This is a genomic window from Glycomyces algeriensis, from assembly GCF_027622855.1.
GTDB lineage: Bacteria > Actinomycetota > Actinomycetes > Mycobacteriales > Micromonosporaceae > Glycomyces > Glycomyces algeriensis.
On sequence record NZ_JAPZVR010000014.1, the window covers coordinates 58,150 to 109,585 of the forward strand.

42 protein-coding genes, 1 tRNA gene and 1 pseudogene are annotated in these 51,436 nt (G+C 69.8%); 18 read left to right on the forward strand and 26 right to left on the reverse strand.

The annotated features are described in order from the left end of the window. The first annotated feature begins 232 nt into the window (after window positions 1–232). From O2L52_RS20270 to O2L52_RS20280, 3 genes are all read left to right on the forward strand, one after another. Window positions 233–1,597 carry a glycosyltransferase gene (locus tag O2L52_RS20270; protein WP_270117812.1) on the forward strand — a complete coding sequence of 455 codons (1,365 nt, stop codon included), beginning with the start codon at window positions 233–235 and terminating at the stop codon, window positions 1,595–1,597. Beyond that, entirely contained in the window at window positions 1,594–2,913 is a 1,320-nt protein-coding gene (locus O2L52_RS20275) for a glycosyltransferase (protein WP_270117813.1), read from the forward strand. The genes O2L52_RS20270 and O2L52_RS20275 overlap by 4 nt, the downstream gene beginning before the upstream one ends. 250 nt (window positions 2,914–3,163) lie before the next feature. Continuing rightward, on the forward strand, window positions 3,164–4,717 hold the full coding sequence (locus O2L52_RS20280) for a glycosyltransferase (RefSeq protein ID WP_270117815.1): 1,554 nt from the start codon (window positions 3,164–3,166) through the stop codon (window positions 4,715–4,717). Here the strand turns inward: O2L52_RS20280 and O2L52_RS20285 are convergent. Further along, complete coding sequence (locus tag O2L52_RS20285; protein WP_270117816.1) at window positions 4,714–5,967, reverse strand: D-glucuronyl C5-epimerase family protein; 1,254 nt, start codon at window positions 5,965–5,967, stop codon at window positions 4,714–4,716. The two genes, O2L52_RS20280 and O2L52_RS20285, sit on opposite strands and share 4 nt — an antisense overlap. 483 nt (window positions 5,968–6,450) lie before the next feature. Between O2L52_RS20285 and O2L52_RS20290 the strand changes: the two genes are divergently transcribed. Together O2L52_RS20290 and O2L52_RS20295 are read left to right on the forward strand one after the other, a co-directional pair. After that, window positions 6,451–8,532: a glycosyltransferase family A protein gene (locus O2L52_RS20290; RefSeq protein ID WP_270117817.1), complete on the forward strand. Its 2,082-nt coding sequence runs from the start codon at window positions 6,451–6,453 to the stop codon at window positions 8,530–8,532. Continuing rightward, complete coding sequence (locus O2L52_RS20295) at window positions 8,529–10,061, forward strand: glycosyltransferase family protein (protein ID WP_270117818.1); 1,533 nt, start codon at window positions 8,529–8,531, stop codon at window positions 10,059–10,061. The genes O2L52_RS20290 and O2L52_RS20295 overlap by 4 nt, the downstream gene beginning before the upstream one ends. A 9-nt stretch (window positions 10,062–10,070) precedes the next feature. Here O2L52_RS20295 and O2L52_RS20300 read toward each other — a convergent pair whose 3' ends face one another. From O2L52_RS20300 to O2L52_RS20325, 6 genes are all read right to left on the reverse strand, one after another. Beyond that, a complete protein-coding gene (locus O2L52_RS20300; RefSeq protein WP_270117819.1) occupies window positions 10,071–10,685 on the reverse strand; it encodes a hypothetical protein in 615 nt (204 codons plus the stop codon). Between the two features lie 181 nt (window positions 10,686–10,866). Beyond that, window positions 10,867–13,158: an acyltransferase family protein gene (locus tag O2L52_RS20305; protein ID WP_270117820.1), complete on the reverse strand. Its 2,292-nt coding sequence runs from the start codon at window positions 13,156–13,158 to the stop codon at window positions 10,867–10,869. A gap of 222 nt (window positions 13,159–13,380) precedes the next feature. Then, a complete protein-coding gene (locus O2L52_RS20310; RefSeq protein WP_270117821.1) occupies window positions 13,381–15,141 on the reverse strand; it encodes an ABC transporter permease in 1,761 nt (586 codons plus the stop codon). After that, window positions 15,128–16,183: an iron-containing alcohol dehydrogenase family protein gene (locus O2L52_RS20315; protein ID WP_270117822.1), complete on the reverse strand. Its 1,056-nt coding sequence runs from the start codon at window positions 16,181–16,183 to the stop codon at window positions 15,128–15,130. Before O2L52_RS20315 ends, O2L52_RS20310 begins: the two co-directional genes overlap by 14 nt. A 1-nt stretch (window position 16,184) precedes the next feature. Continuing rightward, on the reverse strand, window positions 16,185–16,913 hold the full coding sequence (locus tag O2L52_RS20320; protein WP_270117823.1) for a phosphocholine cytidylyltransferase family protein: 729 nt from the start codon (window positions 16,911–16,913) through the stop codon (window positions 16,185–16,187). Window positions 16,914–17,150: 237 nt separating this feature from the next. Beyond that, window positions 17,151–18,407, reverse strand: coding sequence for an NADP-dependent isocitrate dehydrogenase (locus O2L52_RS20325; RefSeq protein WP_270117824.1), 1,257 nt, complete (start codon window positions 18,405–18,407; stop codon window positions 17,151–17,153). Between the two features lie 312 nt (window positions 18,408–18,719). Between O2L52_RS20325 and O2L52_RS20330 the strand changes: the two genes are divergently transcribed. The 5 genes from O2L52_RS20330 (at window position 18,720) to O2L52_RS20350 (ending at window position 24,771) form a co-directional block, all read left to right on the forward strand. Continuing rightward, on the forward strand, window positions 18,720–19,802 hold the full coding sequence (locus O2L52_RS20330) for an ABC transporter permease (RefSeq protein ID WP_270117825.1): 1,083 nt from the start codon (window positions 18,720–18,722) through the stop codon (window positions 19,800–19,802). A 2-nt stretch (window positions 19,803–19,804) separates the two neighbouring features. Continuing rightward, entirely contained in the window at window positions 19,805–20,704 is a 900-nt protein-coding gene (locus tag O2L52_RS20335; RefSeq protein WP_270117826.1) for an ABC transporter permease, read from the forward strand. A gap of 5 nt (window positions 20,705–20,709) precedes the next feature. Next, a complete protein-coding gene (locus O2L52_RS20340) occupies window positions 20,710–21,870 on the forward strand; it encodes an ABC transporter ATP-binding protein (RefSeq protein WP_270117827.1) in 1,161 nt (386 codons plus the stop codon). Continuing rightward, complete coding sequence (locus O2L52_RS20345; RefSeq protein ID WP_270117828.1) at window positions 21,863–22,924, forward strand: ABC transporter ATP-binding protein; 1,062 nt, start codon at window positions 21,863–21,865, stop codon at window positions 22,922–22,924. Before O2L52_RS20340 ends, O2L52_RS20345 begins: the two co-directional genes overlap by 8 nt. Before the next feature lie 65 nt (window positions 22,925–22,989). Beyond that, window positions 22,990–24,771 carry an ABC transporter substrate-binding protein gene (locus O2L52_RS20350; RefSeq protein ID WP_270117829.1) on the forward strand — a complete coding sequence of 594 codons (1,782 nt, stop codon included), beginning with the start codon at window positions 22,990–22,992 and terminating at the stop codon, window positions 24,769–24,771. 347 nt (window positions 24,772–25,118) lie between these two features. Here the strand turns inward: O2L52_RS20350 and O2L52_RS20355 are convergent, their stop codons facing one another. Continuing rightward, a complete protein-coding gene (locus O2L52_RS20355; protein ID WP_270117831.1) occupies window positions 25,119–25,412 on the reverse strand; it encodes a hypothetical protein in 294 nt (97 codons plus the stop codon). Beyond that, on the reverse strand, window positions 25,409–25,774 hold the full coding sequence (locus tag O2L52_RS20360) for a hypothetical protein (RefSeq protein WP_270117833.1): 366 nt from the start codon (window positions 25,772–25,774) through the stop codon (window positions 25,409–25,411). Before O2L52_RS20360 ends, O2L52_RS20355 begins: the two co-directional genes overlap by 4 nt. Before the next feature lie 379 nt (window positions 25,775–26,153). On the opposite strand from O2L52_RS20360, the gene O2L52_RS20365 reads away from it, so the two are divergent. Further along, on the forward strand, window positions 26,154–27,002 hold the full coding sequence (locus tag O2L52_RS20365; protein WP_270117834.1) for a helix-turn-helix domain-containing protein: 849 nt from the start codon (window positions 26,154–26,156) through the stop codon (window positions 27,000–27,002). Window positions 27,003–27,036: 34 nt separating this feature from the next. Then, window positions 27,037–27,297, forward strand: a complete 261-nt coding sequence (locus O2L52_RS25500) for a DUF397 domain-containing protein (RefSeq protein ID WP_270117861.1) — start codon at window positions 27,037–27,039, stop codon at window positions 27,295–27,297. Between the two features lie 288 nt (window positions 27,298–27,585). Here the strand turns inward: O2L52_RS25500 and O2L52_RS20375 are convergent. The 8 genes and pseudogenes from O2L52_RS20375 to O2L52_RS20410 form a co-directional block, all read right to left on the reverse strand. Next, window positions 27,586–28,782: pseudogene (locus tag O2L52_RS20375) on the reverse strand (ATP-binding protein); the annotation flags it as partial. A gap of 116 nt (window positions 28,783–28,898) precedes the next feature. After that, the gene (gene pknB, locus O2L52_RS20380) at window positions 28,899–30,806 is read right to left on the reverse strand and encodes a Stk1 family PASTA domain-containing Ser/Thr kinase (protein WP_270117836.1); all 1,908 of its coding nucleotides are present in this window, start codon (window positions 30,804–30,806) and stop codon (window positions 28,899–28,901) included. A 73-nt stretch (window positions 30,807–30,879) separates the two neighbouring features. Continuing rightward, window positions 30,880–32,187: a serine/threonine-protein kinase gene (locus O2L52_RS20385; protein WP_270117838.1), complete on the reverse strand. Its 1,308-nt coding sequence runs from the start codon at window positions 32,185–32,187 to the stop codon at window positions 30,880–30,882. A gap of 309 nt (window positions 32,188–32,496) precedes the next feature. Next, complete coding sequence (locus O2L52_RS20390; protein ID WP_270117839.1) at window positions 32,497–33,954, reverse strand: penicillin-binding transpeptidase domain-containing protein; 1,458 nt, start codon at window positions 33,952–33,954, stop codon at window positions 32,497–32,499. Continuing rightward, the gene (locus O2L52_RS20395) at window positions 33,951–35,957 is read right to left on the reverse strand and encodes an FtsW/RodA/SpoVE family cell cycle protein (RefSeq protein ID WP_270117840.1); all 2,007 of its coding nucleotides are present in this window, start codon (window positions 35,955–35,957) and stop codon (window positions 33,951–33,953) included. The genes O2L52_RS20390 and O2L52_RS20395 overlap by 4 nt, the downstream gene beginning before the upstream one ends. Window positions 35,958–36,011: 54 nt before the next feature. Then, window positions 36,012–37,283, reverse strand: coding sequence for a PP2C family protein-serine/threonine phosphatase (locus tag O2L52_RS20400; protein WP_270117841.1), 1,272 nt, complete (start codon window positions 37,281–37,283; stop codon window positions 36,012–36,014). A 71-nt stretch (window positions 37,284–37,354) separates the two neighbouring features. After that, the gene (locus O2L52_RS20405) at window positions 37,355–37,840 is read right to left on the reverse strand and encodes an FHA domain-containing protein FhaB/FipA (RefSeq protein ID WP_270117842.1); all 486 of its coding nucleotides are present in this window, start codon (window positions 37,838–37,840) and stop codon (window positions 37,355–37,357) included. Window positions 37,841–38,043: 203 nt separating this feature from the next. Then, complete coding sequence (locus tag O2L52_RS20410) at window positions 38,044–38,757, reverse strand: FhaA domain-containing protein (RefSeq protein WP_270117843.1); 714 nt, start codon at window positions 38,755–38,757, stop codon at window positions 38,044–38,046. Between the two features lie 239 nt (window positions 38,758–38,996). Here O2L52_RS20410 and O2L52_RS20415 point away from each other — a divergent pair, with 239 nt between their 5' ends. Then, complete coding sequence (locus tag O2L52_RS20415) at window positions 38,997–39,332, forward strand: helix-turn-helix domain-containing protein (protein ID WP_270117844.1); 336 nt, start codon at window positions 38,997–38,999, stop codon at window positions 39,330–39,332. Between the two features lie 98 nt (window positions 39,333–39,430). Here O2L52_RS20415 and hisC read toward each other — a convergent pair whose 3' ends face one another. Both hisC and O2L52_RS20425 read right to left on the reverse strand, forming a co-directional pair. Continuing rightward, window positions 39,431–40,486, reverse strand: a complete 1,056-nt coding sequence (gene hisC, locus O2L52_RS20420; RefSeq protein WP_270117845.1) for a histidinol-phosphate transaminase — start codon at window positions 40,484–40,486, stop codon at window positions 39,431–39,433. Further along, window positions 40,483–41,370 carry an RDD family protein gene (locus O2L52_RS20425; RefSeq protein WP_270117846.1) on the reverse strand — a complete coding sequence of 296 codons (888 nt, stop codon included), beginning with the start codon at window positions 41,368–41,370 and terminating at the stop codon, window positions 40,483–40,485. Before O2L52_RS20425 ends, hisC begins: the two co-directional genes overlap by 4 nt. A 513-nt stretch (window positions 41,371–41,883) precedes the next feature. Here O2L52_RS20425 and O2L52_RS20430 point away from each other — a divergent pair. Then, entirely contained in the window at window positions 41,884–42,627 is a 744-nt protein-coding gene (locus O2L52_RS20430; RefSeq protein WP_270117847.1) for a DUF4190 domain-containing protein, read from the forward strand. Window positions 42,628–42,706: 79 nt separating this feature from the next. Here O2L52_RS20430 and nagA read toward each other — a convergent pair whose 3' ends face one another. Further along, window positions 42,707–43,837, reverse strand: coding sequence for an N-acetylglucosamine-6-phosphate deacetylase (gene nagA / locus O2L52_RS20435; RefSeq protein ID WP_270117848.1), 1,131 nt, complete (start codon window positions 43,835–43,837; stop codon window positions 42,707–42,709). A gap of 167 nt (window positions 43,838–44,004) precedes the next feature. On the opposite strand from nagA, the gene O2L52_RS20440 reads away from it, so the two are divergent. From O2L52_RS20440 to O2L52_RS20450, 3 genes are all read left to right on the forward strand, one after another. After that, complete coding sequence (locus O2L52_RS20440) at window positions 44,005–44,790, forward strand: DeoR/GlpR family DNA-binding transcription regulator (RefSeq protein WP_270117849.1); 786 nt, start codon at window positions 44,005–44,007, stop codon at window positions 44,788–44,790. Between the two features lie 62 nt (window positions 44,791–44,852). Then, window positions 44,853–45,440: a DUF1707 SHOCT-like domain-containing protein gene (locus O2L52_RS20445; protein ID WP_270117850.1), complete on the forward strand. Its 588-nt coding sequence runs from the start codon at window positions 44,853–44,855 to the stop codon at window positions 45,438–45,440. A gap of 89 nt (window positions 45,441–45,529) precedes the next feature. Next, entirely contained in the window at window positions 45,530–46,180 is a 651-nt protein-coding gene (locus tag O2L52_RS20450; RefSeq protein WP_270117851.1) for a LysE family translocator, read from the forward strand. A gap of 60 nt (window positions 46,181–46,240) precedes the next feature. Here the strand turns inward: O2L52_RS20450 and O2L52_RS20455 are convergent, their stop codons facing one another. The 6 genes from O2L52_RS20455 to O2L52_RS20480 all read right to left on the reverse strand — a co-directional run bounded on the left by O2L52_RS20455 (window position 46,241) and on the right by O2L52_RS20480 (window position 51,243). Further along, window positions 46,241–47,533, reverse strand: a complete 1,293-nt coding sequence (locus tag O2L52_RS20455; RefSeq protein WP_270117852.1) for a hypothetical protein — start codon at window positions 47,531–47,533, stop codon at window positions 46,241–46,243. A 21-nt stretch (window positions 47,534–47,554) separates the two neighbouring features. Beyond that, on the reverse strand, window positions 47,555–48,865 hold the full coding sequence (locus O2L52_RS20460; RefSeq protein ID WP_270117853.1) for an ABC transporter permease: 1,311 nt from the start codon (window positions 48,863–48,865) through the stop codon (window positions 47,555–47,557). A gap of 67 nt (window positions 48,866–48,932) precedes the next feature. Further along, window positions 48,933–49,505 carry a DUF3180 family protein gene (locus O2L52_RS20465; protein WP_270117855.1) on the reverse strand — a complete coding sequence of 191 codons (573 nt, stop codon included), beginning with the start codon at window positions 49,503–49,505 and terminating at the stop codon, window positions 48,933–48,935. Then, window positions 49,502–50,023 carry a 2-amino-4-hydroxy-6-hydroxymethyldihydropteridine diphosphokinase gene (folK, locus tag O2L52_RS20470; RefSeq protein ID WP_270117857.1) on the reverse strand — a complete coding sequence of 174 codons (522 nt, stop codon included), beginning with the start codon at window positions 50,021–50,023 and terminating at the stop codon, window positions 49,502–49,504. Before folK ends, O2L52_RS20465 begins: the two co-directional genes overlap by 4 nt. 61 nt (window positions 50,024–50,084) lie before the next feature. After that, a complete protein-coding gene (folB, locus tag O2L52_RS20475; RefSeq protein WP_270117858.1) occupies window positions 50,085–50,450 on the reverse strand; it encodes a dihydroneopterin aldolase in 366 nt (121 codons plus the stop codon). 61 nt (window positions 50,451–50,511) lie between these two features. Beyond that, the gene (locus O2L52_RS20480; RefSeq protein WP_270117859.1) at window positions 50,512–51,243 is read right to left on the reverse strand and encodes a hypothetical protein; all 732 of its coding nucleotides are present in this window, start codon (window positions 51,241–51,243) and stop codon (window positions 50,512–50,514) included. A gap of 119 nt (window positions 51,244–51,362) precedes the next feature. Here O2L52_RS20480 and O2L52_RS20485 point away from each other — a divergent pair. Continuing rightward, window positions 51,363–51,435 (forward strand) — tRNA-Arg (locus O2L52_RS20485). Window position 51,436: the final 1 nt, after the last annotated feature.

The window sequence follows — 51,436 nt, forward strand, 5'->3', positions numbered from 1 at the left end:
CACCCGGGGCGCCGCCCCCCCCCCGCGCCCCCCCCCCCCCGGGGGGCGCCCCCCCCCCCCCCCCCCCGCCCCTCATCTGCGTCTCGGCGATCGTCTCGATGACGTCCGCCACTCCGCGTCGCCAGTTCCCGGAAAACGCTTGGTATCCTCGCATCTGCCGCGGAACCCCCTCGTACACGACGGCACCCTCAGTCCTGTCTGCTCGGGAGGCCTTCACATGGACCGCGATCGGATGCCGGCACCGCAATCCTTCGATCCGGAGATTCCGGAGAAGAAACGTCTCGCCGGCGCACGGTGGACCTCCCGTCTGTTCAGGGGCTTCCACAAAGAGTCGCTCAAGGTCCTCAAGCGCTCCGCCGACGACGAGACCGAGCACCCCGCCTACCGCATCGCGCTCCTCCAGGCGCTGGTGCGGTGGCACGAGCTCCAGGCGAAGCGGCGTCCCGAGCCGACCGCCCACGACGTCGACGTGCTCATCGTCTCCGATCTGTCCTTGCCCGGCGGGACCACCGCCTCGAACGCCGCCGACCTGTGCGCGCTGCGTGAGGCCGGACTGACCGTGGCGCTGCTGCACCACCCCAGCTACGAGCTCGACGCCCTGCGCGGCATCAATGCGAAGATCCTCGCCCTCGCCGCCGAAGACGACGGGGTCCACCTCGTCCGCAGCCGGGACCGCGTACGCGCACGGCTGACCATCGTGCGATTCCCACCGTGCATGACCCGGCTCGTCGACCAGCGGCCCGAGATCACGAGCGACCGCACTGTGCTCGTGGTGAACCAGGCCCCGTACTACTACTACGGCGCCGAGCCGCAGCGGCGCTCGTGGCGGGTGCCCGAAGTCCACGAGCAACTGACCTCCTGGCTCGGCGACCACACCTGGTTCTGCGCCAGCCCCGTCATCGCAGACCTGCTCGCCACCCGCCATGCCGACGAGACCGCCGCGATCGACATCAGCGCCGAGTACTGGTACGACGTCACCGACCCCGCACGCTGGAACGCGGACGCGCTCGAGCGCCCGCGCAGCGGACCCATCAGGATCGGCCGGCACTCCCGCGACTCCAAACTCAAATGGCCCTCGAGTCCCCAGGACCTGCTCGGCTGCTTCCCGGCCTCGGACGACTTCAGCGTCACCGTGCTCGGCGGGGCGGACACCCCTCGGCGCCTCCTGGGGGAACTCCCCGCCAACTGGACCGTCCACGAATTCGACGCCCTGCCCGTGGAGGAATTCCTCGCGGAGATCGACGTCTTCGTCTACCACCTCGCCGACGACGGCATCGAAGCGTTCGGCCGAGCACCGATGGAGGCGATGGCCGCAGGCGTGCCGTGCGTGCTCGACCCGAGGCTCGAGCCCACGTTCGGCGACGCCGCGCTCTACGCGGAGCCGGAAGCACTCGAAGCGGTCGTCCGCGAACTCGTGGCCGACCCTGAAGCCTATGCCGCGCAAGCGAACCGCGGACTCGAGAAGGTCCGCGACTCGTTCTCCGGCACGCATCTCGTGCGGCAGGTCCGGTCCCTGATCGCGGAAGCCGCGCCCGAGGCGCGGCGCGGCCTGATCTCCCGGCTCCGAAGCCGCGGCGAGCGGGCGGCCGGCCGATGACGGCCCCGCCCCGCCTGCTGTACCTGGCGTTCTTCTTCCCCCCGTCGCGCGCGAGCGGCGTGTACCGCAGCCGCGCCGTCGCCAACCACTTCACCCGCGCCGGCTGGGACGTCACCGTCCTCTCCGGTCCCGTCGACCACTTCACGGCGGCGAGCAGCGGACTCGACGACGCGCTGGCCGCGACCGTCGATCCCTCGGTCCGGGTCGTCCGCCCGGCGTTCGAGGGCGCCCCGCCGGCGGGCTGGACCCGCCTGCTGCCACGACCGCTGCGTGCAGCCGCGGATCCGATGCGCCGGTTCGGGGATTTCCCGGAGAAGTACGCCGGCTGGTCGGGCAACGCGCTCCGCGAAGGGCTCCGGCTCCATGGCGAGCACCCCTTCGACCTGGTGCTCGCCACCGGGAACCCGTTCTCCGCGTTCGCCGCAGCCGAGTCGCTCGGCAGGCGGGCCGGGCTGCCGTACGTGCTGGACTACCGCGACTCGTGGACGCTCGACCTCTTCACGAACAAGCCGGCGTTCCCCGAGGGCCATCCCTCGTACCAGTGGGAAGCGGATTTCATCGCCTCGGCCGCCGCGGTCGCCTTCGTGAACGAACCGCTTCGCGACTGGCACGCGAAGCGCTACCCGGACGCCGCCGAGCGGATGTCGGTCGTACCGAACGGCTGGGACCCCGACGTCATGGCCGAGGCCGCCGCCGAGCCGGCGCCCGCGGGCATCGTCCGATTCGGCTACATCGGCACGGTCACCGCCCAGCAGCCGGTGATCCGCATGGCCGAGGGCTTCAGGGAGCTGCGCTCCCGGGACCTGGCGTTCACCCCTCGGCTGCACCTCCACGGCCACCTCGGCTACTTCGCGGACAGCGCCGAGAAACTCCAGCGGAAACTCGGCATCGGTCCGTTCCTCAGCGCCGATGAACCGGACCCCGACCTGATCCGCTACGAGGGCCCCGTATCGAAGACCGCCGTGGGCGAGGTCTACGCGCGCACCGACGTGCTGGTCTTCCTGGCCGGCGGCTCCCGATACGTGACCTCTGGGAAGATCTTCGAGTACATGGCCACGGGAAAGCCGATCGTCTCCGTGCACAAGGACGGATCGGCGGCCGAGGAGTACCTGGAGCACTATCCATTGTGGTTCAAGCCCGAATCCCTCGAGGCATCCCGAGTCGCCGAGGCCCTCGAACGGGCCGCGGAAGCCGCGCTGCACCCCGAGCCCGAGCTGACCGCCGCCGCCCGGGCGTACGCCCGCCGCTTTACCCGCGACCATGCCGTCGAATCGCTTGAGCGGCAGTGCCGCGACCTGCTCGACAGCGACCGGTAGCAACGGTCCCCGCGCACCCGAACCCCATGCCTCACCAGGGAAGATGTATAGTCGTCCTCGAACCGGCACACCGTTCTCCGATGTCGCGCGCCCTGAGTCGACAGTCGAGAACCCCCCGTAATGCATCGAAGAAGACCGATGCGGACAAACTCCGCCAAAACTCGGAACGACTCCCCGTTCGCGCATCGGCATCGAGACCCCCATGCCCACCGCCCGTCCCAGCGCGGTGGGCGCTGATGAAAGGCACACGATGAGCGCGAAGCGGAAGGCCACCATGCCCGGGAAGGTCCTGATGCTCGTCGACAACCACATCGACGGCGACTCTCGCGTGCAGAAGACCGCGAAGTCCATGGCCGCAGCCGGGTGGGAGGTCCACCTCGTCGGGCGCTCTCGTGAGAACCGGTGGGAGCACTACGACCTCGGCGAGGCCCGAGTGCACCGGCTGCCCTACCGTCCCATTCCGCCGCAGGCCACCCTCCGGCGCCGCCTGGCGTCGTTCCGGTTCCCCTTGGCCGCGAAGTCCATCGCTGCCATGCGCCGGCGACTCGACCTGCTCGTCCTCGACGGCGCCGAACTCGCTCAGCGGCGGATGGAGGCGAGCGCCCCCCGGCTCTACCGTCGCCGCCTCCGCGAGCCGCGGCTGCCGCTGGCGGTCTTCCGCCGCCTGGTGGCGATGCGCAAGAGCTGGCTCGAGATGCGGGTACGGCAGACCGAGGCGAAGCTCGAATGGCAGCGCGGGCGCTTCAAAGGCGCCATCGAGGACTTCGAGGCCTGGTTCTGGACCCTCCTGCTTCGCGACCGCGCCTGGCGCAAGCTCGACGTGACCCCCCTGAACTACGAGCTGAGCTACGCGAAGTTCATCGACAAGGCGAAGCCGGACCTCATTCACGCCCACGACTTCCGGATGATCGGCGTGGCGGCGCGCTCGGTGGCGCGAGCCCGCGCCAAGGGCCGCCGCGTGAAGATGGTCTACGACGCTCACGAGTTCGTGCCCGGCCTCTCCCACCCCGGCCGCAAGTGGCTGAAGTCCACGATCGCCTACGAGCGCGAGTACTTCAAGTTCGCCGACGCCGTTTTCACGGTCTCCCCCGCTCTGGCGGATCTGCTCGTGAAGGAACACGGGCTGGCCGAACGGCCGGTGGTGACACTGAACGCCCCGCCGAAGCCGACCGGCGAGATCCGCGAGGACGCGGCCGAGTTCGGGGACGTGCGCGCCGCGTGCGAACTCGGCGCCGACGTGCCGCTCATGGTCTACTGCGGCGGAGCCGCGCCGCAACGCGGCCTGCACACGATGGTCGAAGCGCTCGCGTACGTGCCGAAGCTGCACGCCGCGTTCGTCATCAACAAGCTCGACGGACCCTACGTCGACTCGCTGCGCGAGCAGGCCGACGAGCTCGGCGTCGCCGACCGGATCCATCTCATGCGGTACGTGCCTTACGACGTGCTCGTCGGGTTCCTCTCGACCGCGGATCTCGGCATCCACCCCCTCGTCACCGGCCCGATCAACCACGAGGTCGCGCTGAGCACCAAGTTCTTCGAGTTCATGCAGGCCGGGCTGCCGATGGTCGTCAGCAACGTCAAGGCGATGTCGGCCGAGGTCGAACGGCTCGGCATGGGCGAGGTCTTCGAGTCCGGGAACGGCAAGGACCTGGCACGCGCGGTCAGCGCCGTGCTCGACGGCCGCGACACCTACACCGAGGCGTACCGCGACCTCGAACGGCTCGACCAGTACACGTGGGAGGCCCAGGCGGCCAAGTACGTCGAGGTGTACCGCAAACTCCTAGGGCCGAAGGACGCCCACTAGCCGAGCCGCTTCTCCAACCCGCCGCTGAGCTCCTCGACGGGTACCGGCGACTCGCGCCCGGGTTCGATCGGCGTCGCGGCGAGCCCGCGGTAGAGCGGCATGCCGCTCCAGCGACCCATCGCCTCGGTCCAGTGGTCGGCCCATTTCTCCAGCCCTTCCACACCGGTGGCCGCGGCGAGATGCCGGAGCCGCCGAATGTGCACCGGGTGATAGACGTTGGTGTGCAAGCCGTCGATGACCTTGACGAAGTTCGTGGGATGGACGATCCGCTCCACCACGCGACGGGGGATCGCCACGACCCCGTCCTCCGGCGTCACCTCGCCGATCTGCTCCCACACGCCGTCGACGGGCGCAGCGGAGAGCGGGTCGTACCTGCCGAGCTGCAATTCCACGGCGGCAGGCCGATCGACGTCGAGGTGCACGGTGTTGTCCTCGGCCGAGGCCAGTGAGAAGACCAGGTTCGCCTGCCGCGGGCCGGTCCGATGGTTCGCCCAGCGGCTCCGGTGCTCGGTGAGGCCGAACTCGCCCTCGCCCGGCACGGTCACCTTCGCGTCCCCGAGGTCCGCACCCACGGTGCGCAGATACGCGAAACCGGTGAGGCCGTAACGGCTGTTGGCGACTTCCGGGGCGTCGAAGGCGGGGAGCATCTCCGCCATCGTGCGGACGGAGGCCTGCACGAGCTCGCTCGCGGCTTGGTCGCCTGAACGCTCGTGGTACTGCCAGGCGGCGAAGAGGGCCGACTGCCAGCCGTTGAGGATATAGCTGTTCGGCATCTGCGGCACCTCGGCGATCGAGACGCCGTGGACATCCTTGTACAGCACCCCGCCCCGCTCACGGGGCACCGTCAGCGCCAGGAAGCAGCGGCGGGCCGCGTCCTTGAGCCGCGGCTGGCCGAGCGCCTCCCCCGCCATCCAGAGGTGCTCGGCGTAGTAGCCCTGAGTCAGCGCCGAGTAATGGCGTTCGAAGAGGCGCGCGCCACCGCCGGGCTCGTACCAGCGGACCAGAGCGCCTTCGAACTCCTCCATCCGGTCGACCGCGGCGTTGGCGACGATGTCGACCGCCGGAAGCAGCAGTTCGGCGTCGGCGGGCCGCATCTGCCTGAGGTAGTGCTTGATGGCGTAGACCGGATAGATCGGGTGCTCGTAGAGCGTCCCGTCGTCCTGGCGGCGGCAGGGGTAGCCGTCCTCGTTCCACTCCAGCCGGTAGAACCCCGCGGCCATCTGACCGAAGCGCCCTTCGAACGGAGGCATGGAACGCGACAGGTCCCGCCGACCACCGCGACCGGCGGGACGCGGTGCCGTTCCGGGAGCCTTGCGCGGCGCGGCGAGCCGAAGCCGCCTGGCCACCCTCCCGCCCACTATGCGGAGGAGTTCGACCGTCGGTGTCTGCTCAGCGGACCGCCCGGGGACGGGAGCCTCGCGGCGGGATTCAGCCTTTTCTTCGGCCATGGGCTGATCCTAGCGGAGTCGCGAAAGTCACCCGTGTTCCCTCGTCCCTGCCGACACGCACGGACGGAGGCCGACTGCAGAGGCGGATCCGAGTGGGACCGGCAGCCGCCGAATACAGTGGCCAAGGCCCGTATGCGAGGGCCCCGCATCACGTCGGCGCGTCCCGGAAGGGGGTGGGGTGGCGGGTCGCGCCACAATGTTCGGGCGGTCGCCAGACGTTACAGTGAATGCAGGCCTCACCCGCACCCGTCCGCACCCACATCGATGTCAGCATGGTCGAAACGCATGGTCGAATCTGAAACGCGCCGCAGCGCCCCCGCCTCTCCCAGACTCCCCTCGCAACCCCTGGGGCCGACGAAAGCGGACGGCCCCGATCTTCTGGAGCGGCACCTCGCCGAAATCGCAGGGCGGCCGCCGGCCGCCGCGTACCGGTCCTATGTGCGGACCCGCTCGCCGCTGCTCATCGAGCTGCTGACGAAGACGGCCGCCCCCGGCCACACCTACGACAGCCTGCTGGAGCTGATCCGCTCGGCAGGGCCTTTCGACACCGCCGGGTTCGCCCCGGACTACATGGTCGCCCTCGCCGGCGCCGCCGCGAGGCACCGGGACTTCGCCGACGGCCTCGCGCTCTACCGCTTCGCAGACGTCGTGCTCGGTGCGGCTATCACCGGCGAGCACCAGCTGCACTACGCCGAATGCGCGTCGGCGGTCGACGGCAGCGCCGCGCCGCTGCTCGACCGCTTCGACGACCTCACCGAGATCGCGCGCCGCAGTCTCGAGGCCGAGGACGCCCACCCGAAGCACGGCGGAGACGAAGCGGAGTGGCTGCAGCGATTCGGCACCGCGATGGGCATGGACGGGCTCGCGCTCGGCGATGACGAGACCAGGACGTACTTCGACCGGCTCACCACCGACATCAGCGACGTGATCGAGCGGCCCGAGAAGATCTCGATCGTCATGACCTGCTTCCGGCCGGACGACGCGATCTTCACGGCGGTCGACTCGATCATCGCCCAGACCTGGCAGAACTGGGAGCTCATCGTCATCGACGACGACTCCGGCGCCGAGTTCGACGGCATCCTCAACCGCGTCGGCGAGCGGGACCGGCGCATCCGGATCCTGCGGCTGCCCGCGAACTCCGGCACCTACCGCGCCCGCAACCGCGCGTTCGCCGAGTGCAAGGGCACGTTCATCACCGGTTTCGACTCGGACGACTGGGCGCACCCGCGCTGGCTCGAACGGCAGGCCGAACCGCTGCTGCAGGACAGCGCCGTGGTGATGACGTTCGCCAGCTGCGCGCGAGTCAAGGAGAACCTCTCCCTCATCAACACCGGCCGCCCGATCCACGGGCCGCGCTCCACGTCGGTGCTGTTCCGCGCCAAGGCCGCCCGTGATCGCATGGGCTTCTTCGACGCCGTGCGCAAGGGCGCCGACAGCGAGTTCCACTTCCGGTTCAAGGCCGCCTTCGGCCGCCGCGCGGTGAAGAAGCTCAGCGGGGAGATCCTCACCCTGATCAGACTCGGCCAGGACACGCTGACCTCGCGCGACATCGGCTACGGCTGGCAGCATCCGGCCCGTTTCGCCTACCGCTCCGCGCACCACCACTGGCGCGGGCGGATCGCCGCCGGTGAATGCGAGCCGTACATGGCGGCCGACGAGCCGGAGCGCCCGTTCTTCGCCCCGGCGCTGATCCGCGGCGAACCGCTCGAAGGCACCCGCTTCGACCTGCTCGTCGTGATCGACTGCCGCTTCTGGGAGGCGAGCCAGCAGCGGGCGATCACGTTGGCCCGCAAGGCGGTCGCCGAGGGCCGGAAGGTCGGCGTCGTGCACATCGAGACGCTGCTGCGGCTTCGCGAGGACCTGCGCTACTTCCGTCCGGAAATCCTCGACTTCCTGAACGAGCCCGCGGTGCGCCTCGCCGGTGTCGAGTTCGTCGCCGCGATGGATGTGGTGTCCACTGAGGAGCTGGTCGTCTCCGACCCGTCGCTGTGGGAGGACCGCGAGGCCGAGTTCGGCCTCACCGGGTTCGACCGGATCGAGATCTGGGACGCGGCCATCGGCGCCACCGTCGAGTCCAAGAAGACCACCGCGGCCGCGCCGCGCCGCCGGGTTCGCGGCGTCCTCGGTCGCCTCGCCCGGCGTATTCGGCGCCGTCTCGAGGCCCGTGCGCTGATGCGGATCGCAGCCGCCGTCGGGGTGCTCGTGGTGCTGCTCGGCGCTTCGAGCTGGTTCTGGGCCGGGCTCGACACGTCGCTGCTGCTCACCTTCGCCGCACTCGCGGTACTGCTGGCAGGTGCCGCGGTCGCGATGACCGCGCCGGGCTTCCGGCGTATGCAGTCACTCATAGACAGGATCTCTTCGAAGTGACCGGCTTGTCCCACTTGAGCCCGATCCGCCGCACCGCCATCGCTTGCGCCGGTCTCACCGCCGCAGTCGGTGTCGGCGCGGTGCTCGCCTACACGGCCCCGCCCGCGGTGTACGTGCCGTACCTGGCGGGCGTCCTGGTCGCTGAGGCCGTCGTCGTGGCGCGCGGCGCCAAGCGCCGTATGGCCGACACCGGTTCGGCGAACCTCCGGGAGCTCGTGTCCCCGCGCAACCGCCGCCAGCGGCAGCGGCGGGAGAAGGAGGCCCGGAAGCTGAACACCGAGCTTCGGCTCCTGCGCGACCGGCTCGGGTCGGGCTTCTTCGGCGACACTGTGGAACGGCTCGAGGAGATCGCCGCTGACGGCGCGGCGCCGTCGGCGTCGCGGACCGCCGCGCGCGTCCTCGCCGAATGGCGGGAGCGGCCCGCTCCCGCTGCGGAGGCCGACGTCAAGCACTTCGACGTCGTGTTCGTCTCGAACTTCAACCTCGGCGGCGGTACGACGCAGAGCAACCGCAACGAGATCGAGATGCTGCGGGCCGCGGGCAAGCAGGTCGGGCTCATTCACCATCCGCTCTACCAGAACCACAGCGCGCGCCCGATCAGCGCCAAGATCCAGAGCCTGGTCGACGGGGAGCAGGTCCAGCTGGTCGAGGGCGCGCGGAAGCTCTCCTGCGACCTGCTGCTCATGCGGTTCCCGCCGTTCGCCTCGCGGCTGCGGGACGACCTGCCCGAGATCGACGCCGCCCGCAAGATGCTCATCGTCAACCAGGCGCCGATGACCTACTACAGCCTCGGCACGGGCCACCGGCCCGTCTGGGACGTCCAGACCGTGCACCGCAACCTGCACGGCTGGATCGGCGACCACCACTGGCGCACGGTCGGCCCCCTCGTGCACCAGGCGCTCGTCGACTCCCACGGGAGCGAACTCGAAGGCGTCGAGCTATCGCCGGAGCACTGGTACCCGTCGTTCGACACCGCGGCCTCGCCGCGCCGCGACGAGTCGCCGGTGCCGGCGGTGGCGCGCGTCGGCAGGCACTCGCGCGACCACATCTCGAAATGGCCGGAGCTCGCCGGCGACCTGCGCCGCGCCTATCCCGAGCGGGAGGACGTGGCGGTCCGCGTGCTCGGCGGGGTCGAGGTCCCGCGCCGGGTCCTCGGGCGGCTGCCGCGCAACTGGTCGTCGACCGCGTTCGACTCGGTCGACGTCGGTGATTTCCTGCAGGGCCTGGACTTCTACGTCTACTACGTGAACTCGGCGCTGCTGGAGGCGTTCGGCCGCGCTCCGGTGGAGGCCATGGCAGCCGGGGTGCCGACGATCCTGCCGCCCCGCTTCCAGCCGGTCTTCGGCGAAGGCGCGCTGTACGCGGAGCCCGCGGCGGTGGCCGGCGTGATCGAAGAGCTGCGCGGCGACCACGACCGGTACCTGAAGCAGCGGCGGATCGGGCTGGACACTGTAGAGCGGCTGTTCAGCCATGAGGCCCACCGCGGTCGATTCCGATCGCTCGGCATCGACCTCGACGGGCCCCGGTAACGCGTCAGCTCAGGCGGCCTTGGCCGCGGTCCATTCCTCGGGGTAGGGGAACGAGGCGGTCAGGTCGGCGCAGGCGGCCTCGACCTGCGCGTAGTGGGCGTCCCACTGGCAGGTGATGTTGATGAGGTACCGGTCGGCGAAGACGAAGTAGTCGCGCCACTTGACCTCGACGTCGCCGACGGTCTTCTCCCCGTAGCGGTAGATGCCCTCGTTGCGGTGCACGAGCGTCGGGTGGAAGTTGTCGAGCGAGACGGTGCTGCCCAGCTTGCTGAAGTAGTCGGTGACCATGCCCGCCTGGATGTCGTACGTGGAGGTGTCGGCCCCCTCGCTCAGCAGGTACGAGGTCACGGTGATCTTGTCCTGGCCGCCTTCGGAGCCCGCCACGTAGAACAGGTGCGAGACGTGGTCCTCGGTGAGCAGGACCTCGCGGTCCTCGCCTTCCGCGGCGGTGAAACCCGCCGGCGGTTCGAGGGCGAGGGCGGCCGGCGCGGTCGGCTCGGGCGGACCGGTGGTCGCTTCAGCGTTGGGCGACTCGGTGTTGTCGCCGTCGCCCCCTCCGTCGCCGGTGCAGGCTGCGACGGCGAACAGCAGGGCCACGGTCGCCAGGGCGGTCAACCTGCGCATGGGGCTTTCCTCTCAGGGGGCTTGGGTGATCGGGACCAGGACTCCCCGAGCGGGGAGGGGATCGATACACACTGTACCAAGACTGAGCGACGCCCCGGTCCCGCGAGGAGCCCGGGGCGGGCCCGGTCTCCAGGTCGATCCGCAGCTCACGGCGGTGCGGATCGACCTGCGGGACTTCGGGTCACAGTTTCGGCAGCGCATCGCCCAGCAGCGTGCTGAGCGAGCGGGAGTACGGGGTGCTCATGTGGTGCGAGTCCCGGTAGATCAGCGTGCTCCCGGTGATCACCGGGCACTGGCCGGAGATGCAGAACCAGCCCACGGTGTCGATGACGGTGGCGCCCGACTCCTGCGCCACGCCCATGGCCGCCTCGCGGTTGCCGGAGTCGTCGACGGCCTCGGCCCGGTCCAGGACGCATTCCTGGACCTCGTCCTGGTGTATAGAAATGCACTCGGGAATCGAGTCGCCGGTGGGGCTGCGCGGAGTGTCCGTGAGCGTCACGGTCTGCCCGGCGGCTGCAGTGATGCGCCCGAGGGTGCTCGTCCACGCCTCGGCCCACGCTTCGGGACTCGAGTCCTCGCCGTCGGCGAGGCTGGGCGAGTCCTCACCGCTGAGGATCACCATGGCGGGCTCGATCTCCTCGATCTCACTGATGACGCTGTCGCGCCACTGGTCGCATTCGGTGTACTCGCGTTCGAGGATGGAGTTGTACGGGGTGATGTCGGCGGGCCCGCAGGAGCTCTTGGTGCGGGAGAGGAGCTTCCAACCCTGCGCCTCGGCGAGCGGCTCGAGCGCCGGGAACCACTGCGCCGCATGGGAGTCGCCCATGAGGACCACGACAGTGCCGCTCTCGGTGTCGCCGTAGGCGCATTCGGACGGCGGCTCGACGGTCTCGGAGTCGAGGTGGCAATCGTCGCCATAAATGGCGGGCGTGTCGGCTCCGGCACTGGTCAGCGAGGGTTCGAGATCGTCCGGGGTTGAGGTGACCGAGAGGCCCTCCTGGAGTCGCATCTCGATCTCGGAGAGGTCCTCGGCCTCTTCGACGGCCTCGAGGTCGACCGGCGGTTCGTCCTCCGGCGGGACCTTCGCGAAGCCCACCGTCATCATGACGACCATTGCGATGCAGAGGACCGAGCACACGACGCCGGTGACCAGGCCCCACATGTTGCTCGCCTGGATGGATCGGGATTTGCGGAGGGGCTCTTCGACGTACTGGTACGTGAGCTGCGCGATCCCGACCGCGGCGATCAGCAGGACCACGTTCAGGCCGACCGTGGGCTCGGCGTCCACCGCGAGCGGGATGAGGATGAGGATCGGCCAGTGCCAGAGGTAGAGGCTGTAGGAGATCTTGCCGAAGAACTGGAACGGACCGGTGCTCAGGAGGGAGCCCACGGGATGCCCGCTCCTGGTGGAGCCCGCGATGAGGACGAGCATGGTGCCGGCGACGGGGAGCAGGGCGGTGTACCCGGGGAAGGCGGTGTCCTCTGTGTACATCACGCCGGCGGCGACCACCATGGCGAGGCCGGCGATGCCGAGAATCCAGGCGAGTGCCTTCGGCGTCTTTCGCCAGGTCGGCAGGGTGAGCGCCAGGATCGCGCCCGCGGCCAGCTCCCACGCCCGGGTGTGCGCGGCGTAGTAGGCGGTCGGCTGCGACTGCTCGGTGACGAAGACCGAGAGGATCAGGGAGATCGCGAAGATCGCGGCGCAGGCCGCCAGTCCAGTGGACACGAGCTTGCGCGGCGACCTGCCCGCCAGGAACATCAGCCCGATGAGGAGCAGCGGCCAGACGAGGTAGAACTGCTCTTCGACCGCGAGGGACCAGAACTGCTGGAACGGCGTGGGCATCTGGTCGGCGTTGAGGTACTCGGTCTCCTCGGCGATGAGCCGGTAGTTCACCGCGTAAACGATGACCGTGAACGCGTCCTGCATGACCGCTTCGAGGCGGGTGACGGGGAACCACAGCCAGGCGCCGAGGACCGTGGCGATGGTGACCAGGCTGGCCGCGGGAAGAATGCGGCGAGCACGGCGGGCGTAGAACCCGCCCAGGGAGATCTTCCCGGTGCCGAAGGCTTCTTTGATCAGCAGCGACGTGATGAGGAAGCCGGAGAGGACGAAGAACACGTCGACGCCCACATATCCACCGGCCGCGAAACCGAACCCCGCGTGGGAGAGGAGCACCAGGATGACCGCGATGGCGCGAAGGCCCTGAATGTCGGGCCGGAAGCCGATGCCCTCCCAGGCGGGTCGCGGCGCGGGCCGGGACGGGGCGGGAGCGGGGGCGGGCTCCTGCGGGGGCGGCGCCGGGGCCCGGAAGGCCGGTCGGGCCGGGTAGGGGCTCGGTGCGGTCGCGGCCGTCCGGCGCGGCGGGGCCGGAGCCCGACCGGGCGCAGTGACCCCCAGGTGGATGGTCTCCGCGTCGACACCGTTCCCGGCTGCGGTGCGGGGCTGCGGCCCAGGGGGCTGATGCGAGGTCATGGTGCTGGATTCTCCGTCTGGGGGCCGGGCGCTCGAGTCGCCCCATAATAGGCGTTCCGTCCCCGCCCGAAGGGCCGGTGCGAACGGCCAGTCGGTTCGGGCACACGGGAAGGGGAACGCGGGGCCACTCGTAGGCCCATCGTACCGAGGGAACGGCGGCCGGGTCGTACTGAGCGAAAACGCGGCCCCGACCTGGTCGCAGGTCGGGGCCGGGCCACGGCGTTAAAGCGCTTTAAGGACTCGCGGCTCGAGCCGGTAGAAGATCCAGCGGCCGAAGATCATGAGGAAGGCCGAGAAGCCGATGGCCACGCAGAGCTGGAACGTGTTCGGTGCCAGGCCCGGGATGAACGCCGCGCGGTGCATCAGGAAGATGCCGATGAGCGGGTTCGAGGAGAACAGGTCGTACAGCCAGGGGTTCTCCTTCATCGTGTCCGCTTCGGAGACCTTGGTGATCGGGAAGATGATCGCCGAAGCGTAGAAGAGGACGCGCATGAACAGGCCCAGGAACCGCTCGACGTCCTTGTAGAGGACGTTGGCGGCGCCGAGGATGAAGGTCATGCCCGCCAGCAGCATCGTCTGGGTCAGGATCGCCGGGATGAGCCACAGCAGGTTGAAGCCCCAGGTGCCGTGGTCGAAGATGGCCACCAGGATGATGATCGGGAAGCCGACCACGTACTCGGCGAAGCGCGCGAAGACCTTCGAGATCGGGAAGACCTCGCGTGGGACCTTCATGACGGTGATGAGCGCCGCCTGCCCGCCGAGCGAGTTCGCGCCCTGGCTGACCGCCTGGGTGAACCACTGGTAGGCGAAGATGCCGGAGACGATGAAGAGCAGGTAGCCCGCGTTGTTGGGCAGCGAGTTGCCGCTGTCGAAGACGACGTCGAACACGAACCAGTAGATGAGCGTGAGGCCGAGCGGTTCGATGAGCGACCACAGGTAGCCCATCGCGGTCGACTGGTACTTGACGGCCAGGTCGCGGCGGACGAGGACCGACAGGGCGTTGCGGTGGCGCAGCAGCGCGGTGAAGCCGGTGGTCAGCGGGAACTTCCGCTTGAGCGGCTTGACCTCGGTGGGGCGCGTGATCGGGCCGGTCTCGTCGCTGCGGGCCGAGTCCAGGAACGCCGGGAGCTCGGCGGTGTCGTCGAAGTTGCGGCGGATCGGGGAGGCGCCGGCGACCGGCATGTCGCGGCCCGGCTCGTTGCGGGTCGCGTAGGGCGCCTGCGGGACCTGGTTGGTCGGCTGCGGCTGGCCGGGCTGCTGACCCTGCTGCTGCTGGCCCTGTTGCTGACTCTGCTGCTGCTGGCCCTGGTGCTGGGTGGCCGGAGGCGGCGGGGTCTGGGTGTGCGGAGCCGGGGCGGTCGCACGCGGGGGCGAGGTCTGGCCGTGGGGGGACGGCGCCGTCGCGGGAGGCGGCGGAGGCTGCTGCGGCTGGTAGTGGCCGCCGCCCGCGGGGTTCGGCTGGCCCTGGGGCTGACCCTGCGGCTGGCCGTACGGATTCGGCTGGCCCTGCGGCTGGCCGGGGCCGTGGGGCTGCGGAGCGCCGTAAGGCTGCTGGCCCTGCCCCTGGCCGGGACCGTGCGGCGGGGGCGGCGAGCCGTAGGGCTGCTGCCCTTGCGGCGCACCGTAACCGGGCGGCGGGCCCTGGTGCTGCTGCGCCGGGGCGCCGTAGGCCTGCTGCTGCCCACCGGGCGCGGCGTAGGCGGGCCCGTAGCCCTGCTGGGGCTGCGGGGCGTGGGCGTGCGGCGGCGAGGCCGCGGCGGGACCCTGGTGGCCGGGGGTGATGCCGGGCGCGGCGGACGGAGGCGGGCTCGCGAAAGCCGCCGAGCCGGAGCTCATGGACCCCGGCGGGTATCCCGCGGGGTTGGCCGAAGGCCCGGGACCGAAACCGCCCTGGGGGGCGGGCGAATCGGAGTTCTCCGGGCTCCCGTCGTTGTTCCCGGCTGGGCCGGAGACTCCGTCGGGGTGCGGGCTAATCGAGCTCATGCATCATCTCCGTCAGGTGTCGCTCCAGCGCCACCGAGTCCAGTTCACGATGTTCGAGAATCGTATAACGGCCTGGCCGGGTCCTCGGCGCGTAGGCCACCGCTGTGGCGAGCTCCGCGATTTGCAGTCCGAGTTCACTTGCCGTGCGCGGCAGGCCGTGCCGCTTCATGGCGGCCGACAACTCCTTGAACAGGGCCTTGTCACCCCGCAGCCACGTGCAGACGAGCGCCCCCAGGGCGCCCTGCGCGCCGTGGGTGGCCAGTCCGGGGTGGAGCGCTTCGAGGGCGTGCGCGATCTCGTGGCAGCCGCCCGAGCAGGGCCGGGACGATCCGGCCATGCTGGACGCGAGGCCGCCTTGGATCAGCGCGTCCGCGAGGGTCGCCAGGAACGACTCGTCGCTGATGGCCCCGGGGTGGCGCAGCACGGCTTCGGCGCCGGTGCGGGCGATGGCGGCGGCGAGGCCGTCCACGGGTTCGCCGTTCACCTCGTGCGAGAGCTGCCAGTCGGCCACTGCCGACAGGTTCGTGAGCGCGTCGCCGATGCCGGACTGCAGCTGGTGCGCGGGCGCCTGGCGGATGAAGTCGAGGTCGGCGAGGACCGCGAGCGGCGGGTGGACCCCGTAGGAGACCGAGACGCCGTCGCGTTCGAGCGAGGCGGTCGGGGACGCGAGGCCGTCGTGGGCGAGGCTTGTCGCGACCGAGACCATCGGCAGGCCCAGGTCGGACGCGGCCCATTTCGCGGTGTCGAGGAGCTTGCCGCCGCCGATGCCCACCAGGGCGTCGACCCGGTGGTCGGCGCGGAGGCTCTTGGTGAGCTCCTTGGCGCTGTGGAGGCTGCCGGGGGCGACGGTGTGCACCGTGGCGTCCGGCAGGTGGTCGAGCTCGGCCGCGATGCTCTCGCCGAGGCCGGGCCCGAGCGCGACGGCGACGCGCCCGCCGGAGGAGATCCGGGAGTCGGCGAGCAGCTCGGGGAGGCGCTTGAGCGCCCCGGCCGAGACCTCGACGGTGATCGGCGCCAGGACGGTGCGCGCGAACGTCGGCAAACTACAGGCCCTCTGCGATGGTCTTTGCGAGCGCCCAGTCGGCGTGGTCGTCGACCTCGGTCCAGGCCACGGGCCCGGTGGAGACGGTCCCGATCTGGCCGGCCTCGGCGAGGAGCTGGAAGGCGTCCTCGTAGTAGAGGGTCGTGTCGCGCGTGTACGTGGCCTCGAGGGCCTTGGTGAGGTCCTCGGCGACGCCGGTGGGGATGAGGCTGACGCCGATGTACTCGCCCGCGGCGGTCGCGATGGGCTGCTGCTTGTGGATCAGCTCGACGCCGCCCGCGCCGACGCGCACCTTCATGGCCTCGTCGGTGAGCTGCTTGTGGTCGTCGAGGGCGATGAGCAGCCGGGGGTCCGTCGCGGCGGCGGCGAGGAGGTTCCGCTCGATGCTCGTGGGGTGCACGGTGTCGCCGTTGACGAGCACGGCGCCGTGCGCGTAGTGCTCGCGGGCGGTCCACAGCGAGTACGCGTTGTTCCAGTGCGGCTTGTCGTTGTCGACGATGGCGACGCTGACGCCGTACCGGTCCTCGAGGACCGGGGCGTGCTCGCGGATGCGCTCGGCGGCGTGCCCCACGGTGATCGCGAGGTCGGTGACGCCGACCTCGGCCAGGCCGCGCACGATCGTGTCGAGGATCGTCTCCGTGGCGGTGACCGGCAGGAGGGTCTTGGGGAGCGCGTCGGTGTCAGGGCGCAGGCGCTGCCCCTGTCCGGCGGCGAGGATGACGCCTCTCACGAGATTGCGGCCTTCCGATCGACGGCTGTAACCCGCCTAGTTTACAAGTCCCGAAAGGGGGGAGGCCCCTGCCGAGTGTGCGCCTGCACACGTGGGCCGGGGCCTCCAACTGGGAAGGGGCGGCTCCTGTCGAGACGGGAGCCGCTTCCTTCTACAACGAGCCTGAATCGGCCCGGTTACGCATTATTTCGAGCTATTTGCGAAGTTGCCAGGCGGTCAGGCCTGAGCTCGCGGTCCTTACTTGGCACTCTTGGCGAAGCTTGGGAGCCATAACTTGGCAGAGACGGACTTGGCGAGGTTCTCCGACAGGGTGTCGAGGAACTCGTCCGTGGTCTGCCACGCCTGCTCCTTGCCGACGAGCGCGGCGAGGTCCTTGGTCATCGAGCCGCTCTCGACGGTGTCGATGACGACCTTCTCGAGCTCGTTCGCGAAGCCGGTGACCTCGGCGGTGCCGTCGAGCTTGCCGCGGTGGGCCAGGCCGCGGGTCCACGCGAAGATCGAGGCGATCGGGTTGGTCGAGGTCTTCTCGCCGCGCTGGTGGGCGCGGTAGTGGCGGGTCACGGTGCCGTGGGCCGCCTCGGCCTCGACGGTCTTGCCGTCGGGCGTCATGAGCACGGAGGTCATGAGGCCGAGCGAGCCGAAGCCCTGCGCGACGGTGTCGGACTGGACGTCGCCGTCGTAGTTCTTGCAGGCCCAGACGTAGCCGCCCTCCCACTTCATGGCGGCGGCGACCATGTCGTCGATGAGGCGGTGCTCGTAGGTGAGGCCCGCCGCGTCGAACTCGGTCTTGAACTCGTTGTCGAAGATCTCCTGGAACACGTCCTTGAACATGCCGTCGTAGGCCTTGAGGATCGTGTTCTTGGTCGAGAGGTAGACCGGGTAGTTGCGGGCCAGGCCGTAGCGGAACGAGGCGCGCGCGAAGTCCTCGATGGACTTCTTGTAGTTGTACATCGCCATGGCGACGCCGCCGCCCTCCGGGTACTCGGCGGCCTGGATCTCGATCGGCTCGGAGCCGTCGGCCGGAGTGAAGGTGACGGTGAGGGTGCCGGGGCGGTCGACCTTGAAGTCGGTGGCCTTGTACTGGTCGCCGTGGGCGTGGCGGCCGATGATGATCGGCTTGGTCCAGCCCGGGACCAGGCGGGGCACGTTGCTCATGATGATCGGCTCGCGGAAGACCACGCCGCCGAGGATGTTGCGGATGGTGCCGTTCGGGGAGCGCCACATCTTCTTGAGGCCGAACTCCTCGACGCGGGCCTCGTCGGGGGTGATGGTCGCGCACTTGACGCCGACGTTGTACTGGTTGATCGCGTTGGCGGCGTCCACGGTGACCTGGTCGTCGGTGGCGTCGCGGTGCTCGATGGAGAGGTCGTAGTACTTGAGGTCCACGTCCAGGTAGGGGTGGATCAGCTCGTCCTTGATCTTGCTCCAGATGATGCGGGTCATCTCGTCGCCGTCGAGCTCGACGACCGGGTTCGCAACTTTGATCTTCGCCATAGTTTCGCTACCTCTCCTGCGCTCACCTGCGCCTGGTGTGACTGCGCCACTGAGGGCGCCGAGGCTTCCGCCCCTAACAGTACGAGCGTACTGGCTTTACCGTGGAAGGCCGCGCCCGGCCCCGGGAGTCGATGGTCACAGCACGGACGCACCGATAACGATTCCGTCTCAAGGCTGGCGTGCCCCGGGTCACGGCAGGTAGCTTCTTTAACTAGAAACAATCTTTCCAATTTGTTTCGCCCCCCGTCATTCGAGGCCCACCGCTTCTTCCGAGAACCGGTGCCCGACTAGCGCACGAAGGAGTGCACCGAGGTGACCGCACCTGCCGCGCCCCCGCCGGGCGACGCGCCGCCCCGAACCGCCGCCCGCGTGGTGCGGCGCGTCTGGACCTCCTACGTCTTCCGCCGCATCCTCCAGTCGGTCTTCGTGATCTGGCTGGTCGCGACCATCACCTTCATGCTCATGCAGCTCATGCCGGGCGACCCGATCGAGATCATGGCCGGGCGCCTCAACAGCTCGGGCATGTCGCACGACCAGGCCATGGCCACCGCCGCGAACATCGTGGCCTACGACCCGAACGCCAGCGCCTGGTCGCAGTACCTCGAGTTCCTCAAGGGCCTGGTCACGCTGGACCTGGGCAACTCGCTCACCAGCCCCAGCACCTCGGTGTTCGAGCACGTCATGGAGTACCTGCCCTGGACGCTGTTCGCCGTCGGCGCCGGCATCGTCCTGGCGGCGGTCATCGGCCTCTCGGTCGGCATGGCCACGGCCTACCGGCGCGGTTCGGTCCTCGACCACACCATGACCTCGGTGGGCTCGTTCCTGACGGGCGTGCCGAACTACATCCTCATCGCAGCGGTGGTCGTGCTCGGCTACACAGTGCTGGGCATCCTGCCGTTCCTCGACATGCGCGGCCGCGTGACGGCCGGCATCGAGCCGGGCCTGGACCCGGTGTTCTTCGGTGACGCGATGTTCCACGCGATCCTGCCGATCACCGCCTTCGCGTTCACCTCCACGGGCGCGTTCATGCTCAACATGAAGGCGGCCACAACTGAAGTGCTCACCGAGGACTACGTGACGGTGGCGCGCGCCCGCGGCCTCAAGCCGGGCCGCATCAGCCGCAACTACGTGGGCCGCAACGCCCTCCTGCCGGTGGTGCCGCAGATCGCGCTCCAGCTGGGCATGCTCGTGGGCGGCTCGATCGTCATCGAGCAGATCCTCAACTACCCCGGGGTCGGGCAGATGCTGATGCAGGCCATCGGCAACCGCGACTACCCGGTGGTGCAGGCCGCGGTCATCATCCTCGCCACGTCGGTGGTCATCACGAGCCTCATCGTGGACCTCCTCTTGGTGAAGATCGACCCGCGCATCAAGTCCGAGAACCAGGAGGCGTGAGCATGACCGCTGTTGACGCGCCGGCCGCGAAGCCCCGCCGCACGTTCCGGGAGAGCACGTTCGGGCAGATCTGGACCGGGCTCACCCGCTCCCCCGCCGGGTTCGCCGGCACGGTGCTGGTCCTCGGGATCGTCCTGTTCTCCTTTGTGGGCCCGCTCGTGGTCGACCAGCACAACCCGACCGACACCACGCAGATCTGGACGGCCCCTTCGGGAGAGCACTGGCTCGGCACGCAGTACGAAGGTAAGGACACCTTCACGATCCTGGTGAACTCCGGGGCGGAGCCGATCTGGGTCGGCGGCATGGCGGCCATCATGGCCGTGTTCGTGGCCGTGGTCCTCGGTTCGATCGCGGGCTACTTCCGCGGGAAGATCGACGCGGTCCTCCTGCAGCTCACGGACGTCACGGTGACGATCCCGCAGTTCCTGCTCATGATCGCGGTGGTCGCGTTCTTCGAGGACATCCCGCCGTGGGGTGTGGCGATCGTGGTCGGCTCGACCATGTGGGCGTTCCTGTTCCGGTCCATCCGGGCGCAGGTCATGTCCCTCAAGGAGCGCGAGTTCGTGGAGGCCGCGAAGCTCCAGCACCTCGGTCCGATGCGGATCGTGTTCCGGGAGATCCTGCCGAACATGGCCGGGTTCATCTTCGTGAACTTCGTGATCGCGGTGAACCAGGCGATCTACGCGATCGTCGGCCTCTACATCCTGGGCCTCATGCCTTCGGGCACGCCGAACTGGGGCCTGATGATCCACCTGTCGTGGCAGAACAACTTCTTCCTGCTCCCGGTCGCGCTGCCGTTCGTGCTCGCGCCGCTGCTCATGATCGTGCTCTTCACGATCGGCCTCGTCACCATGGGACGCGGCCTCGACCAGGCCCTCAACCCGCGCCTGAGGGAAAGGTGAGAACGATGACCGACCCGATTCTCAGCGTCCGCGACCTCTCGATCGCGTACAAGACCGGCCGCAAGGAGTCGGTGACCGCTGTCAGCGGCATCGACCTGGACCTCTACGAGGGGCAGTCGCTGGCGCTCGTCGGCGAGTCCGGCTGCGGCAAGACCACGCTCGGGCTGGGCCTGCTGCGGCTCCTGCCGGGCCTGGGCGAGATCACGTCCGGCTCCCTGACGTACCGGTTGAAGGACGGCTCCAAAGCGGACCTCCTGAAGATGAAGCAGGAGCAGCTGCGCCGCTTCCGCTGGGCCGAGGCCGCGATGGTCTTCCAGGGCGCGATGAACGCCTTCAACCCGGTGATCAAGATCCGCGACCACTTCGCCGACACCCTGAAGGACCACTCGGACGGCAAGAAGAAGTGGACGAAGGCCGCGGTCGACGCCCGCGCCGGGGAGCTCCTGGAGACCGTGCGGCTCGACCCCGACCGGGTGCTCCAGTCCTACCCGCACGAGCTGTCGGGCGGCATGAAGCAGCGCGCGCTCATCGCGCTCGCGATCGCCCTGGACCCGCAGGTGCTGGTCCTGGACGAGCCGACCACGGCCCTGGACCTGCTGACGCAGCGCTCGATCGTGCAGCAGCTCCACGAGCTGCGCAAGAAGTTCGGGTTCACGATGGTGTTCATCACCCACGACCTGGGCCTCGCCGCCGAGCTCGCAGACCGGGTGGCCACCATGTACGCCGGGCGGATCATCGAGACCGGTTCGGCGCGCGACATCTTCTACGAGCCGAAGCACCCGTACACGGCCGGGCTCATCAACGCGGTCATGCCCGTCAAGGGCGCGCGGCCCCAGCTGGAGTCGATCCCCGGCTACCCGCCGAGCCTCAAGGCGATGCCGAGCGGCTGCGCGTTCCACCCGCGGTGCGCGTTCGCCACGGACGCGTGCAAGCGCGAGCGGATCGACCTCGACCTGCTCGCCGAGCGCCCGCTCGGCATGAGCCACACGGCGGCCTGCCTGCACCACGACCAGGTGCGCTTCGAGCGCAAGTGCGACGACACGAGCGCCGACCGACCCGCGAGCACCGTCGCGAGCGGCGTCCGAAGCACCGTCGCAAGCGACGCCGGAAGCACTGTCGAAGGCGACGCCCGGAGCACTGTCGAAAGCGAGACCGCCGATGTCTGAGTCACCGCTGCTGAAGCTGTCGGGCCTGGAGCAGGTCTTCGACACCCGCAAGGGCCCGGTCGCCGCCGTCGGCGGCGTCGACCTGGAGGTCAAGGCCGGCAAGGTCCTGTGCCTGGTCGGCGAGTCCGGCTGCGGCAAGACCACGACCGCCCGCGCGGCGGCCGGGATCACCCGGCCCACGAGCGGCGCCGTCGAGTTCCGCGGCAAGTCGCTGACGGAGATGAACGCGGCCGAGCGCACCGATTACCGGCGCTCGGTGCAGTACATCCACCAGGACCCGTACGCCGCGCTCAACCCGACCCGCACCGTCTTCTCGACGCTCACCGCGGGTCTCAAGCGGCACGGCCTGGTCAAGGGCCGGGCCGAGGCCCGCGCGAAGGCCGCGGACCTGCTGCGGTTGGTGGACCTCACGCCGCCAGAGTCCTACTTGGACTCGTACCCGCACCAGCTCTCGGGCGGCCAGCGGCAGCGCGTGAACGTCGCGCGTTCGCTGGCGATGGACCCGAAGCTGCTCATCTGCGACGAGTCGACGTCCATGCTGGACGTCTCGATCCGGGTGAGCCTCCTCAACACCCTCGGGCGGCTGCGCGACGAGCTCGACGTCGGCTTCCTGTTCATCACCCACGACCTGGCCGTCGCGAAGTACTTCGCGTGGGACGGCGAGATCGCGGTCATGTACCTGGGCAAGGTCGTCGAGCACGGCCCCACCCCGGAGGTCATCGGGAACCCCCAGCACCCGTACACCAAGGCCCTCATCGGCGCGGTGTGCGAGCCGGACCCGGACCTGGCGAAGGCCAACCGCTCCACCGAGCAGCTCCGCTCGGCGGAGATCCCGAGCCTCCACGACCTGCCCGCGGGGTGCGCCTTCCACCCGCGGTGTCCGGCTTTCGAGCCGGGTCTGTGCGACGGCGAGCGGCCGCTGCTGCAGCTCGCGTCGCGAAGGAACGTGGCCTGCCACGTGGTCGCCCGCGACCGCGTGCCGGTCGACGACCGCACGCTCACCTTCGACGCCGTCCCCGGCTCTCGGCGGCCCGAACCCGAATCAGCCATCTGACCTCGGTACCCCTGCTCCATCTCATACACATCACTGCCCTCTACATTGATTGAAAGGAAACGGCGATGACCTCTCAGCGATTCGAGCTCAGCCGACGCAACCTCATGCAGGCGGTCGGCCTCGGCGCCGGCGCCGTTGCGACCGCGGGCGTCCTCGGCGCCTGCCAGGCCGAAGGCTCGGAAGGCGAAGGCGCCAGCGGCACCTTCATCTACGTCTACCCGTTCGACATCACCACCCAGCACCACAACGCGGCGATCAACAACGCCGCGCTGCTGGTCCCCGCGCCCGTCGCGGAGCTGTTCCTCCCCCGCCCGGCGATCCTCGACTGGGAGACGCTGGAGTGGATCCCGCAGCTGGCCGAGTCGGTCGAGCTGGTCGACAAGACCCTGACGATCAAGCTGCGATCCGGTGTCAAGTGGACCGACGGCAACGCCGTCACCGCTAAGGACGTCGTGGGCACGATCTACCTGCAGAAGCTGAACGCCGCGCAGGGCACGGTCGGCTGGGACCAGCTGCTCTCGGCCACGGCCGACGACGACACCACGGTCACCGTGACGTACTCGGCGGCGTTCCCCGGCGTCGAGCACGGTGCGCTGAAGGCCCAGATCCTGCCGCACGCCCGCTACGGCGAGTGGATGGACGAGGCCCAGGGCCTGGTCGAAGCCGGTGCCATCCAGGGCAGCCCGGAGCAGTCGGCGCTCGCGGAGAAGATCGCGGCCGTCGACTTCAAGGACGAGGACCCGATCACCAGCGGCGCGTACCAGTTCGACCAGATCGGCGAGACGGTCATCAGCTTCAAGGTCCACCCGGACGGGCTGTTCGCCGACAAGGTGAAGTTCGCGAAGGTCGAGGTCCAGGCGGGCGACAACGCCGCGGCCGTGCAGATGCTGCTCTCGCGCGAGATCGACTACTGCACCCAGGTGCTCGGCGCGACCGACCGCCAGACCATCGCCGACGTGGACGGGCTCAAGGAGCTCTCGACGCCGGGCTTCGACGGCATCGGCCTGATGCTCAACCAGGGCCGGTTCCCGGAGTTCGCCGACGCGCGGGTGCGCAAGGCGTTCATGTACATCCTCGACGGCGAGTCCATCGGCGAGATCGCGAAGGGCAACGGCGGCTACTACATCCCGGCGACCTACTCGGGTCTGCCCGACCCGCACGCGGAGGGCCTGTTCGACGACGTCGAGCTGGAGTTCTACGCGCCGGACCACGCCAAGGCGGAGACGCTGCTGACCGAGGCGGGCTGGAAGAAGGAGTCCGACGGCTGGCACACCCCGGCGGGCGACAAGGCCAAGTACGCCATCACCGGCGTCGAGGGCTGGACCGACTTCGTGCTCTCCGGTGAGCAGGCCGCGGCCCAGCTCACCGAGTTCGGCCTCGAGGTCTCGTACAAGAGCGTCCCCGAGGACAACCCGTGGGGCATCTGGGGCGCGGGCGACTACGACATCGCGGTGCGCCAGTGGGCGAACCCGTTCGTGCCTTACGCCTACGGCTCTTGGCAGATGGCCTGGTTCACGGACAACGCCGGCACCGCCGACGCCGCGGGCATGGGCATCCCGACCAACGAGGTCGACTCGCCGAGCCAGGGCAAGGTGAACGTCAACGATGTCTACCTCAAGGCCCAGCAGGGCACCGAGGAGGAGCAGGCCGCTGCGAACAAGACGCTGGGGATCGTGTTCAACGAGACCCTGCCGCGTCTGCCGCTGTTCCTGAACCAGCGTGTCAGCTACGGCGTCGAGGGCGCTCGCGTGGCGGCGATCGACCCGGGTGCGTACGCGCTCAACGACGTGTACTTCGACAACCCGATCATGGTCCGCCTCCTCGAGGGCGGCATCGAGCCGGCTTAACACCCACCTGGGACCGGCCTCCGGGCCGGTTCCTCGGACGGGCCTTCGGGCCGCGGTCCAGCTCCCCGGGCGACCTGCTCGCGCCCGGGGAGCCCCTCACTCCACAGAGCACACAAGCTCGGACCGGGTCAACAACCCCGGCCCGGAGCCGCGCAGGACCGAGGCGGGTCGACGCGCGGCTAACAAGAGAAGCAGGGCCCCGGCCAGAGTTCACGCGCAACCCGCGGAACAAGGCCGGGGCCCTGCTGCGTCTAAGCCATCTGATGTCGTTGCCGAACAACCGGTTCCGGTCGCCTACGGGTATCGGAACCCGAACCCGACCGCATCCGCCGATTGTCCGGCCTGGCTCATGCACAGGCGAGGGCTCTGGCTTGCCTTTCGACAGTCGGACGCATCTGGTCGGTCCGCCAGGCCGGGTGCCATTCCTCGCGGTCGCCGGGCGGTTCGGTGAAGACGGCGATGAGGCGGGGTCCGGCGCTGGTCATCTCGTCGGAGACGAGGCGGTGGAGTTCGGGGTCGGTGGTGCTGCGGAAGACAGTGAGACGGAGGCGGTCACCGCCGCCGATGCCGATGTAGAACTCGTCGAGGCGGACCCAGTCGGGTGAGTCGGCGGTGGTGTCGCGTTGGCGGGGCTCGATCATCGGAGTACAGCCGCAAGCTCGGTGATGCCAAGGGCTGCAAGCGGATTGACCGGCGGTTGTCGGCGCGGGTGCGGACTGGGCTTGCGGCGGTGACGGGCGGGGGTGCGACGACGGAGCCGGAGGTCGTCGGGGGTGATCTCGCCCGAGTCGAGCGCAGCGGCCTTCTGGGTGCGAGTGGTGGTGTAGAGGAAGAGTCGCGCCGCCGATTCGCGGGAAGAACAGCCGTGACGGCCCCACTTCTCGCCGCACCAGTCGCAGCGCACACGGCCGAGACCAAGAAAGGTGTGGTAGGGCTGGTGCAGTTGCAGGTCGATCTTGGCCCAGGCCGGCACGGGGTCGACGGGTACGCTGATAAGACCCATGAGAAGCTCCGATTTCTCTAGGTAAGCGGCCCGCGCTGGGTGATTCCGTCCAAAGATTCGAACCAGCGCGGGCCGCAGTCTGTGTGTGGCTCTATACGGTTGTGTGCGTGGGCGAAAGCCCTGTTGTGGCTCGCTCCTTCGGTCTAGGTCTCCGAAGGAGCGAGCCGGGTCGCCGGATCGGTTTGCGCCGACCGGTCCCCACCTGAACCAGCCGACCTGCGAGTCAGCACCGTTCCCTCGGCAACCCAGTGCGGAGTTCGTGGCTTAATGGCCATGACACCAACCGTACGCGCCACCCCCATCTCACGCAAGTTGCATAATCACGATTCACCTGATTGAGTGATGGCTTCCGGATGATCACGCGTGGGAAACTTAGTGCATGGCCGCGATGAGGAGTCCCACAGTCAAGCGTCGGCGCATCGCGCAGGAGCTGCGCCGATTGCGAGAGAAAACCGGTATGACGAAGGGCCAGGCGGCTAAAGCGCTCGACATGAGCCCCGGGAACCTGGGGCGCATCGAAAACCGCGAGATCACCGCGCGTCCAGTGGTCGTCCGCGCCGCGTTGGCGCTCTACGGGGTGACCGGCGACGCGGCCGAGGCTTTGATCGAACTCGCGCGCGGCGCGACCGAACGCGGCTGGTGGCATAACTACAGCGATGTCATGCCCGACTGGTTCGGCTTCTACGTAGGCCTTGAGGAAGACGCTACGCAAATCTCGACCTACCAGGCGGAGGTGGTTCCAGGCCTCTTCCAGACGAAGGACTATGCGCGGGCCATCTTCGGCCTGACCTCCGATGGCACCGACACTGACCAGAAAGTGGCGGCCCGACTTCAGAGGCAGGAGATCTTGCACCGAGAGAACCCTGTATCGATCTCGGCAGTGCTCAACGAGGCGGTACTACTGCGGCCACTCGGCTCGGCGATGGCGTTTCGCACGCAACTCGAACACCTTGCGGAACTTACCGCGCTTCCGAATGTCTCAATCCAGGTTCTCCCGTTCGGCGCGGGCGGCCATCCGGCGATGACCGGCCCATACTCTCTGCTTCAGTTCCCCGACTCAATGGATGAGCCTGTCGTCTACCTTGAGAATTTCACCCAGGGGCATGTTCTTGAAGAACCGGAGCACTTCACCGTGTACCAGGATGCCCATGACAGGCTGCGCAAACTCGCTCTGTCGGAGCAGGAATCTCTCGGAAGGATTCGAGAGCTCGCGAGTAGCATCGGGTGAGAATCGTCCGAGGCAGGAGCGAGTAATGCTTGAAATGAGTTCACTTCCATGGCGCAAATCGAGCCGGAGCGCAGGCAACGGGGAATGTGTCGAGGTGGCCTGCATCCACACCGCTCCGTGGAAGAAATCCAGCCGCAGCGGAACCGGCAACTGTGTCGAGGTTGCGCCTGTGGCAGCAACCGTCGCGGTCCGGGACTCGAAGCTCCCGACCACCGGCGACTTCCCGCACCTCCTCCTCGACACCGCCACCTGGTCCGGCCTCCTCACCGCGATCAAGACCGGCGACCTCAACTAACCAACCCACCCCGCAAGTCACGGCGCGCTTCCCACTGCAATTCCCATTGCAGCGGGAAGCGCGGCGTTCCGGTATCGCCCACGCCGCCGCGGCCCGCGGGCAGGAGTCCTCAGTTCGGAGTGAGAACAGATCATCCGCGTTCATCGTCCAGACCCCCTCAGGGGCGTCCTCGACTTCCTCGCGGGCGGCGATCGCGTACCGCAGTCGTCCAGGATCGTCGACCAGGTGAGCAGCCTTGGCGCGCATACGTTCGAGAATGCGCGGGGCCCGCACCCTCTTCGCCCACTTGGCCTCTCCGACGAGGACCGGGCGTCGCTCTCTGCCCGCGAGGGCGACGGCGTCGAGCTCGTCCTGCCCGTCGCCGCGCCACCAGGGACCGATGTCCACCGTCTCGGGGTCGATCTCCTCCGCGCGCAACGCCAGGTGATCCCTGAAGGCGTCCTCCCAAGCGTCCCCCATGAAATCGTCGAGCGACGCGACCACGTTGGGCAATACAGTCTGGAGCGCCCCCGCCTCGATCCTGGACCGGTACCGTCCCAGCACTCCGAGATGGAAGCGCAGGAAATTGTCCTTGATCCGGTAGATCTTGCGCCGGTGCTTGTCGGGGTTCTCGGTGACGGGCAGGATGCGCTCGATCAGCCGCAGCTCGACCAAGCGCTCGATCGACCGACTCGGGTCCGTCCCGACCGCATCGGCGATCTCATGGAACCGGATGCGGCCGTTCGCTATCGCGGTGAGGACCTGGCCCGCCAGCTGTCCCGACCCGAGCTCAGTCGCCAGGATCAGCTTGCCCTCGTTGTAGAGCGGCGTCTCGCTGCTCAGGAGCAGACCGCTCAGATTCGCCTCGATCGACTCATCCTGCCGCCACATCGTCAAGTAGAGCGGCACGCCTCCGAGGATGCCGTAGACGAGGGCGCAATCGGCCGGCGCGAGTCCAGTGAGGATCTCCGGCACCTCGTGCGGTCGGAACGGATGGAGTTGGAGCGTGAGGTCGAAGCGGCCGTAGAGCGGGGCGCGGTACTCCTGCATCTGCCACATGGCACGCATCGACGACCCTGAGAGCAGGATCTTCAAAGGCGGCGTGCCGCCGTGGCGGTCGAGTTCGGCACGAAGGATGCCGGGAAGTTCCGGGGACCCGACCAGGAGTTCGGGGAATTCGTCGAGGACCAGGAGCAGCGGGGCTTCCTCGGCGCGGGCGAACAGGAACCGCAGCGCGTCGCGCCAGTCCCTGAACGGGTGCTCGGCGAGATTCCGTTCAGGGGTACTGAGCTGCACGGTCTCCTCGGACAGGCCGCGGAGCTCGAAATCGGCGGTGCCGCCCACGCCGGTGTAGAACACCATGCGCTTGTCACGAGCGAAATGGGTGATCAGCGCAGTCTTGCCCACTCGGCGTCGACCCCATACCAGACCCGGCCGGGCGCGCTCGACGCTCCACCAACGGTCAAGCGCCGCCAGCTCGTTTCGCCTGCTCACAAAACCTACCATGAAGGTAGCCTACCTCAGAGGTAGCCTACGTGAGCGGTAGGTTAATCGTCGGTACACCAAGCAGCGAGGGCCCGGACGCTGTCGCGTCCGGGCCCTCGCTTTTCTCACGTCTCGCGCTAATCCCCGTTGTTGCAGGTCGGGTCCAGTGGCGTACAGCTCTCATCTGCCGGCGTGGTGGTCTCGTCGCCGCCTCCACCGCCGTCGTCCTCAGCCGCGGTGATGGTCACCGCAGCGCCAGGCTTGACAGCCGTGCCGCTGGTGATCTGGCCTTCCTCACCCGTGACGGACTCAATGGTCGTCGCGGTCGCGTCACCCTCGATGGTCACGGTGAGCCCGAGACCCTGCAGCGTCGTCTGCAGTGCCGCCGGGGCGGTCGTGGCATCCCACGTGATCACCACGCCCTGGGCGGTGATGGTCACCGTGGAGTTCTCTTCCTCGTTCGAGTCGGCGCCTGGGTCCTGCGCATACACGACCCCTTCCTGCTCGCCCCCGTTGCCGTACTCGACCTGGACGCCGAATCCGGCGTCGTCGAGCGTCTGGGTCGCCCGGTCGACGGTCATGCCGAACACGTCGGGCACCGTGGCCCGGCCGCCCTCGGAGACGGTCAGCGTGACCTCAGTGGTCGGCGGGACCTCGCTCCCGCCCTTAGGAGTCTGCTCCAGCACCTCGCCGGACGGCAGGGTGCTCGCCTCTTGGACGACCTTGACCGTGAGGTTCTGTCCCTCGAGCTTCTCGGTGGCCTCTTCGACTTTGTCGCCCACGACGTCCTGGACCGTGACGTCCTCCGGTGCGATCATCACGGTGAGCGTCACCTCGGAGTTCTCGGAGACCTCCGTGTCCGCATCGGGGTCCTGGTCGGTGACGCGCCCGATGTTCTCGTCGTCGGGGACCTCCGCCGGGACTTCCTCGACCGTCACCTCGAAGCCCGCATCGGTGAGCGTCGTCTCCGCCTCCGCCCGCTCCTGACCCACGACGTTCGGCACGGCCACCGTCGCCGATTCCTCGAGCATCTTCATGATTCCCCAGGAAGCGGCGGTGACCGCGATGAGCGAGAGGATCACCCCCAAGGCGATCAGCCACGGGCGGCGCTTGCTCGAAGAGGTCGCGATCGGGGTGATCGGGGCCGTGGAGTCGGCGCCGGCGAGCAGCTGCGTGCGGTCCCCCGCGTTCATCACCGCGGGGGCCATCACGGCCTGCCCGCGCGCGGCGCGGATCAGGTCCTCGCGCATCTCGCCGGCCGAGTGGTACCGGTTCTCGGGGTTCTTCGCGAGGGCCTTCATGATCACGGCGTCGACCGAGGCGGGGATGGCCGGGTTCAGCTCCGAAGGCGGCCGGGCCTCCTCGCGCACGTGCTGGTAGGCGACGGAGACGGGGTTGTCGCCGGTGAACGGCGGGTGACCCACCAGGAGTTCGTAGAGGACGCAGCCGACCGCGTACACGTCCGAGCGGGCGTCCACGGTCTCGCCGCGCGCCTGCTCCGGGGAGAGGTACTGCGCGGTGCCGATGACCGCGCTGGTCTGCGTCATGGTCGCCTGGTTCGAGGCCAGGGCCCGGGCGATGCCGAAGTCCATGACCTTGACCTGGTTGGTGTCCGAGAGCATCACGTTGCCGGGCTTGACGTCCCGGTGGATGATGTGGTGCTTGTGGCTGAAGTCCAGGGCCGAGCACATGTCGGCCACGACCTCGCACGCCGTCGCCGCGTCGAAGCGGCCCTCGGCGAGCAGGACCTCTTTGAGGGTCCGGCCGTTGACGAACTCCATCACCATGTACGGGATGCCGCCGTCTTCGCCGGTGTCGAACACCGCGACGATGTTGGGGTGGTTGAGCGACGCGGAGTTCTGGGCCTCGCGCTGGAACCGGATGAGGAAGGACTCGTCGCGAGAGAGGTCGGCCCGCAGCAGCTTCACCGCCACATCGCGGCCGAGTCGCAGGTCCCGGCCACGGTGGACTTCAGCCATCCCCCCGTAACCGACGACCTCGCCGATCTCGTATCTGCCGCCTAGCAGGCGGGGCTCAGTGGTCATCGCGTTTTACGTCCTCGTGTTCCGTTCATCGCGGCTTGATTCTAATGGCACGAGCAGGCCCGAAAACCCGCTATCAGTTACAGTTCTCCGTCAGCTGGTTGCAGGTCCGATCGCCCATCGTGGGCATTTCCATGCCGTTGGACGAGGGCTCTTCCTGCGGGGTCGTGGCGTCGTCGGACGGCTCGTCGGCGCCCTGCTCGCTCTGCTCGACCTGGTCGCTCGGGTCGTTGTCGTCCGACGGCGTGCCGCCGCCGTTCACCAGGTTGAGGAGCAGCAACACCATACCGCCGACCACGACGAGGGCGACAACGCCCGCGAGCACCTTGATCAGGGTCCGGTTGGCGCCCGGGTTGGACGCCGCAGGCGGCTGCGGGGCTCCCAGGTTGATGCCCGGAGGGGAGGAACCGGGCGGGACCTGGCCCCCCATCGGCATCGGCGGGGAAGCGGTCACCGGGTCGGCAACGCCCGCGGGCGGCCCGCCCATGCTGACCACGCCCGCGCGGCGCGGAAGCTGGCCGACCGGCGGCATGACCGAGGTCGAATCCGGGTTGGCGTCCACGGCGATGCGCGCGAGCGCGGCCATCTCGGTGGCGCTGGCGAACCGCTGGTGCGGGTTCTTGACCAGGGAGCGCTCGACGAACGCCCGCACGCCCGGCGGGATGTCCTGCGGGAGCGGCGGGGGCGGGGTGCGCACGTGGTGGAGGGCGAGCTCGATGGGGTTCTCGGCCTGGAACGGCCGGTGCCCGGTGAGGCCGTGGAAGGCCACGACCCCGAGCGAGTACATGTCCGAGGCGGGCACCACACCGGTGCCTTCGGCCTGCTCAGGGGCGATGTAGGAGGCGGTGCCCATGACGGAGCCGGTGGCGGTGAGGTCGCCGGACGCGCCGGAGCGGGCGATGCCGAAGTCGGTGAGGACGGCCTGGCCGTCCCGGTCGCGCACCAGGATGTTGCCGGGCTTGATGTCGCGGTGGATGATCCCGCGCTCGTGGGCCTGCTGGAGGGCCTCGGCGGTGGCGGCGATGATCGGCATGAGCTCGCGGGCGTCGAGCCGGCCGCGTTCGGCGATGAGGTCGGCGAGGGACTTGCCCTCGATGAACTCCATCACCAGGTAGGCGGTGGTCTCGCCGCTGGGCAGGTCGGCGTTGCCGAAGTCGTGCACGTTGACGATGTGCGGGTGGGTGAGGCCGGCGACCATCTTCGCCTCGGCGATGAACCGCTTGGCGAAACCAGGCTCGCTCAGCAGCGCGGGGAGCATCGCCTTCACGGCCACGGTGCGTTCGAGCACGGTGTCCTCGGCCCGCCAGACCTCGCCCATGCCGCCCACGGCAATGCGTTCGCGCAGGCGATAGCGTTGCCCGAGCAGCATTTCGGGGCTCAACACGGCGTCTCCTCGTTGTCGGGGAGGGATCAGCTCCGGGGGGATCGACGCTTCAGTCTACTGGCAGGCCGCTCAGCTCCTGGTTCGTCGTGCGGCGGCACTGCCGCGCGACACCTCGGCCCCGACCTCTCTGAAGATCCACGTTCGGGTGCGCCGTTCGGTTGCTACGTCAGGGGATCGTGAGGAAACTGTGTCTTTGCCGCAATCATTCCCGGACGTGGTCCCGGCTGCGGTTTCGGCCGTGGCCCTGACCTCGGCTCTGATCGCGGTTCCGGTCGGGAGCCCTGCGGGGCTGCAGGCCCTCGCGACCGGTCATTCCTCGCCGCCTTCCAGGACCTGCTCCATGAGGTCGCCGGAGATCTCGGCGGCCTTGGCGGAGGCCCCGTCGCCGTACGAGTCGAGGAACACGCAGACGGCGACGGCGGGCTCGCCGTCCTTGTCCATGGCGTACCCGTGGAACCAGCCGTGGTCGGGCTCGGGGTTGTCACTGGAGTCGGAGTGCTGGGCGGTGCCGGTCTTGCCGCCGACGGTGTAGCCGTCGATCTGCGCGGTCCGGCCGGTCCCGTTCTCGACCACGGCCTCCATGAGGATCTGCAGTTCCTGGGCGGTGTCGAGGTCGATCGACCGGCCCAGGTTGTCCTCGGCGAAGTTCTGGACGGTGTTGCCCTCGGAGTCGGTGAGCTCGGCGATGATCTGCGGCGCCATGCGGTCCCCGCCGTTGGCGATGGTCGCGGCGACGACCGCGTTCTGCAGGACCGTCTCCACGACGTCCTGCTGGCCGATACAGGCCTGTGCGCGGAAGGCGTCCTCGGACAGGTCGCCGGTCCCTGAGGCCGCAGTCGACAGCGGGGTCTCGTAGGTCTCCCCGAAGCCGAACGCCTCGGTGATCTCGGTGATCTGATCGACGGTCAGGTCCTCGACGCACATCCGCGCGAACGTGGTGTTGCACGAGAGCTCGAAGGCCTTCTCGAGCGTGTACTCCTCATCGGGGCACTGGGCGCTGGAGTTCTTGATCTCGTGGTTCGTGTCCGGCGCGGTGTAGCCGTTCCCGGCCGGGACCATGTCGTCGGCCTTGCCGCCGTTCTCGATGTACGCGGCGGCCACGAGCGTTTTGAACGTCGACCCCGGGGGGAAGTACTCCTGGCGGGTGAGGTCGAGCATGTCGCCGGAGTCGTCGAGCGCCTTCTTGGCCTCCTCGGCGGTCTCGCCGTTGTTCGAGGAGACGTCGGTCGGGTTCCAGCCCGGGTAGGAGGCCTGGGCGAGGATGCGGCCGGTCTTCGGGTCGATCACGACCGCACCGCCTTGGACGCCGGCGTCCGCGATGGCGTCGTAGGCGGCCTTCTGCAGGTCCGCGTCGATGGTCGTGACCACGTTGCCGCCGGTCTTGTTCTCCTTGAGGACCGTGGCCCAGAAGTCGTCGAAGGCAAGGAGCGAGCTCGTGCCGTTGAGCAGCGAGTTCTCGTACGCCTCGAGGTTGGACGCGCCGTAATTGATCGACTTGAAGCCGGTGATGTTCCCGAAGTAGTCGCCCTCGGGGTAGTTCCGCCGGTAGCCGTAGGAGCCTCCGTCGGTGGGGACCGACTCGGCGATCACCGTGTCCCCGGCGAGGATCTGGCCGCGCGGGACCTCGTACTCGGCGATGAGGGTGCGGGCGTTCGACAGCCCCTCGTAGTCCTCGTGGTGGAAGAACGCCACCCAGGTCGACTGGACCATGAGAGCGGCCAGCAGGACCAGCGCGATGACGCCCATGCGGCGCAGGGCCGGATTCATTCGCCGCCCTCTTTCCTCTTGTCGTCGTAGCCGTTCGGGGGTTCGGGGCGGCTCTTGTAAGGAGCACTGTCGAAGGCAGAGCTCGGCGGCGGTGGCGGGGTCTGCGGGGCGGGGCGGGTCGTGTTCCCGCCCGGGGGCGGGCTGCCGTACGCCGAACCGGGCGGCGGCGGGGGCGACTGCGGCGGGTACTGCGGGCCGGCGGGCGGATTCGGGTAGCCGGTGGGTCCGCCGGGGCGGCCCTGGTGGCCGGTGGGTCCGCCGGGGGGGCCCTGGTAGCCGGTGGGTCCGCCGGGCTGGCTCTGGTAGCCGGGCGGTCCGCCTTGCGGGGGCGACGAGGACGGCGGGGGTGACATCGGCGGGCCGGAGACCGGGCCGCCCGGGAGCACGTCCTCCTCCATGGTGGTCCCGCCGGTCGGTCCGCCTCCCTGGAGGTTCGCGGGGATGATGAGCTCGGTCGGCTGGTCGCCGCCGGGGATCGGACCGGAGTCCATGACGCCCGCGAGCTCGGCCTGCTCGGCGGCGCGCTTGGCGGCCTGCTCGGCGAGGAATTCCGGCGGGGCCTCGGTCTTCATCAGGCCGAACGAGGCCTGCCAGGGCTTGCGGGCGTCGTCGGAGACGCGCACGAGGAGCCCGATGAGCAGCCAGGAGCCGACGAGCGAGGAACCGCCCGCGGCGAGGAACGCCGTGGTCTGGCCGGTCATCGGGATGAGCCCGGTGACGCCGCCGAGCACCACGAACAGCTGGAACGCCACCAGGAACGCGAGGCCGCCGGCCATGAGCGAGCCGAACAGGTCGCGGGACATGATGCCGGTCTTGAAGCCGCGCTGGACGAGGATCGCGTACAGCATCAGGATGCCGATGAGGCCGATGAGCCCGACCTCCTCGCCGATGGCGGCGAGGATGAAGTCCGATTCGGACGCGGGGATCATGTTCGGGTTGCCCGAGCCCGGCCCGTTGCCGATGAGTCCGCCCGAGTTCATGGCGACCAGGCCCTGCACGAGCTGCCACGACGACGGGGTCGAGCCGTCGCTGTAGACGTACTCGTACTTCCACGGGTCGAGCCAGATCGCCACGCGCACTTGGAGGTGGCCGAAGAACGGGTAGATCGCGATGCAGCCGCCGATGAACATGGTGAGGCCGATGACGATCCAGGAGGCGCGGCGCGTCGCGATGTACAGCATCGAGAGGAAGATCGAGAACAGCAGCAGCGAGGTGCCGAGGTCGCGCTCCATGACGAGGATGACGAGGCTGGCGGCCCAGACGATGACGATCGGGCCGAGGTCCTTCATGCGCGGCAGCTGCAGGCCCAGGATCTTCTTGCCCGCCACCGAGAGCATGTCCCGCTTGCGCACCAGGTACACGGCGAAGAAGATCAGCAGCATCAGCTTCGCGAACTCACTGGGCTGCACCGAGAAGCTGCCGAAGCGGATCCAGTTCTTGGAGCCGCCCGAGGACGAGATCGACGCGGGCAGGAAGCCCGGGATCGCCGCGAGGAAGATGCCCGCGAACAGCAGGATGTACGCGTACCCGCGCAGCACGCGGTGGTTGCGCACCAGGAGCAGGAGCACGGTCAGCAGGACCACGCCGGCCATGTAGTACATGAGCTGGCGCCCGCCCTGGCCCGCGAAGACCCCCGCGTCGGCGGGGAGCGGGTCGTCGGTCCGGGCGGTGCGGTCGATGCGCCGGATGTAGACGATGCCGATGCCGGTGAGGAACGCGGCGATCGGCACGAACAGCGGGTCCGCGTACGGGGCGAGGATCTTCACCGAAGTCCACGCGCACATGGAGACGATGAAGATGAGCAGCGGCAGCGTGTAGGTCACCGAAGTGGTGGTGTCAGTGAGCGCCACGTCGATCGAGAGTTGGAAGAGGAAGACCGCGACGCCGCCCATGACGAGCATGACGATCTCGCGGAAGACGCGCTTGGGCATGCCCGTCAGCGGAGTGAGCGGCGGCTCGGACGGTCCCGCCGGCCGGGCGGTCGCCGACATCGGCTGGGCCATCAGTTCCCCTTGCGTCTCGGTCCGGGTTGCGTTGCGAGCCTATATCGGCAACGCTCAGTCGTCGCGACAGTCCTGTGAGGCCACCGGGGCGGCCTCGGTCTCGCCTTCCGCTGCGGCGCAGAGCGGGTCGAGGTCGTCGTTGCCGGCGGCGGGGTCGACGAGGGCGCTCAGCGCGTCCTCCGCGGCGGCCGCGCCGCCGTCGACGGTCCTGCCGTTCTCGAGGTCGGCCTCGACGGCGTCCACTGCGTCCTCGGCGGGCCGACCGGAGTCCGTGTCGAGCCACGCCACCCGGTAACCCGCCACCTCAAAAGGGAGGCCCCGGTAGAGGCTGATGGTGCCCGCCTCCGAGACCCCGATGAAGTACTGCGTGCGCGCCCACCACACGCCGCCGCCGGCGATGAGGGCGAGCACGATGAACGTGGCGAGGATCGTGCGCCACACCCGGCCCTTCTTGCGGGCCTTCGGCTGTGCCTCGGCCGCCTCGGCTTCGCCGTCCGGGTCCGCGGTCTCCTCGGACTCCTTGACCGCGCGGAGCACGGCCGTGTCCGATTCCGCGAGGCGCGCGTCGGCGGCGGCGCCGCCGATGAGCTGGCGCTGCTCGCCCGGGTCCTCGGTCACGACGTCGGCGACGAGGACGGTCACGTTGTCAGGGGCGCCGGCGTCGAGCGCCTGCTGCACCAGGGTCTCGGCGGCCTCCTGCGGCGTGGCGGCGTTCTGCAGGGTGCGGGCGATGTCGGCGTCCGAGACGGGACCGGAGAGGCCGTCGGAACACAGGACGATGCGGTCGCCCGCGACGCCCTTGATGGTCTGGAACGCGGGCTCGACCTCGGCCGCGCCGAGTGCGCGCAGCAGCAGGGAGCGCTGCGGGTGCCGCTCAGCCTCCTCTGCGGTGATGCGGCCTTCGTCGACGAGCATCTGCACATACGTGTCGTCGACGGTGATCTGCTCGAAGCCGCCCTCCCGGAGGCGGTAGGCCCGGGAGTCGCCGATGTGCACGAGGTTGAACCACTCGCCGTCGAACCAGAGGGCGGTGAGCGTGGTGCCCATGCCCTCCTTCTGCGGGTCGTCGGCGACGCAGCGGCGGATGGCGCGGTTGGCGTCGGCGACGGCGTCGGCGAGTTCGTCGACGACCGAGTCGGCGGGCGGGGGCACGTCCAGCCGGGCGACGGTGTTGATGACGATGGCCGAGGCGAGGTCGCCGGCGGCCATGCCGCCCATGCCGTCGGCCACGGCGATGAAATGGGCCCCGGCGAACACCGAGTCCTGGTTGCCTTGCCTCACCACCCCGCGGTCGGAGATGGCCGCGTATCGCAGGTGCAAACTCATGAATCAACCGCCGTAGCGCGGGCACGCCCGCTGTTCGATGTCGACATCGCCGTCTCTCGTTCCTCGCGCCGCTAGGGACGCAGCTCGAAGGAGGAACGCCCGATCCGGATGGGCACCCCGAGCGGGACCGGCGTGGGTGCAGTGACTCTAGCGCGCCCCAGGTAGGTGCCGTTCGTGGAGCCCAGGTCCTCGACCACCCACTGGCCGTCCTGCGGTCGCACGCGGGCGTGCCGGTTGGAGGCGAAGTCGTCGCGGATGACGATCGTCGAATCGGGGGCGCGGCCGATCGAGATGGGCTGGCCGGAGAGCACGAACCGGCGGCCCTGGAGCTCGCCGGTGGTCACCACCAGCCACTGCGCGGCGTGCGCGGCCTGCTGTCCGCCGCGCCCGCCGGGCGCCGGCGGAGCCGAAACGGGGCCCGCGCCGCCGGGACCGGCGGTCGCAGGGCGGCGCTGGGCCAGGAGGTCGCGGGTGATCGTCCGGGCGGCGGCGAACACGAACAGCCACAGCAGCACGAGGAACCCGAACCGGGCGACGGTCTGGACTATCTCAGGCATTCGGCGCTCCCAGCGAATGAACGATCGGTCCCCGACACGGTAGCCCACCGTGGCACGGGTGCAGAGGCGAGCCGCCGGACCGAGCCGGTCGTCCCACCGCTACGGGCAAGGGCCCCAGGGCTTTCAAGAAGACCAGTGGGGACCGGCCCGGAGTAGCACGCAGCCCCGGCCGCGAGGACCGGGGCTTCACGTGGTCGCAGGCGCTAACCGGCCTGGAGCGTAAGGGAAGTGGTGCCTATTTGGATGACGTCGCCGGGCTGCATCGAGACGGTGGCGATCCGCTGGCCGTTGACCAGGGTGCCGTTCGTGGAACCGAGGTCGGTGACCGAGACCTGGCGGCCGTCGAAGTCGACGCGCACGTGGCGGCGGGAGATGCCGACGTCGGGGAGGCGGATCTGGGCCTGCTCGCCGCGGCCGATCGTCGTGGCGCCGTGGGCGACCGTGAACTGGCGGCCGTCGGCGGTCACCAGCACCGGGCCCGTGGGGGCCTGCTGCTGGGCGGGGCCGTAGCCGCCGCCGGAGACCGGCTGGTCCACACCCTCGTTGAGGGCCGCGACCTCGGCGGTCACGCGGAACATGCCGGTGTCGAGGCCTTCGCCGCGCTCGATCTCGACGATCACGTCGCCGTAGACGGTCCAGCCGTTCTCGCCGATGAACTCGGCCTGGGACTGGGCCAGCTCCTGCGCCAGCGCCGCCGCGTACGGGGCGAGGCGGTCGTGGTCGGGCGGGGAGAGGTCGATGACGTAGCGGTTCGGCACCAGCACGCGACCGCCGGCGAGGACCGCCTTGTGGGTCTCCGCCTCGCGCTGCATGGCGCTGGCGATCTCGACCGGGTGCACAACGCCCTTGAACATCTTGTTGAAGGTGCCCTCGAACAGGCCCTCCAGTTGTTTCTCCAAGCGTTGCAGAACGCTCACCGGTTCTCCTCCTCGTCAGACGCCATCCGGACCGTGACGCTCCCTTGAATAGCCGCGTCGTCTCCCGATGGTATCGGCTGGGTTCCAGCGACGGCGAGCGGTTGAGACGCAACCCTTCCCCGAGTCCTGTTCATATCGTCTGATCGGGTGAGGGCCGTGTCAACCGGTAGTACCGAATGACGGCAAGGCCAGGCAGGGTCGGGTGGCGGTCCGGGGTGAAGGCGCGTAGGGTGACGCGGGTGACAGATCGCGACTTCAGCTCATTCGTCCGGGACGTGCGCAAACGCGCCCACGTCGCGACGCGGGAGCTCTCCGACTCCGCCGGGGTCTCGAACCCCTACCTCCAGGGCGAACGCGGTGTGCGCCGCCCCAGCGGCGCGGTCCTGCGGCAGCTGGCACTGGCGCTGCGGATGACCACCCCGATCATGTACCTGAGGGCCAACTTCACGCCCGAGAACGGCTCCGCGATGCCGCTGGCCATCGCCACGGACCGCGACCTCACCTCGAAGCAGAAGCAGACCCTCGCCGAGATGTACGAGGCCTTCTGCAGCGAGAACGAGCGCTCGGCCAAGTAGACGGAGCCGGGCGCCGGTGGGGCGCCCGGACTCTCACATTTCTGCAGGCGGCTCCATAACCGGGGCCGCATTCTCCTTGCCTCGCAAGGGTTCTCGGCTCAGTCCTCGACGAACGCGCGCAGCGCCTCGAGCAGCGCGTCGTTCTCCTCGGGCAGGCCGATGGTCACCCGGACGCCGTCGCCCGCGAAGGGCCGCACCAGGAGTGAGCGCTCCTGGCAGTGCGCGGCGAACTCGACCGCGCGCTCGCCCAAGGGCAGCCAGAAGAAGTTCGCCTGCGTGTCCGGCACGTCCGGCACCAGTTCCCTTGCGGCCATGACGGTGCGCTTGCGCTCCGAGGTCACCAGCGCGACCCGGCGGCGCATCTCGCCGTCCGCTTCGAGCGCCGCGAGCGCGGCCCGCTGCGCGGCCGCGTTGACGGCGAAGGGGATCACGCACCGGCTCACCGCGTCGGCCACGTCGGGGCGGGCCACCATGTAGCCCACGCGCAGGCCGGCCAGGCCCCACGCCTTGGAGAAGGTGCGGAAGACGACCGCGTTCGGGCGGTCCGCGTAGCGCTCGATCGCGTCCGGGCAGGCCGGGTCGGTCACGAACTCGCGGTAGGCCTCGTCGATCACGACGAGCACGTCCTCGGGGACCGAGGCGAAGACCCGGTCGAGCTCGTCGGCCGTGACGGCAGGGCCCGTGGGGTTGTTGGGGCTGCAGATCACGATGGCGCGGGTGTCGGGTCCGACCGCGGCGAGCATGGCGTCGATGTCGTGGCGGTGGTCGGGGGTGTTCGGCACCTGGACGCTCTTGAGCCCGGCGACGGTGGCCGCGATCGGGTAGGCCTCGAAGGAGCGCCAGGAGTAGACGACTTCACTGCCGGGTTTCGCGACCGCCTGCATGAGGTGGCCGATGAGGGCGACCGAGCCGGTGCCGGTCACGATGCGCTCGGCAGGCAGGCCGAGCCGCTGGGCGAGCACGCCCCGCAGTTCGACGACGCCGAGGTCGGGGTAGCGGTGGACGTTCTCGGCGGCGTCGGCGACCGCTTCGACCACGCCGGGGAGCGGGCCGTAGGGCACTTCGTTGCTCGAGAGCTTCACGGCGTCAGGGATCGCCTTGCCGGGAACGTAGCGCGGGATGGATGCGAGGTCTTCACGCAGAGGGTCGCTCATCGTGAGGGCTCCTTCTCAGTGTCGGCCTTCTCGCCGCTCACATCGACGACGGCTGTGCCAGGGGATTTGTCGTGCAGGCATTGGCGGAAGGGTTGGTCTCGGATGCACCATATCCCGTCGAGGATCCACAGCACCGCGCCGAACGGGAAGCAGATCAGCGGCAGCGCGGCGTACGACCACCGCAGCAGCAGCCGGCCCCAGCCGAGGTCCACGGGCGCGAGCGAGACGACCTTGATCTCCATGAGCCGCTTGCCGAGCGTCTGCCCGGTGTTGAGGGTCGCGGGGACCTCGTAGGCGAACCAGAGGCCGAGGGCGATGAGCAGCACGACCCACAGCTGGTCGGACAGGCGCGAGGGGACGGGGACGTCCCCGGGGTTCGTGGAGGCGGCGACCTCGAGGAAGTAGGGCCAGAAGGTCTGCCACATCTGGTAGATGAAGTAGCCGTTGACAACCGCGTTGAGGGCCAGCATGCAGAGCACGTCGACGATGCGGGCGACGAAGCGCTGGCCGGGGTGGGCGAGGACGCGGCCGCCGAGGATGCGGTGGATGTCGTGGCGGGTGATCCAGCCGACGGTGACGCCGAGGGAGCGGATCGGGACGGTGTCGGGCGGCTGCACCGCGCCGGGGACGCGCTGGATGACGCGCGGCGGGGGCCCGTCGCCGTAGCGGCGGTCCATGGGGAGGGTCTCCACCGGAGGGTCCGGCGTGGCGGCGTCCTTTGCGGACACCGGGAGGGGTTCCGGTTCGGGGTCGACCGGTTCGGGTTCGGCGGGGGGCTCGGCGTCGGCGGGGACGGGTTTGCCGACCCAGGCGCCGCCGTCCCAGTAGCGTTGCGTGGCCGGGTCGGCGGGGTCCGGGTACCAGCCGGGTTCGATCGTGGTCATCGAGGCCATTCTTGCAGCCTCGCCTCGACATTCCCAGTCAGTTCGGCCACAGCCGCATCGGAGCGGGGGCGGGACCCGGCTGCGGACAACGACACGGCCCAGTCGGTTACTGCCTCGACTGGGCCGCTCGCAACGTACTGCACTTCCGACCGAGTTACCAAGCGTGAAGTCTTTATAGCGGTGACTGGCCCCATGGTGGCTGGTCCCGCTGTGCCTCCCGACGGCTCAGGTCGCACGTGGGTGCTCGGCGGCGGTGCACGAATCCTTCCGATCTGCGGAGAGCTTGTCCCCGGGAAGTCCTTCCGGATCCGTAACTCATTTCTACCCGTCTACTGACGGGTAGTAAACCCCTAACCGCAAAAAATCCGAGCAGAGTTCTCGAATGCCCTGCCTGGTCGGACGGGCGGGGCCTGCGGGGCCACCGGTTCCCGTGAATCCCCACGGGACACGGGTGATGTGGTCTACCTTGCGGGACATCGGGGCCGAGCGCCCTCACCAGCCGAGGAGGCCGCCATGACGACGTACCCGCCGAACCCGGGGCCATCCGAACCCGAACCGCCGGAACCCGAACGGCGCGACGAGACCGAGGACGGCGGGACCCCGTTCTCGGGGAACCAGCCGGGCCCGGACCCGTCCGGACCGGAACCGGGCTGGAACCCGCCCGGGGCGAACCCCGAAGGGGTCCCGCACCCGCCGCACGGGACGACGCCGGGCGAGACGCCGGATGAGCCGAGACCGGACGACGCAGGGTGGGAGACCTCCGAGAGGCCATCCGGGACCCCTGGGGAAACCCCGCAGGCGCCCTCCGACCGGCCGTTCGGCGGCATCCCGCCCGCGCCTCCGCCGCCGGGCGCCGGACCGGGGGTCTCGCCGTCGGGAAGCGCCGGCTACAACCCCTACTCGGGAGGCGCGGTCCCGCCGCCGCCCCCGCCGCCTCCGGCCTACAACGCCGAGGGGCCGCTGCGGGGCCAGGAGCCGCGCAACGGGCTCGGCACGGCGGCCCTGATCTGCGGCATCGTCGCGATTGTGCTGTCGTTCATCCCGGTGCTCAACACCTTCACGTGGCCGCTCGGCGTCCTCGCGATCGTCTTCGGCGCGGTCGGCTGGAGCCGCGCGAACAAGGGCATCGCCACGAACAAGCCGATCGCCATCACCGGCCTGGTGCTGGGCATCGCCTCGTTCTTCACGTTCTGCCTCATCTACGTGCTCATCGGCGCGGGCGGCGGGATGCAGTACGACGCGGCGCCGATGTTCTAGCACCGAAGCGGTGCGATCACTGCGTGCGGAAAGACGACGGGCCGGGCGCATTCGCACCCGGCCCGTCGCGCGTTGTCCCTCAGACCTGCAGCCAGGCGCCGCGGCGCATCACCGAGACGAGGTTGAAGTCGTCGTCGAGGACCACGGCGTCGGCGTACTTCCCGGTCTCGATCGCGCCGACGTCCCTGAGCCCGAGCAGCTCCGCGGGCGTCGCCGAGGCCATCTGCGAAGCGGCCTCGACCGACTGCCCGGCCAGGCGCACCGCGTTGCGGAACGCGTCCAGCAGGGTGATCGTCGAGCCCGCGATGACGTCGGTCCCGGCGACCGTGGCGACGCCCTCGGCGACCTCGACCTCGTGGCGCCCGAGCATGTAGCGGCCGTCGGCCAGGCCCGCCGCGTCCATGGCGTCGGAGACCAGCAGCGTCCACGCCGGGAGCGAGGTGTCGAACGCGAAGCGCATGGTGCCCGGGTGCAGGTGGACCGGGTCGGCGACGATCTCGGAGAAGATCCGCTCGTCGTCCAGCAGCGCCGGGATCGGGCCCGGCTCGCGGTGGTTGAACGCGCGCATGGCGTTGAACAGGTGCGTGGCGGCCTGGGCGCCCGCGTCGATCCCCGCGACGGTCTGCTCCCAGCTCGCGTTCGTGTGCCCGATCGCGGGCACGACCCCGCGCTGGTCCAGGAACTCGATGGCCTCCAGCGCGCCAGCGAGCTCGGGGGCGATCGTCACCATCTTGACCGCGCCGGTCTTGCCGTCCAGCTGCCCGGCCTCGATCAGCTCCGTGAGCTCGGAGAGGTCGGGGTCGCGCAGCACCTCGACGCGGTGCGCGCCGCATTTGGCGGCCGAGATGTACGGCCCCTCGTAGTGCACCCCGGCGAGCGTGCCGTCCGCAACCAGCGGCTTGAGCGCCCTCGTCGCGTCGAGCAGGAACCCGTGCGTGGACGAGACCAGGGACGCGACCAGGGTCGTCGTGCCTCGCGAGGCGTGGAACGCCGCGGCGCCGCGCGCCGACTCCGGGTCGCCGTTGGCCAGCGAGAAGCCCCCGCCGCCGTGGCAGTGGACGTCGACGAACCCCGGCAGGACCCAGCCGGTCGGCTCGCCCTCGCGTTCGAGGATCCCCTCGAACCGGTCGCCGTCGACGATCAGGGTCCCGTTGACGATCCCGTCGGGAGTGACGATTCGGCCCACGGCCGGCAGCAAGACGCCGTCCACGGCGCTCCTTCCATTCGATCCGGCGTGTATGGGCCCACCCCGGTGCGGCACAATGATCGTGAGCGCACGAGCATGACTTGAGCATCGCTCGAGCGTCGTAAGACGTACAACGAACACTATCGCGCAGACCGCGGCTCGCCCGCCGCGATCCCGACCCGAGGAGCGACGTGGACCGCTATGCCCGGTGGAACACCCTGCTGGAGATCCTCGCAGAGACCGGACGCATCACAGTGGAGGAAGCGGCCGACCGGCTCGGCGTCTCCCAGGCCACCATCCGGCGCGACTTCGACCAGCTCTCCCAGCAGCAGATGATCACCCGCACCCGCGGCGGCGCCGTCGCGGGCGGCATCTCGTACGACCTCCCGCTGCGCTACAAGACCGCCCGGCACGTCGAGGAGAAGCACCGCATCGGCACCGCCGCGGCCGGCCTCGTCAGCCCCGGGCAGGTGATCGCCCTCAACGGCGGCACCACCATCACCGAGGTCGCGCGGGCGCTCGCGACCCGCACCGACCTGGTCGCGACCCCCGGCTCGACCGGCCTGACGATCGTCACCAACGCCCTCAACATCGCGAACGAGCTCATCGTCCGGCCCCATCTCAAGGTGGTCGTCGTGGGCGGCGTGGTCCGCCCCCAGTCGTACGAGCTCATCGGCCCGCTCGCCGCGCCGATCCTGCGCGAGATCACGCTCGACATCGCGTTCCTCGGCGTCGACGCCATCGACATGAAGCTCGGCGCCACCAGCCACCACGAAGGCGAGGCGGCGATAAACGCCCTCATGGCCGCCCGCGCACGCAAGGTCGTGGTCATCGCGGACGGCTCCAAGATCGGCGGCCACGCGTTCGCCCGCATCTGCCCGACCGACCGCGTCCACACGCTCGTCACCGACGGCAACGCCCCTCCCGAGCAGCTGCGAGGGTTCGAGGAAGCGGGCATCCGCGTCATCGTCGTTTGAGGGCGTCGTCGATTAACCGATAGGCTTGACGGGCCCACCGATGCAAGCGAAGGTTACGAGCGATGGCGACCCCCGATCCGCATGTCCGCATCTCCAACGCCGAGCGCGAGGCCGTCATCGGCCGCCTGCACGCCGCGACCGAGGAGGGCCGCCTCGAACTCGACGAGTTCGCCGAGCGCTCCCGCCAGGTGTACGAGGCCAAGACCTTCGCCGAAGTCGAGCACCTGCTCACCGACCTCCCCAAGACCGGCGGCGCGCTCGCGGTCCCGATCGGCGGCGCGGCCGAGTCGGCGGTCCCGGACCTCGAGCTGACCCACGCCTACACGAAGGTGCGGAAAGAAGGCGCCTGGAAGGTCCCCGCGCGCATCACCGTCAGGCCCCAGTACGGCCGGACCGTCCTCGACTTCCGGCACGCCCAGTTCACGAGCCGAGAAACCGAGATCGAGCTGGACCTGCAGTACTCGGGACTCGTGGTCATCCTGCCGCGAGGCGCCACCGCCGTCGACGACAACGTGCAGCCGCACGGTGGCCGCGTGGTGAACGGGAGCCGGGCGAGCGGCGACGGCCCGGCCGTCCGCCTCACCGGAAGCATCCACTACGCCCGGGTCAAGGTCCGCTACGAGCGCCGCTTCCTCTGGTGGCGCTGGTAGCCGCTCTCACGGGCCGGGAACCCGGTGGCCGCAAGCGGGGCCGCGGGATCTCATCGGGGAGTCCGCAAGCACGCGCAGAGGAGGCGGCAATGGTCGAATGGACCGCGATCGCGGGGATCGGGCTCGTCGCACTCGGCATGGTCCTCACCCCGGGGCCGAACATGATCTACCTCGTGTCGCGGACGATCGCGCAGGGGCGGCGGGCGGGCTACGTCTCGCTCCTCGGCGTCGCCGCCGGGTTCGGCGTCTACCTCGTGGCGGCCACGGCCGGGCTGAGCGCCGTCTTCGTGCTGGTCCCGGCGCTGTACACGGCCTTGAAGATCGCCGGTGCCGCCTATCTGCTCTGGCTCGCCTGGCAGGCCCTGAGACCGGGCGGCACGTCGGCGTTCGCGCCCAAGGAGCTGCCGGTGGACTCGCCGCGGAAGCTCTTCACGATGGGCCTGGTCACGAGCCTGCTCAACCCGAAGATCGCGATCCTCTACGTCTCGCTGCTCCCACAGTTCATCGACCCCGCGGGCGGGCCCGTCGCGCTCCAGAGCCTGGTCCTGGGGCTCACCCAGATCGCGGTCGGCGTGACCTTCAACGGCCTCTTCGTCTTCGGCGCCAGCGGCATCGCGTCATTCCTCGGACGGCGCCCGCTCTGGCTCAAGACCCAGCGGTACTTCATGGGCACGGTCCTCGCCGGCCTCGCCCTCCACCTCGCCTTCGGCAAGGGCCGCCCGGCCGCTGCGCTTCCCTAACGGCCGCATGAGCGAGCGGCCGGCCTCCCGCTCGGGTGACCGGCCGCTCGCTTCGTTCGATCAGCGCTGCTGGGCGTTCGCGTCCGGCAGGGTCGGCTCGAAGAGACCGGTGCCGTCGGGACCGTTCGCCATCGGCTCGAACGGGCGCATCTCCTGCGTGTAAATGCGGTCCTCAGGTTCGATCGCCTCCTTCGGCTGACCGAGGCGGTCGAGCGCGAACGAGACGAAGAGGGCGACGAACAGGATGCCGACGTCGATCAGCGGCGCGTAGTCGTCCTGCCAAGAAGCGTCTCCGGCCTCGACCATGGCGTGGTTCCAAAGGACCATCCCGGCCCACACCGCGAGGACCGCGAGCACCGTGCCGAGCACGCCGCCGCGGCGGCCCCACAGGCTCGTGCCCCCCAGCAGCGCCGCGGCGAACGCGAGCAGCTGCAGGTCGATCGCGGCCGAGCCGATCCCATACGGGCCGAACCCGAGCGAGGTCGGCTCCGTGGTCGGCGCGAGCGTGTAGGCGAACATCAGGAAGCCCGCGGCCGCCGCGAGCAGCATCGACAGGACCGTGCCGCCCAGGAGCAGGAACACGGCCCCCGCCCGGCGCTCGCCGCCGTCGGCCATCCGCTTCACCGCGCTGAACCCGTCGCGCACCCCGGGAAGCAGGCCTATGAGTCCGCCCGCCACCGCGAGCACGGCCGCACCGGCGAACACGTACACCCCGTTCGGCGGGTCCCACATCGCGATCGAGTCGACCCCGCGCGACTCCGCGAATCGCTCGATCGCCTGCGTCGAGGCGAGGAACGCGGCCGCCAATGCGAGACCGGCGAACCACGGCGGTACCCGGAAGACCGCCACGAGCAGCACGTAGACCAGCGCGGCCACGACGGCCGCCGCCGCGACGAATCCCGCGTGGACCCACAGGTTCGCGTCCACCGGCCGGGCGACCCACCCGACCACGATCGCGATCGCGGGAACCGCGAGGTTCACCGCGCCGAGGCGCAAGGAGAGCCCGATCGCCAAGGCCGCCAACAGGACCGGGGTCAGATAGAGGGCGTGCGGGTCGAGAGCGTCCGCCAGGGACCCGAACTCGTCGCCGAAGAGGGCGTCCTCGTCGCGGTAGACCAGGAACAGCGCGTTCAAGGTCAGCAGCAGGAGGATGCCCTCCCAGATGAACTGGAAGAGGACCCGGTCGCGGGTCGACCGGACCGGCTCGGCGGGCTCCGCGGCTTCATGCACTCGGCCGACGAACGGGTCCACCGGACCGCCGTCGCCCGTGGACGGCATCGGCGGCGGCGTGAACTCGAGCTGGCGGGTCTGGTCGAGGGCGGGTTCGTCGCGTTCAGGGGGGATGTAGGTCATGCGTACGTCCTTTGTGGGAGGTCAGCGGCCGTGGCGCGGCGGACCGAAGCCGTCGCGCGGGGCGTCGCGCAGGTCGTCGAAGACGCCGGAGGCGCCGAAGGGGTCGGCCGTCGCACTCTGCTTCGGGATGCTCCCGGTGGTGCGGAGGCCGCCCGTGTTCGTCGTCCAAGGGTCGCCCCCGGAACCGAGGCCCGCGAAGTCCTCGTCGTACTGGTCGAACGCGTCGGTCCGCTCGCGCTCGGCGGGCGGGTCGTCCTCGCGCAGGTCGTCGATCGAACCCGCGCGGCGGGTGGAGGCCGCCTCGACCTCGTCCGCCGCGTTCATGACCTCGACCAGACGCGTCACCAGGAACCCGGCCACGATGGCGCCCAAGGCGATCCAGCTCGGATCGAACGACCAGCCGCGCCCCTCGGCGAGCCACATCAGGCCGAGCACGAGCGCCGCGGCGAACGCGGTGCCGCACACGCCGCCGCGCCGGCCCATGAGACTGGTGCCGCCGACGAGCGCCGCACCCAGCGCCACCACCGTGAGCAGGATCGGGTCCGGAAGCGCGGCAGCGCCGCCCTCGGGAACCGAGGTCCACGCCGCCACCACACCGGCGGCACCGGCGAGCGTCGACGAGAGCAGCACGCCGAAGAAGACGAGACCGCCGCGGCCGTGCCGCTCCCCCGCCGGCGTCTCGCGGATGGGCGCGAGCCGGGCCCGGACGCCGCCGAACGCGCCGACGAGCCCGAGGAACAGGGACACGCCGACCGCCGCACCGAGCGCGGCCAGCACACCCGTCGACGGCAGCTCGGCGAGCATGAACGCCGAAGGGTCGCCGGAGGAACCGGCCCACAGGCCGATCGCACCGCCGACCGCGCCGCTCGCAGCCCACCCGGGGGCGCGGAGCCAGGCCGTCAAGGTCGCCAGGACGATGCCGATGAACGCCGCGACGCCGAGGCCGACGCCGAGCGCCATGGCCGCACCGGAACCGGAGGCGTCCACGAACATCCACGCGGCGATGAGGGCGATGGGGCCCGCCGCCAGGTTGACCGCGCCGACGCGCAGCGAGACCGCCATCGCGGTGGCCAGCATGGTCACGGGTGCCAGGGCCGCGAAGAAGCCGGTCCAGGAGCCGTCGGCGAAGGGACCGGAACCGGACTGGGTGAGGGCGAACAGCACGCCGCCCGCCAGGAGCAGGAGGCCGATCTCCCAGACCAGGTGGACGGCCATGCGGTCGGAGGGAGTCTCGTCGTCGCCCGACGGCGCCGACTTCCCTGCGTCAGTTCTGATCAGCGTGGTCGAGTCGTCGTTTCGACCCGTGCTTTCACTGCGGGAGTCAAACTTCATGGGGCGCACCTCTAAACGCGCGTACATATGGGGGATATAGGGGATGGGTCCAGCTGTCGGGGGTCGGTCAGGGACGGGTCGGCTCGCGGGAACCCTCGCCGTGCCGCTCGTCGTCCTGCGGGGGAATGCGGCAGGAGTGCTCGAGCCAGAGCGCGGCCGCCGTGAGCGCGGCGCACGCGACAGTGCCGAGGACCGCTGAGGGCAGGTCCTCCGCAGCGGCGGTCAAGCGCCCGGACTGGACCGCGAGCCACACGGTGAATCCCAGGTAGGCGCCGAAGAAGGCGGCACCGGCGATCGCGGCGGCCTTGGCCAGCACCGCGAAACGGGCGATCTGGAGCGCGTGCTCCGGACCCTCCAGCCTGCCGGGCGCGCGGGACGGCAGACCGCCCGCACTCGCCGCCTGCGCCTGCCTTCGGCTGGGGCGCAGGGTCTTCCGCGTGGTCCAGGCCATCCACGCCAGCAGAGCCGCCAGCGCGAACAGGACCACGGAGTTGTACCAGGCGAGCTCGGGGGCCTGCTGGTAGTAGCGGGCGACGAGCAGCAGGGTGAGTGCCGCCCCGATCAGGCCGACCACCGCGAGGGTGGACGGCGCGGTCGGCTTCAGACTCGGTCGGGGACCGTGCTCGTCGTCACGTCTCATAATGGCTTCGACCATATCGGGTGGAGCCTGCGGAGTGCACGCGCGTCCGCCGCCACGGACTCGTCGCGTAGCAGCTCCCTCACCCGGCCGCGTCCGGGCAGCTCCGCGTCGCGGTCGATCGCGAACCACGGGACCAGCACGAACGCCCGCTGGTGGGCGAGCGGGTGGGGCAGGGTGAGGCGGGGCTCGTCGGAGAGGACGGGCGCACCGTCGTCGCCCGTGACGGCGATGAGGTCGACGTCGAGGGTGCGCGGACCGTAGGGCCGCTCGGGGTCGCGGACGCGGCCGGCCTCTGCTTCGAGGCGCTGGCCGAGGGCGAGCCAGTCCTCGGCGCTGCGTTCGGGGTCGTCGGCGATGACGGCGATGTTGTAGTAGGTGGGCTGCTCGTCGTCGCCGCCCCAGGGCGGGGTCTCGTAGACCTCGGAGACGGCGGCGGGGTTCACGGCTTCGAGGGCGGCGGTGAGGGCGGCCTGGCGGTCGCCGAGGTTGGATCCCATGCTGAAGACGACGCGGGTCATCTGCTGCCCCCTTCTCGGCGAAGCCTGCGAGCCGGGCACTGGTTCGGCTGCTTGCGAGTGGTCACTTGGCGAGCCTTTCGATGGTTACGGAGACGTCGGCGAAGTGCTGGGCGATGGGGGCCTGCGGCTTGTGGACGGTGACGACGGCCGACCGGACGCGGTCGAGGGCGAGGCAGGCGTCGGCGAGGCGTTCGGCGAGGGTCTCGATGAGGTTGACGGGTTCGCCCGCGACGATGTCGGCGAGGTTGTCGGCGAGGGCGCCGTAGTCGACGGTGTGGGCGAGGTCGTCGCTGGCGGCCGCTTCGGCGGTCGAGGTGCGCAGGGCGACGTCGATGATGAAGTCCTGGCCCGCTTCCCGTTCGTGGTCGAACACGCCGTGGCGCCCGTGCACCCGCAGGCCGGTCAAGGTGATCAGGTCGGTATCCACGCGCCCGAGCCTACTCGAACCGGAGGGTGGGTCGAGGAAGGACGATCGGGCGGCCGGGCGGTCAGGGGGTTTCGGCGGACTCCGCCGGGTCGAGCAGTCGCGCCGGTGCGGCGAGCGGCGCGGCCTCGGCGGCCGGGCGCTGCTCCGGCAGGGCCGGGCGTCCCACTGCGGTCCGGGCGGTCGCGCGCGAGCGGACGACGAACCAGGTGGCGGCGGCGAGGATCGCTCCGGCGACGAGGATCGGCAGGAGCCGCAGGTTCGCGTCGAGCCAGTGGAGGAGTTCGCGGTACTCCGCGTCGGGGTCGAGCAGGAGGACAGCGGCGACCGCGGCGGCGACGACGCCCGCGCCGGTGAACAGCCCCGACTTCCACCAGATGCCGAGGCTGAAGCGGCGCACGAGGACTCCGGCGGCGTCGATGATGCGCTTGGCGCGCAGCGCCCGGATGGTGCCGACGAGGTAGGCCAGGCGCAGGACCTGCGCGCCGCCGGCGGCGGCGACAAGGCTGACGAGGGTGAGCGCGCAGACGACGAGCATCCACTTGTGCCGCCACAGCCATTCCCGCTTGTGCTCGGCGGCGAGGAGGAGGATGACGGACTCGAACCAGAGCACGGCGCCGGCGGCCCAGCCGATGACCTTGCCCGTCAGCGCGAGGTTCCCGTCGGTCCAGACGGTGAGGAAGACGGCCGGGACGGAGGCGCACACCGCGACGATCACCGGTATGCGCAGTTTGTACTGGGCGAACCGGGCGAAGACGGTGAGCTTGTCGGGCCGCTTCGGGGGGTGTGGGCTCACCCGTCCAATTTACGAGGTCCATGCGCGCAAGGAAAGACCGCCTCGCACCTTCCGGAGGCGGCGCCCCAGGACCGGCCGGGCACCCCCGCCGGGCGGGTCGGCTAGAATCGTGCACTGCCGCCCCCGTAGCTCAGGGGATAGAGCGTCGGTTTCCTAAACCGTGCGTCGCAGGTTCGAATCCTGCCGGGGGCAC

Bases quoted from the DNA above. Each gene is read 5' to 3' on its own strand.
- O2L52_RS20270 (WP_270117812.1), top strand. From the start codon at position 233: ATGCCGGCACCGCAATCCTTCGATCCGGAGATTCCGGAGAAGAAACGT.
- O2L52_RS20275 (WP_270117813.1), top strand. From the start codon at position 1,594: ATGACGGCCCCGCCCCGCCTGCTGTACCTGGCGTTCTTCTTCCCCCCG.
- O2L52_RS20280 (WP_270117815.1), top strand. From the start codon at position 3,164: ATGAGCGCGAAGCGGAAGGCCACCATGCCCGGGAAGGTCCTGATGCTC.
- O2L52_RS20285 (WP_270117816.1), bottom strand. From the start codon at position 5,967: ATGCCTCCGTTCGAAGGGCGCTTCGGTCAGATGGCCGCGGGGTTCTAC.
- O2L52_RS20290 (WP_270117817.1), top strand. From the start codon at position 6,451: ATGGTCGAATCTGAAACGCGCCGCAGCGCCCCCGCCTCTCCCAGACTC.
- O2L52_RS20300 (WP_270117819.1), bottom strand. From the start codon at position 10,685: ATGCGCAGGTTGACCGCCCTGGCGACCGTGGCCCTGCTGTTCGCCGTC.
- O2L52_RS20305 (WP_270117820.1), bottom strand. From the start codon at position 13,158: ATGACCTCGCATCAGCCCCCTGGGCCGCAGCCCCGCACCGCAGCCGGG.
- O2L52_RS20310 (WP_270117821.1), bottom strand. From the start codon at position 15,141: ATGAGCTCGATTAGCCCGCACCCCGACGGAGTCTCCGGCCCAGCCGGG.
- O2L52_RS20325 (WP_270117824.1), bottom strand. From the start codon at position 18,407: ATGGCGAAGATCAAAGTTGCGAACCCGGTCGTCGAGCTCGACGGCGAC.
- O2L52_RS20335 (WP_270117826.1), top strand. From the start codon at position 19,805: ATGACCGCTGTTGACGCGCCGGCCGCGAAGCCCCGCCGCACGTTCCGG.
- O2L52_RS20340 (WP_270117827.1), top strand. From the start codon at position 20,710: ATGACCGACCCGATTCTCAGCGTCCGCGACCTCTCGATCGCGTACAAG.
- O2L52_RS20345 (WP_270117828.1), top strand. From the start codon at position 21,863: ATGTCTGAGTCACCGCTGCTGAAGCTGTCGGGCCTGGAGCAGGTCTTC.
- O2L52_RS20350 (WP_270117829.1), top strand. From the start codon at position 22,990: ATGACCTCTCAGCGATTCGAGCTCAGCCGACGCAACCTCATGCAGGCG.
- O2L52_RS20355 (WP_270117831.1), bottom strand. From the start codon at position 25,412: ATGATCGAGCCCCGCCAACGCGACACCACCGCCGACTCACCCGACTGG.
- O2L52_RS20360 (WP_270117833.1), bottom strand. From the start codon at position 25,774: ATGGGTCTTATCAGCGTACCCGTCGACCCCGTGCCGGCCTGGGCCAAG.
- O2L52_RS20365 (WP_270117834.1), top strand. From the start codon at position 26,154: ATGGCCGCGATGAGGAGTCCCACAGTCAAGCGTCGGCGCATCGCGCAG.
- O2L52_RS25500 (WP_270117861.1), top strand. From the start codon at position 27,037: ATGAGTTCACTTCCATGGCGCAAATCGAGCCGGAGCGCAGGCAACGGG.
- pknB (WP_270117836.1), bottom strand. From the start codon at position 30,806: ATGACCACTGAGCCCCGCCTGCTAGGCGGCAGATACGAGATCGGCGAG.
- O2L52_RS20390 (WP_270117839.1), bottom strand. From the start codon at position 33,954: ATGAATCCGGCCCTGCGCCGCATGGGCGTCATCGCGCTGGTCCTGCTG.
- O2L52_RS20395 (WP_270117840.1), bottom strand. From the start codon at position 35,957: ATGGCCCAGCCGATGTCGGCGACCGCCCGGCCGGCGGGACCGTCCGAG.
- O2L52_RS20400 (WP_270117841.1), bottom strand. From the start codon at position 37,283: ATGAGTTTGCACCTGCGATACGCGGCCATCTCCGACCGCGGGGTGGTG.
- O2L52_RS20405 (WP_270117842.1), bottom strand. From the start codon at position 37,840: ATGCCTGAGATAGTCCAGACCGTCGCCCGGTTCGGGTTCCTCGTGCTG.
- hisC (WP_270117845.1), bottom strand. From the start codon at position 40,486: ATGAGCGACCCTCTGCGTGAAGACCTCGCATCCATCCCGCGCTACGTT.
- O2L52_RS20425 (WP_270117846.1), bottom strand. From the start codon at position 41,370: ATGACCACGATCGAACCCGGCTGGTACCCGGACCCCGCCGACCCGGCC.
- O2L52_RS20430 (WP_270117847.1), top strand. From the start codon at position 41,884: ATGACGACGTACCCGCCGAACCCGGGGCCATCCGAACCCGAACCGCCG.
- O2L52_RS20445 (WP_270117850.1), top strand. From the start codon at position 44,853: ATGGCGACCCCCGATCCGCATGTCCGCATCTCCAACGCCGAGCGCGAG.
- O2L52_RS20450 (WP_270117851.1), top strand. From the start codon at position 45,530: ATGGTCGAATGGACCGCGATCGCGGGGATCGGGCTCGTCGCACTCGGC.
- O2L52_RS20455 (WP_270117852.1), bottom strand. From the start codon at position 47,533: ATGACCTACATCCCCCCTGAACGCGACGAACCCGCCCTCGACCAGACC.
- O2L52_RS20460 (WP_270117853.1), bottom strand. From the start codon at position 48,865: ATGAAGTTTGACTCCCGCAGTGAAAGCACGGGTCGAAACGACGACTCG.
- O2L52_RS20465 (WP_270117855.1), bottom strand. From the start codon at position 49,505: ATGAGACGTGACGACGAGCACGGTCCCCGACCGAGTCTGAAGCCGACC.
- folK (WP_270117857.1), bottom strand. From the start codon at position 50,023: ATGACCCGCGTCGTCTTCAGCATGGGATCCAACCTCGGCGACCGCCAG.